50 protein-coding genes and 7 pseudogenes (1 of these 57 cut by a window edge) are annotated in these 55,888 nt (G+C 73.5%); 24 read left to right on the plus strand and 33 right to left on the minus strand.

Going from position 1 to position 55,888, the window contains the following annotated elements; genetic code table 11:
- The coding region (locus ACZ4MF_RS34030; protein WP_467496185.1) for a maltotransferase domain-containing protein at positions 1–575 on the minus strand (575 nt) is incomplete at its 3' end.
- A gap of 107 nt (positions 576–682) precedes the next feature.
- Positions 683–982: a DUF5133 domain-containing protein gene (locus ACZ4MF_RS34035; RefSeq protein WP_071376163.1), complete on the minus strand. Its 300-nt coding sequence runs from the start codon at positions 980–982 to the stop codon at positions 683–685.
- A gap of 303 nt (positions 983–1,285) precedes the next feature.
- Here ACZ4MF_RS34035 and ACZ4MF_RS34040 point away from each other — a divergent pair, with 303 nt between their 5' ends.
- Positions 1,286–1,798 (plus strand): pep a2, encoded by a 513-nt coding sequence (locus ACZ4MF_RS34040; protein WP_467496187.1) that lies wholly within the window; start codon positions 1,286–1,288, stop codon positions 1,796–1,798.
- Positions 1,799–1,827: 29 nt separating this feature from the next.
- Entirely contained in the window at positions 1,828–3,948 is a 2,121-nt protein-coding gene (gene glgX, locus ACZ4MF_RS34045; RefSeq protein WP_467496374.1) for a glycogen debranching protein GlgX, read from the plus strand.
- Between the two features lie 232 nt (positions 3,949–4,180).
- Here glgX and ACZ4MF_RS34050 read toward each other — a convergent pair whose 3' ends face one another.
- The gene (locus tag ACZ4MF_RS34050) at positions 4,181–4,990 is read right to left on the minus strand and encodes a VOC family protein (protein ID WP_467496189.1); all 810 of its coding nucleotides are present in this window, start codon (positions 4,988–4,990) and stop codon (positions 4,181–4,183) included.
- Between the two features lie 130 nt (positions 4,991–5,120).
- Between ACZ4MF_RS34050 and ACZ4MF_RS34055 the strand changes: the two genes are divergently transcribed.
- From ACZ4MF_RS34055 to ACZ4MF_RS34070, 4 genes are all read left to right on the plus strand, one after another.
- Positions 5,121–5,603 (plus strand): MarR family winged helix-turn-helix transcriptional regulator, encoded by a 483-nt coding sequence (locus tag ACZ4MF_RS34055; protein ID WP_467496191.1) that lies wholly within the window; start codon positions 5,121–5,123, stop codon positions 5,601–5,603.
- The gene (locus ACZ4MF_RS34060; protein ID WP_467496193.1) at positions 5,600–6,505 is read left to right on the plus strand and encodes an ABC transporter ATP-binding protein; all 906 of its coding nucleotides are present in this window, start codon (positions 5,600–5,602) and stop codon (positions 6,503–6,505) included. The genes ACZ4MF_RS34055 and ACZ4MF_RS34060 overlap by 4 nt, the downstream gene beginning before the upstream one ends.
- The gene (locus ACZ4MF_RS34065) at positions 6,465–7,310 is read left to right on the plus strand and encodes an ABC transporter permease (protein ID WP_467496195.1); all 846 of its coding nucleotides are present in this window, start codon (positions 6,465–6,467) and stop codon (positions 7,308–7,310) included. The genes ACZ4MF_RS34060 and ACZ4MF_RS34065 overlap by 41 nt, the downstream gene beginning before the upstream one ends.
- A gap of 212 nt (positions 7,311–7,522) precedes the next feature.
- On the plus strand, positions 7,523–8,047 hold the full coding sequence (locus ACZ4MF_RS34070; RefSeq protein ID WP_467496197.1) for a hypothetical protein: 525 nt from the start codon (positions 7,523–7,525) through the stop codon (positions 8,045–8,047).
- A 27-nt stretch (positions 8,048–8,074) separates the two neighbouring features.
- Here the strand turns inward: ACZ4MF_RS34070 and hemC are convergent, their stop codons facing one another.
- The 3 genes and pseudogenes from hemC to ACZ4MF_RS34085 all read right to left on the minus strand — a co-directional run bounded on the left by hemC (position 8,075) and on the right by ACZ4MF_RS34085 (position 10,730).
- On the minus strand, positions 8,075–9,016 hold the full coding sequence (gene hemC, locus ACZ4MF_RS34075; RefSeq protein WP_467496199.1) for a hydroxymethylbilane synthase: 942 nt from the start codon (positions 9,014–9,016) through the stop codon (positions 8,075–8,077).
- 18 nt (positions 9,017–9,034) lie between these two features.
- Complete coding sequence (locus tag ACZ4MF_RS34080; RefSeq protein ID WP_467496376.1) at positions 9,035–9,988, minus strand: ATP-dependent DNA ligase; 954 nt, start codon at positions 9,986–9,988, stop codon at positions 9,035–9,037.
- Positions 9,989–10,123: 135 nt separating this feature from the next.
- Positions 10,124–10,730 (minus strand): annotated as a pseudogene (locus tag ACZ4MF_RS34085) (response regulator transcription factor).
- Positions 10,731–10,738: 8 nt separating this feature from the next.
- Here ACZ4MF_RS34085 and ACZ4MF_RS34090 point away from each other — a divergent pair.
- Positions 10,739–11,090: pseudogene (locus ACZ4MF_RS34090) on the plus strand (TetR/AcrR family transcriptional regulator); the annotation flags it as partial.
- An 89-nt stretch (positions 11,091–11,179) separates the two neighbouring features.
- Here the strand turns inward: ACZ4MF_RS34090 and ACZ4MF_RS34095 are convergent.
- Positions 11,180–11,428 carry a hypothetical protein gene (locus ACZ4MF_RS34095; RefSeq protein WP_467496201.1) on the minus strand — a complete coding sequence of 83 codons (249 nt, stop codon included), beginning with the start codon at positions 11,426–11,428 and terminating at the stop codon, positions 11,180–11,182.
- A gap of 53 nt (positions 11,429–11,481) precedes the next feature.
- Here ACZ4MF_RS34095 and ACZ4MF_RS34100 point away from each other — a divergent pair.
- Positions 11,482–12,006: pseudogene (locus ACZ4MF_RS34100) on the plus strand (FAD-dependent oxidoreductase); the annotation flags it as partial.
- Positions 12,007–12,099: 93 nt separating this feature from the next.
- On the opposite strand, the gene ACZ4MF_RS34105 reads toward ACZ4MF_RS34100, so the two are convergent.
- Positions 12,100–12,909 (minus strand): EamA family transporter, encoded by an 810-nt coding sequence (locus tag ACZ4MF_RS34105; RefSeq protein WP_467496378.1) that lies wholly within the window; start codon positions 12,907–12,909, stop codon positions 12,100–12,102.
- A 152-nt stretch (positions 12,910–13,061) separates the two neighbouring features.
- Here ACZ4MF_RS34105 and ACZ4MF_RS34110 point away from each other — a divergent pair, with 152 nt between their 5' ends.
- Entirely contained in the window at positions 13,062–13,919 is an 858-nt protein-coding gene (locus ACZ4MF_RS34110; protein WP_467496203.1) for a LysR family transcriptional regulator, read from the plus strand.
- A gap of 452 nt (positions 13,920–14,371) precedes the next feature.
- Here ACZ4MF_RS34110 and ACZ4MF_RS34115 read toward each other — a convergent pair whose 3' ends face one another.
- The 3 genes from ACZ4MF_RS34115 to ACZ4MF_RS34125 all read right to left on the minus strand — a co-directional run bounded on the left by ACZ4MF_RS34115 (position 14,372) and on the right by ACZ4MF_RS34125 (position 16,355).
- Positions 14,372–15,154, minus strand: coding sequence for an XRE family transcriptional regulator (locus ACZ4MF_RS34115; RefSeq protein WP_467496205.1), 783 nt, complete (start codon positions 15,152–15,154; stop codon positions 14,372–14,374).
- Between the two features lie 257 nt (positions 15,155–15,411).
- Positions 15,412–15,828, minus strand: coding sequence for an SH3 domain-containing protein (locus ACZ4MF_RS34120; protein ID WP_467496206.1), 417 nt, complete (start codon positions 15,826–15,828; stop codon positions 15,412–15,414).
- Positions 15,829–16,067: 239 nt separating this feature from the next.
- Positions 16,068–16,355, minus strand: coding sequence for a putative quinol monooxygenase (locus tag ACZ4MF_RS34125; RefSeq protein WP_467496208.1), 288 nt, complete (start codon positions 16,353–16,355; stop codon positions 16,068–16,070).
- Positions 16,356–16,520: 165 nt separating this feature from the next.
- On the opposite strand from ACZ4MF_RS34125, the gene ACZ4MF_RS34130 reads away from it, so the two are divergent.
- The 3 genes from ACZ4MF_RS34130 to ACZ4MF_RS34140 all read left to right on the plus strand — a co-directional run bounded on the left by ACZ4MF_RS34130 (position 16,521) and on the right by ACZ4MF_RS34140 (position 20,054).
- The gene (locus ACZ4MF_RS34130) at positions 16,521–17,048 is read left to right on the plus strand and encodes a MarR family winged helix-turn-helix transcriptional regulator (RefSeq protein WP_467496210.1); all 528 of its coding nucleotides are present in this window, start codon (positions 16,521–16,523) and stop codon (positions 17,046–17,048) included.
- Between the two features lie 139 nt (positions 17,049–17,187).
- The gene (locus tag ACZ4MF_RS34135) at positions 17,188–17,655 is read left to right on the plus strand and encodes a peroxiredoxin (RefSeq protein ID WP_467496212.1); all 468 of its coding nucleotides are present in this window, start codon (positions 17,188–17,190) and stop codon (positions 17,653–17,655) included.
- Positions 17,656–17,711: 56 nt separating this feature from the next.
- On the plus strand, positions 17,712–20,054 hold the full coding sequence (locus ACZ4MF_RS34140; RefSeq protein WP_467496214.1) for a SpoIIE family protein phosphatase: 2,343 nt from the start codon (positions 17,712–17,714) through the stop codon (positions 20,052–20,054).
- 24 nt (positions 20,055–20,078) lie between these two features.
- Here ACZ4MF_RS34140 and ACZ4MF_RS34145 read toward each other — a convergent pair.
- A pseudogene (locus tag ACZ4MF_RS34145) lies at positions 20,079–21,219 on the minus strand (diaminopropionate ammonia-lyase).
- A gap of 99 nt (positions 21,220–21,318) precedes the next feature.
- Between ACZ4MF_RS34145 and ACZ4MF_RS34150 the strand changes: the two are divergent.
- Positions 21,319–22,212: pseudogene (locus ACZ4MF_RS34150) on the plus strand (LysR substrate-binding domain-containing protein); the annotation flags it as partial.
- A 93-nt stretch (positions 22,213–22,305) separates the two neighbouring features.
- On the opposite strand, the gene ACZ4MF_RS34155 reads toward ACZ4MF_RS34150, so the two are convergent.
- Positions 22,306–23,169, minus strand: coding sequence for an oxidoreductase (locus ACZ4MF_RS34155; protein ID WP_467496216.1), 864 nt, complete (start codon positions 23,167–23,169; stop codon positions 22,306–22,308).
- Between the two features lie 169 nt (positions 23,170–23,338).
- On the opposite strand from ACZ4MF_RS34155, the gene ACZ4MF_RS34160 reads away from it, so the two are divergent.
- Both ACZ4MF_RS34160 and ACZ4MF_RS34165 read left to right on the plus strand, forming a co-directional pair.
- Positions 23,339–24,202: a helix-turn-helix domain-containing protein gene (locus ACZ4MF_RS34160; protein ID WP_467496218.1), complete on the plus strand. Its 864-nt coding sequence runs from the start codon at positions 23,339–23,341 to the stop codon at positions 24,200–24,202.
- A 110-nt stretch (positions 24,203–24,312) separates the two neighbouring features.
- A pseudogene (locus ACZ4MF_RS34165) lies at positions 24,313–25,284 on the plus strand (TauD/TfdA dioxygenase family protein).
- Between the two features lie 12 nt (positions 25,285–25,296).
- On the opposite strand, the gene ACZ4MF_RS34170 reads toward ACZ4MF_RS34165, so the two are convergent.
- The 3 genes from ACZ4MF_RS34170 to ACZ4MF_RS34180 all read right to left on the minus strand — a co-directional run bounded on the left by ACZ4MF_RS34170 (position 25,297) and on the right by ACZ4MF_RS34180 (position 28,733).
- Positions 25,297–26,325 carry an LLM class flavin-dependent oxidoreductase gene (locus ACZ4MF_RS34170; protein WP_467496220.1) on the minus strand — a complete coding sequence of 343 codons (1,029 nt, stop codon included), beginning with the start codon at positions 26,323–26,325 and terminating at the stop codon, positions 25,297–25,299.
- A gap of 67 nt (positions 26,326–26,392) precedes the next feature.
- Positions 26,393–27,895: a metallophosphoesterase family protein gene (locus ACZ4MF_RS34175; protein ID WP_467496222.1), complete on the minus strand. Its 1,503-nt coding sequence runs from the start codon at positions 27,893–27,895 to the stop codon at positions 26,393–26,395.
- A 97-nt stretch (positions 27,896–27,992) separates the two neighbouring features.
- A complete protein-coding gene (locus ACZ4MF_RS34180) occupies positions 27,993–28,733 on the minus strand; it encodes an SDR family NAD(P)-dependent oxidoreductase (RefSeq protein WP_467496224.1) in 741 nt (246 codons plus the stop codon).
- A 340-nt stretch (positions 28,734–29,073) separates the two neighbouring features.
- Between ACZ4MF_RS34180 and ACZ4MF_RS34185 the strand changes: the two are divergent.
- Positions 29,074–29,424: pseudogene (locus ACZ4MF_RS34185) on the plus strand (hypothetical protein); the annotation flags it as partial.
- 47 nt (positions 29,425–29,471) lie between these two features.
- Here ACZ4MF_RS34185 and ACZ4MF_RS34190 read toward each other — a convergent pair.
- From ACZ4MF_RS34190 to ACZ4MF_RS34200, 3 genes are all read right to left on the minus strand, one after another.
- A complete protein-coding gene (locus ACZ4MF_RS34190) occupies positions 29,472–30,671 on the minus strand; it encodes a glycoside hydrolase family 64 protein (protein ID WP_467496226.1) in 1,200 nt (399 codons plus the stop codon).
- Between the two features lie 179 nt (positions 30,672–30,850).
- Positions 30,851–31,606: a dienelactone hydrolase family protein gene (locus ACZ4MF_RS34195; RefSeq protein WP_467496227.1), complete on the minus strand. Its 756-nt coding sequence runs from the start codon at positions 31,604–31,606 to the stop codon at positions 30,851–30,853.
- A 123-nt stretch (positions 31,607–31,729) separates the two neighbouring features.
- Positions 31,730–32,350, minus strand: coding sequence for an L-threonylcarbamoyladenylate synthase (locus tag ACZ4MF_RS34200; protein ID WP_356023832.1), 621 nt, complete (start codon positions 32,348–32,350; stop codon positions 31,730–31,732).
- Between the two features lie 392 nt (positions 32,351–32,742).
- On the opposite strand from ACZ4MF_RS34200, the gene ACZ4MF_RS34205 reads away from it, so the two are divergent.
- Positions 32,743–34,284: a helix-turn-helix domain-containing protein gene (locus ACZ4MF_RS34205; RefSeq protein WP_467496230.1), complete on the plus strand. Its 1,542-nt coding sequence runs from the start codon at positions 32,743–32,745 to the stop codon at positions 34,282–34,284.
- A 123-nt stretch (positions 34,285–34,407) separates the two neighbouring features.
- Here the strand turns inward: ACZ4MF_RS34205 and ACZ4MF_RS34210 are convergent, their stop codons facing one another.
- On the minus strand, positions 34,408–35,607 hold the full coding sequence (locus tag ACZ4MF_RS34210) for a serine hydrolase domain-containing protein (protein WP_467496232.1): 1,200 nt from the start codon (positions 35,605–35,607) through the stop codon (positions 34,408–34,410).
- A gap of 288 nt (positions 35,608–35,895) precedes the next feature.
- On the opposite strand from ACZ4MF_RS34210, the gene ACZ4MF_RS34215 reads away from it, so the two are divergent.
- Positions 35,896–36,159, plus strand: a complete 264-nt coding sequence (locus tag ACZ4MF_RS34215) for a hypothetical protein (RefSeq protein WP_356023838.1) — start codon at positions 35,896–35,898, stop codon at positions 36,157–36,159.
- Positions 36,160–36,163: 4 nt separating this feature from the next.
- Here ACZ4MF_RS34215 and ACZ4MF_RS34220 read toward each other — a convergent pair whose 3' ends face one another.
- The 5 genes from ACZ4MF_RS34220 to tgmA form a co-directional block, all read right to left on the minus strand.
- On the minus strand, positions 36,164–36,631 hold the full coding sequence (locus tag ACZ4MF_RS34220) for a hypothetical protein (RefSeq protein ID WP_467496234.1): 468 nt from the start codon (positions 36,629–36,631) through the stop codon (positions 36,164–36,166).
- A gap of 207 nt (positions 36,632–36,838) precedes the next feature.
- Positions 36,839–37,996 (minus strand): PP2C family protein-serine/threonine phosphatase, encoded by a 1,158-nt coding sequence (locus ACZ4MF_RS34225; protein ID WP_467496236.1) that lies wholly within the window; start codon positions 37,994–37,996, stop codon positions 36,839–36,841.
- A gap of 124 nt (positions 37,997–38,120) precedes the next feature.
- A complete protein-coding gene (locus tag ACZ4MF_RS34230) occupies positions 38,121–39,008 on the minus strand; it encodes a Gfo/Idh/MocA family protein (RefSeq protein ID WP_467496238.1) in 888 nt (295 codons plus the stop codon).
- Between the two features lie 38 nt (positions 39,009–39,046).
- On the minus strand, positions 39,047–40,030 hold the full coding sequence (gene tgmB / locus ACZ4MF_RS34235; RefSeq protein ID WP_467496240.1) for an ATP-grasp ribosomal peptide maturase: 984 nt from the start codon (positions 40,028–40,030) through the stop codon (positions 39,047–39,049).
- A gap of 17 nt (positions 40,031–40,047) precedes the next feature.
- A complete protein-coding gene (gene tgmA, locus ACZ4MF_RS34240) occupies positions 40,048–40,239 on the minus strand; it encodes a putative ATP-grasp-modified RiPP (protein ID WP_071376133.1) in 192 nt (63 codons plus the stop codon).
- A 455-nt stretch (positions 40,240–40,694) separates the two neighbouring features.
- Between tgmA and tap the strand changes: the two genes are divergently transcribed.
- Positions 40,695–43,169, plus strand: a complete 2,475-nt coding sequence (gene tap, locus ACZ4MF_RS34245) for a telomere-associated protein Tap (RefSeq protein ID WP_467496243.1) — start codon at positions 40,695–40,697, stop codon at positions 43,167–43,169.
- Positions 43,170–43,202: 33 nt separating this feature from the next.
- Here the strand turns inward: tap and ACZ4MF_RS34250 are convergent, their stop codons facing one another.
- Positions 43,203–44,078, minus strand: coding sequence for a fructosamine kinase family protein (locus tag ACZ4MF_RS34250; RefSeq protein WP_467496245.1), 876 nt, complete (start codon positions 44,076–44,078; stop codon positions 43,203–43,205).
- Positions 44,079–44,266: 188 nt separating this feature from the next.
- On the opposite strand from ACZ4MF_RS34250, the gene ACZ4MF_RS34255 reads away from it, so the two are divergent.
- Positions 44,267–44,977, plus strand: coding sequence for a cyclodityrosine synthase (locus ACZ4MF_RS34255; RefSeq protein ID WP_467496247.1), 711 nt, complete (start codon positions 44,267–44,269; stop codon positions 44,975–44,977).
- Positions 44,974–46,194: a cytochrome P450 gene (locus ACZ4MF_RS34260; RefSeq protein ID WP_467496249.1), complete on the plus strand. Its 1,221-nt coding sequence runs from the start codon at positions 44,974–44,976 to the stop codon at positions 46,192–46,194. Before ACZ4MF_RS34255 ends, ACZ4MF_RS34260 begins: the two co-directional genes overlap by 4 nt.
- Before the next feature lie 130 nt (positions 46,195–46,324).
- Here ACZ4MF_RS34260 and ACZ4MF_RS34265 read toward each other — a convergent pair whose 3' ends face one another.
- Positions 46,325–47,176 carry an SCO6745 family protein gene (locus tag ACZ4MF_RS34265; protein ID WP_467496251.1) on the minus strand — a complete coding sequence of 284 codons (852 nt, stop codon included), beginning with the start codon at positions 47,174–47,176 and terminating at the stop codon, positions 46,325–46,327.
- A 313-nt stretch (positions 47,177–47,489) separates the two neighbouring features.
- Positions 47,490–48,470, minus strand: a complete 981-nt coding sequence (locus ACZ4MF_RS34270; protein WP_467496253.1) for a hypothetical protein — start codon at positions 48,468–48,470, stop codon at positions 47,490–47,492.
- On the opposite strand from ACZ4MF_RS34270, the gene ACZ4MF_RS34275 reads away from it, so the two are divergent.
- The gene (locus ACZ4MF_RS34275) at positions 48,465–48,587 is read left to right on the plus strand and encodes a hypothetical protein (protein ID WP_356023860.1); all 123 of its coding nucleotides are present in this window, start codon (positions 48,465–48,467) and stop codon (positions 48,585–48,587) included. The genes ACZ4MF_RS34270 and ACZ4MF_RS34275 overlap by 6 nt on opposite strands.
- 166 nt (positions 48,588–48,753) lie before the next feature.
- Positions 48,754–49,524, plus strand: a complete 771-nt coding sequence (locus ACZ4MF_RS34280) for a class F sortase (protein ID WP_467496255.1) — start codon at positions 48,754–48,756, stop codon at positions 49,522–49,524.
- 55 nt (positions 49,525–49,579) lie between these two features.
- Here ACZ4MF_RS34280 and ACZ4MF_RS34285 read toward each other — a convergent pair whose 3' ends face one another.
- The 5 genes from ACZ4MF_RS34285 to ACZ4MF_RS34305 form a co-directional block, all read right to left on the minus strand.
- Positions 49,580–50,746 carry a GDSL-type esterase/lipase family protein gene (locus ACZ4MF_RS34285; RefSeq protein WP_467496257.1) on the minus strand — a complete coding sequence of 389 codons (1,167 nt, stop codon included), beginning with the start codon at positions 50,744–50,746 and terminating at the stop codon, positions 49,580–49,582.
- Between the two features lie 61 nt (positions 50,747–50,807).
- The gene (locus ACZ4MF_RS34290; protein WP_467496259.1) at positions 50,808–51,377 is read right to left on the minus strand and encodes a TetR/AcrR family transcriptional regulator; all 570 of its coding nucleotides are present in this window, start codon (positions 51,375–51,377) and stop codon (positions 50,808–50,810) included.
- Positions 51,378–51,503: 126 nt separating this feature from the next.
- A complete protein-coding gene (locus ACZ4MF_RS34295) occupies positions 51,504–52,511 on the minus strand; it encodes a LacI family DNA-binding transcriptional regulator (RefSeq protein ID WP_467496261.1) in 1,008 nt (335 codons plus the stop codon).
- 2 nt (positions 52,512–52,513) lie between these two features.
- Complete coding sequence (locus ACZ4MF_RS34300; RefSeq protein WP_467496263.1) at positions 52,514–53,797, minus strand: glycoside hydrolase family 27 protein; 1,284 nt, start codon at positions 53,795–53,797, stop codon at positions 52,514–52,516.
- A 51-nt stretch (positions 53,798–53,848) separates the two neighbouring features.
- The gene (locus ACZ4MF_RS34305; RefSeq protein WP_467496265.1) at positions 53,849–55,381 is read right to left on the minus strand and encodes an alpha-N-arabinofuranosidase; all 1,533 of its coding nucleotides are present in this window, start codon (positions 55,379–55,381) and stop codon (positions 53,849–53,851) included.
- A gap of 175 nt (positions 55,382–55,556) precedes the next feature.
- Between ACZ4MF_RS34305 and proS the strand changes: the two genes are divergently transcribed.
- A protein-coding gene (gene proS / locus ACZ4MF_RS34310; protein WP_467496267.1) for a proline--tRNA ligase crosses the window boundary here: on the plus strand, positions 55,557–55,888 show its 5' portion. Its footprint extends 1,081 nt past the window's final position; the window shows 332 of its 1,413 coding nt (coding positions 1–332); the start codon lies at positions 55,557–55,559; the stop codon falls past the right edge of the window.

Here is a 55,888-nt window from a genome sequence, read left to right on the forward strand (position 1 = left end):
AGCAGCGGCATCGCCTCGGACGCCGTGACCAGCTCCCGCAGCGGATGCCGCTCCAGCACCGCCGCCACCTGCGGGGACAGCGCCGGCGCCAACCGCTCCCCCACCGACAGGGAGTCGTCACCGAGCGCGCGTGCGGCGGCCCGGACGAGGTCGCGCTCCGCACCCTTCGGTGCTCCGGCGGCCGCCCGCTCGAACAGCTCGGCGCCCTCCTCCAGCACCAGCCCGACGTCGACACCTGCCGGGATCTTGACGCTCGCGTGGTGCCGCCAGGTGGCCAGCGGGTCGGACCAGGCCTCCACCCGGTAGGTCCAGCGGCCGGTCGCGTCCGGGGTGATCTCCGCGCCCCAGCGGTCACTGCCGGGCGACAGCTCCCGCATCGGTGTCCACGGGCCGCGCCGGCCCTTCGGATCGCGCAGGACCACATTGGCACCGACGGCATCGTGCCCTTCGCGGAACACGGTGGCCGTGACCTGGAAGGTCTCCCCGGCCACCGCCTTCGCCGGGCGCCTGCCGCACTCCACGGCCGGCCGGACGTCACGTACCGGTACACGGCCGATGGCCGGGGTCCCGCGCATGTATCTCACCTCCGCCGTGCGCGAAGCCGGGCACTTGGCCCGGCTTCGCGATCCGATACGGGCCGACTCACGTCGGTCCCGGGGGGAACGCCTTGTACGGTGCCAGCTCAGGGGCTGGACGCCGTGGAACGCCGCTCCGGTGGCGGCGCGCTTCGCGCCGAACGGCGGCGCTTCGGCCGCCCGTTCTGCTCACGCAGGTAGGTGACCAGGTTCGTGCGCAGATAGCGCTCGGCCGCGTCCGCCGCCTCGCGGGCGCAGCGTTTGCCCATCAGCACGCACAGCGTGTAACCCGAGTCCTCGAAGGTGGCCCGGACCGCGCGGTCGTGGGGCGAGGCGAGCATCACGCGCTCCCACGCCCGGTAACGCCGCAACTGCCGGGCCACTTCGGCCTTGGCGGGGAGCAGCATCGCCGTCTTCACCTTTCACGCTCTCGACTGGGCGCGTTCCCGACGGTCGGGTGGCGTCCGCGCACGGAAGGGCACGGCACCGTTACGGCGATCGAGGCTTTCACTTATGGTGCACGCACGACGACGCAGCGTCTTGTTGGAGCTTCAACCATGCGTGGTGTGTCGGGTGCTCGTGTTGCACGAATGGCGTAGTGCCCGCACCGTGGAGGTGACTCAGAAGCCATCGGCGCTCACGCTGTGTGTCCTGGAGCCTCCCGGACAGGCGAGGGGCGCACGAGCTTCGCCGGTGAGGAGCAAGCGACGATGGAGACCGCAGTGCCCTGCTACTACCACCTCGACGTGGAAGTCAGCCCGGAACGGGTGGGACAGGTCAGCCGCATCCTGGCCGCCCATTTGCGCTACTGGGACCTCGACAATCTCGCGGACCCCGTCCGCCGCGGCGCCGAGCTGCTGCTGCGGGCGATCCACCAGCACGCCTCCGACAGGCACACATCGATCGAGATGTGGTGGAACGGACAGCACCTGATCACCGCCTTCGGCGACGACGACCCCGATCTGCGCCCCGACCAGGACCTGCGCTCCTGCCTCGCGGACATCGCCGCCATGAGCGACGGCTGGGGCTGCTGCACCTCGGACCGCGGCAGCACCATCATCTGGTTCACCCAGCGCGCCCGCTCCGGCGAGCGCGTCCCGCGGGTGCCCCTCACGCCCGCGCCCACCCTGCGCCAGGGCCTCCCGCTGCCGCGCACACTGCCGGTCGCGCGGCTGGCCGCCCCGGCGGGCGCCCCGGACGACACCCTGGAGGGCAGCCGGTGACGTCCCGTACCTCCGGATCCCGGCAGGGGCTGCCCGCGTGGAGCGGGCAGCCCTATCCGTTGGGGGCCACCTTCGACGGACAGGGCACCAACTTCGCACTGTTCAGCGAGGTCGCCGAGCGCGTGGACCTGATCCTGCTGGACGACGCGGGCGCGCAGACCCCCGTCCGGCTGCACGAGGTCGACGGATTCGTCTGGCACGGCTACCTGCCCGGGATCGCCCCCGGCCGCCGCTACGGGTACCGGGTGCACGGGCCCTGGCAGCCGTCCCTGGGCCACCGGTGCAACCCGGCGAAGCTGCTGCTCGACCCGTACGCCATGGCCGTGGACGGCCAGATCGACAACCACCCCTCGCTGTACGAGCGCGCCCCCGACGGCCCGGCGCCCGCCGACAGCGCCGGGCACTCCATGCTGGGCGTGGTGGCCGACCCGTACTTCGACTGGGGCGACGACCGCCCGCCCCGCACGCCCTATGCCGACTCGGTCATCTACGAGGCCCACGTACGCGGCCTGACCCGCGCCCACCCGGACGTCCCGGAACGATTGCGCGGCACCTACGCCGGCCTCGCGCACCCCGCGGTCATCGAGCACCTGACCTCGCTCGGGGTGACGGCGGTGGAGCTGATGCCGGTGCACCAGTTCGTGCAGGACGGCGTCCTCCAGGACCGGGGCCTGGCCAACCACTGGGGCTACAACACCATCGGCTTCTTCGCCCCGCACAACGCCTACGCCGCCTTCGGCACCCGGGGTCAGCAGGTCAACGAGTTCAAGGCGATGGTGAAGGCGCTGCACGCGGCCGGCCTCGAAGTGATCCTCGACGTCGTCTACAACCACACCGCCGAGGGCGACGAGCGGGGCCCGACCCTGTCCTTCCGGGGCATCGACAACGCCTCCTACTACCGGCTGGTCGACGGCGACTGGGCGCACTACTACGACACCACCGGCACCGGCAACAGCCTGCTGATGCGCCACCCGTACGTGCTGCAGCTCATCATGGACTCGCTGCGGTACTGGGTCACCGAGATGCGCGTCGACGGCTTCCGCTTCGACCTCGCGGCCACGCTGGCCCGGCAGTTCCACGAGGTGGACCGGCTCTCGGCGTTCTTCGACCTGATCCAGCAGGACCCGGTGATCAGCCGCGTCAAGCTGATCGCCGAGCCGTGGGACGTGGGCGAGGGCGGCTACCAGGTGGGCAACTTCCCGCCGCTGTGGTCCGAGTGGAACGGCAAGTACCGGGACGCCGTACGGGACTTCTGGCGCGCCGAGCGCGGCTCGCTCGGCGAGTTCGCCTCCCGGCTGACCGGCTCCTCCGACCTCTACCAGCACAGCCGGCGCCGGCCCCGCGCGAGCGTCAACTTCGTCACCGCGCACGACGGTTTCACGCTGCGCGACCTCGTGTCGTACAACGACAAGCACAACGAGGCCAACGGCGAGGACAACCGGGACGGCGAGAGCCACAACCGCTCGTGGAACTGCGGGGCGGAGGGCGACACCGACGACCCGGGCATCCTCGAACTGCGCGCCCGCCAGCAGCGCAACCTGCTGGCGACGCTGCTGCTCTCGCAGGGCATCCCGATGCTCTCCCACGGCGACGAACTCGGCCGCACCCAGCGGGGCAACAACAACGCCTACTGCCAGGACAACGAGATCTCCTGGGTCGACTGGGAACTCGACCGCGAACAGCGGTCGTTGGCGGCGTTCACCCGGCACCTGATCGCCCTGCGCGCCGCCCACCCCGTGCTGCGCCGGAGCCGGTTCTTCCGCGGCGAGACCGCGACCAACGCCGACCAGCCGCTGCCCGACCTGATGTGGCTGCGGCCCGACGCCCGCGAGATGACCGACCGGGACTGGCAGCGCGGCGACGCCCACTCGGTGACGGTCTTCCTCAACGGCGACGCCATCGCCGAGCGCGACTCCTACGGGCGCCGGATGACCGACGACTCCTTCCTGCTGCTCGTCAACGGCTACTGGGAACCGGTCGTCTTCCGGCTGCCCGGCCCCGCGTTCGCCGAACGCTGGACGACCCTGATCGACACGGCCGACGCGGACGGCATCCCGGACGAGCGGGAACACAAGGCGGGCACGAGGCTGCGGACGGAGGCACGCAGTCTGGTCGTACTGTCCAGGCCGTCACGCGTCACCGCCGGGTGACGACCCTAGGGCCTGTCGTCACATTTCCGCCTGTCGTGCGGCGTCTGGCACGCGCTCCCCAGAGGAGGCACCCCCAGCCGCGTTGTCGTCGGTTGCCGACTCCCCCGCGCTCGGCTTCGCTCGGGCGGGAGGGCCCGCATCGCGTCGACTCCCTCCTCCGCCGTGCAGCCGCACGCACCGGACGCCGCGCGGCCCGCCCTTCGGGCGGACGACGGGAATGTGACGACAGGCCCTAGCGCTGCCGGTGCGAGGTCACCGTGAACTGGGCCCCGTCCGGGTCCCGCAGGATCGCCTCGTCCTCCGCCTCGCTCAGCACACTGCCGCCGTGCTTCTCCGCCGTGCGGGCGCAGCCCAGGACGTCCGCGACGGCGAAGTGGATCTGCCAGTGCGGCCGTACGGACGGATCCGGCGCCGACTCCACCGCGCCCGAGTCGATCCGGGCCACGATGTCGCCCTGGCTGCGCAGCACCACCTCGCCGCCCTCGTACTCCACCTCGCAGCAGCCCGGCTTCCCGGACGCCCAGTCGAGGATCTCGCCGTAGAACAGCGCGGCGTCGAAGGCGTCGCGCGTGTGCAGCCGGATGAAGGTCGGTGACGCCCGGCGCCAGGCCTCCCAGTTGCCGACCAGTTCCCCCTGCCAGATCCCGAACGTCGCCCCGTCCCGGTCGGCGAGCAGCGCGGCGCGGCCCGGCGGGAAGGACAGCGGTCCGACGGCCGCCGTACCGCCGCGCTCGCGGGCCCGGGCCACGGCCGTGTCGGCGTCCGGCACCGCGAAGTACGGCGTCCAGGCCACCGCCATCTGCCACATCGCGGCGACGGCCGCGATCCCCGCCACCGGCACCCCGTCGGCCAGCGCGATGCGGAAGTGCTCGCCCAGTTTCACGCCGCGCCAGCGCCAGCCCAGGACGGCCGTGTAGAACTCCTGGGTGGCCGCGAGGTCGCGGCTGGTCAGGCTCACCCAGCAGGGGGCGCCGAAGACGGAGTGCGTGGAGACGACGTCCCGTCTGCGCGGTCCACCGTCGGCGGGGGGCTTGTGGTTCATGGCGATCGCGTCCTGGGGTCGGGGACGGTCTGGCACCAGTGTCCACTGTGCGGCCCGGTTCGCGCTCCTCGGCCTCTCCTTCGACCGCCGTCCGGGGGAAATATCTCTGTAGCAGAGGTAATCTTCGAGTGTGGAACACGAGAGCTACCCGGAGGAGCTGGCGGACACGCTGGTGCGCATCCAGCGGCTGATCCGGCGCCGCCTGCGCGGCGGGCTCGCCCAGCCCCGGCTGCGCGGCGCCGAGGTGGAGCTGCTGCGGCTGGTCGAGTCCCGGCCCGGCATCGGCATCTCGGACGCCGCCAGGGCGCTGCACCTGGCGGGCAACTCCGTGTCGACCCTGGTCAACCAGCTGGTCAAGGGCGGCTATCTGGTCCGCGAGACCGACCCGGCCGACCGCCGGGCCGCCCGTCTGCTGCTCACCGGGGTCGCCGAGAAGAGGCTCGCCGACTGGCAGCGCCGCCGGGCCGAGCTGGTGTCCCGGCACGTCGCACGGCTCGACGAGGCCGACCGGGAGGCCCTCCGCGCGGCCCTTCCGGCGCTGCGCAGGCTGGCCGTCACCCTGCACGCGGAACACGAGGAACACGAGGAACACGAGGAGACAGCGAAGCCATGACGCAGCCCGAGGAACGGGACGTGAGTCCGGGCACGACGACGAGCGAGAGCACCGGTGTCGCCGACGGAGGAGCCGAGGGCGTCGCCGACGCCGTCTCCTGTACCTCCCTGGCCTACGCGTTCGGCGACACCAAGGCCGTCGACGGACTGGACCTCGCCGTCCGCGAGGGCGAGGTGTTCGGACTGCTCGGCCCCAACGGCGCAGGCAAGACCACCGCCATCCGCTGCGTCACCACGCTGCTGCCCGTCCCCGCCGGCAAGGTCCGGGTCTTCGGCCACGACGCGGCGAAGGAACGCATGGCGGTACGCCGGCTCCTCGGCTACGTCCCGCAGCAGCTCTCCGCCGACCAGGGGCTCACCGGCCGGGAGAACGTCGCCCTGTTCGCCCGGGTCTTCGACGTGCCCCGGCGCGAGCGCGCCGCCCGCGTCGCCCAGGCCCTCGCCGCCGTCGGCCTCGCCGACGCCGCCGACCGGCTCGCCGGCACCTACTCCGGCGGCATGATCCGCCGCCTCGAACTCGCCCAGGCCCTGGTCAGCGCGCCCCGGCTGCTGATCCTCGACGAGCCGACCATCGGGCTGGACCCGATCGCCCGCACCGGCGTGTGGGAGCACATCAACGCCGTCCGCGCCGCGACCGGCATGACCGTGCTCGTCACCACCCACTACATGGACGAGGCCGACCAGTACTGCGACCGGGTCGGCCTCATGCACCGCGGCCGGATCCGCGCCCTCGGCACCCCGGCCGAACTGCGCCAGGGACTCGCCGAACGCCAGGGCACCGACACCCTGCCCACCCTGGAGGACGTCTTCCGCGCCATCGCCGGCAGCGGCCTCGACGACGCGTCCGAAGGAGGTTTCCGCGATGTCCGCAGCACCCGCCGCACCGCGCACCGAGTCGGCTGACCACACGGATCTTCTGCTCACCCCGCCCGTGCCCCGCGCCGGCTGGCGGCTGCTGCCCGCCCGGGTCGTCGCCATGTGCGCCGTCGAACTGCAGAAGCTGCGCCACGACCGCACCGAGCTGTACACCCGCGCCGTCCAGCCCGCCCTGTGGCTGCTGATATTCGGCCAGACCTTCACCCGCATCCGGGCGATACCCACCGGCGGCATCCCCTACATCGACTTCATGGCGCCCGGCATCATCGCCCAGTCGGCGATGTTCATCGCGATCTTCTACGGCATCCAGATCATCTGGGAGCGCGACGCCGGCATCCTGAACAAGCTCCTCGTCACCCCGACCCCGCGCTCGGCACTCATCACCGGCAAGGCGTTCGCGGCCGGTGTGAAGTCGCTGATCCAGGCCGTCGTCGTCATCGTCATCGCGGCGATCCTCGGCGTGGCGCTGACCTGGAACCCGCTCAAGCTGCTCGGCGTCGCCGCGGCCGTCGTGCTCGCGTCCGCCTTCTTCTCCTGTCTGTCGATGACCATCGCGGGCATCGTGATGAGCCGCGACCGCCTGATGGGCATCGGCCAGGCGATCACCATGCCGCTGTTCTTCGGCTCCAACGCCCTCTACCCCGTTTCGGTGATGCCGGGCTGGCTCCAGGCCGTCAGCAAGGTCAACCCGCTGAGCTATCAAGTCGACGCGCTGCGCGGGCTGCTGCTCGGCACACCGTCGCATCTCGGCGCCGACTTCGCGGTGCTGGCGGTGGCCGCCGCGCTCGGCATCGCGGCCGCCTCCTCGTTGCTCGGCCGCCTGGCCCGGTGATCGCGCTCGCACGGCCCGCCGATCTTGTGCGAACGTGATGTGCGGCACGCGCGCGTACCCCCGGAGAAGGGACCGTGAACGGATTCTTCCTGGGCAGCGCTTGATCAGCGATCAAAGCGGGCGAACCCGCTGGCCACGGCGCATTCTGCCCATTTGACAGTGCGCTGAGCGCACAGATAGACAGCAGCTCTCGATAGGTCGAGAGGGGCACTGTGTACGAGCCGAACGTGGTCGGTGACTGGCACGAGTACGACGAGCATGCCGGTCTGCGGGTCCGCGTCCACCGCCTGGAGGCCGCGGAGCCGCCGCGCGGACGCGACGACGCCGCCGTGGGGCTGACGTACTTCAGTGTCCGGGTGACCGTCGAGAACCGCGGCGCGCGGCACTACGGCATCCATCTGGAGGACGGTCAGATCGACGTCCGCGTCGGCCAGGACGGCGAGGCCGCGTTCATGGACTGGCGCAACTCCCAGTTCATCGAGGGCTTCGACGTCTATCCGCTGCGCCGGGCCACCGCCGTGCTCTACGCCGCCGCCCCCGAGGCCGCCCTGACCCACGTGGACGTACAGGTGCAGCTGCGGGTGGAGGAGGAGTGGACCGACCGCAGGCTGTGGGCCGGCGGCATCGGTGTCCAGGAGGAGCCCGCCGCGGCCGCCCCGGCGGGCAGCCACCAGGGCGGCCTCGCCCACCAGGTCAGCGCCTTCCTGCGGGACCAGACGGAGCCGGGCTCCGCCTGATCCCGTCGGCCCGCGCGTCGTACGACGTCAGTGCGGGATGCCGTCGATGATCTCCCGGGCGCCCTGCCGGAGCAGCGCCACCGCGACCGAGGTGCCCAGCGTGGCCGGATCGAGCCGCCCGGCCCACTCGTGGGCGTTCAGCCGGGTCTTGCCGTCGGGCGTGAACACGCAGGCGCGCAGGGAGAGTTCCCCGCTGCGGTCCACGCGCGCGTACCCGGCGATGGGGCTGTTGCAGTGGCCCTGGAGCACATGCAGGAACATCCGCTCGGCCATCGCCTCCCGGTGCGTGTCCGGGTCGCCGAGCCCGCTGACCGCGTCGATGACGCCGGTGTCGTCCTCCCGGCACTGCAGCGCGAGGATGCCCGCGCCGATCGGCGGCATCATCGTCTCCGTGGACAGCACCTCGCTGATCACGTCGGTCCGGCCGATCCGCTCCAGCCCGGCCACCGCGAGCAGCAGCGCGTCCGCCTCGCCTTCGGCGAGCTTCGCCAGTCGGCGGTTGTCGTTGCCGCGGAACGGCACGCACTCCAGATGCGGGTGCGTGGCGGCCAGTTGGGCGATCCGGCGCACCGACGAGGTACCGATCCGGGTGCCGGCGGGCAACTCGTCCAGGGTGAGTCCGTCCGGGTGGACCAGCGCGTCCCGGATGTCGTCCCGCTTCAGGAACGCGGCGAACACCGTCCCGGCGGGCAGCGGCCGGTCGGCGGGCACGTCCTTCACGCAGTGCACCGCGAGGTCGGCCTTCCCGGCCAGCAGGGCCGCGTCGACCTCCTTGGTGAACGCCCCCTTGCCCTCGACCTGGGACAGGTCGCCGAGCCACTTGTCACCGGTGGTCTTCACCGGGACGACCTCGGTGCGCAGCTCCGGGTGCAGTGCGGCCAACTCGGTCCGGACCCGGTCGACCTGGGCCAGGGCCATGGGCGAGTCGCGGGAGACGATACGGATCAATTCGGGAACCGGCATGGGCACACGATAGACCTTCGGCGTTCATCGAAGGTCTTCGGGCAGGTCGGCCGCCGACTCCTCGGGCGCAAGGTCCGGGCGCAGCCGCAGCCAGACCGGCTGGCGCAGCAGCCCGTCCCGGGTGCGGGTGCTGTAGGAGACCTCGCCGACCAGCCGCGGCAGCACCCAGTGGGCGCCCGCGATCCGCGGCACCGGGTCGAAGGGACACCGCCCGCTCGCGGCGGCATCGAGCAGCCGGGCCAGCTCCAGGCGCTCCGCCTCGCTCCAGCCGGTGCCGACCCCGCCGACGTACCGCAGCCGCCCGCCCGAGCGCTGGCCGACCAGCAGCGCCCCGGGCAGTCCCGTCAGCCGCCCCTTCCCGGGCAGCCAGCCACCGACGATCACGTCCTCGGCCCGCATGTTCCGGATCTTGATCCAGGCGCGGGAGCGCACCCCGGGCTCGTACACCGAGTCCAGCCGCTTGCACACCAGCCCCTCCAGACCGTGCTCCCTGGTCGCCGCGAGCGCCTCCGTGCCGTGCCCGACGACGGCGCCCGGCACCGACCAGTACGGCCCCGCCAGCTCCAGCTCCGCCAACCGCGCCCGTCGTCGGACGTACGACTGCCGGACCAGGGACTCGCCCAGATAGGGAACGTCGAAGAGCACCAGGTGGACCGGCGTCTCGGCGGCCCTGCGCGCCGCCCGCGCGGGGGAGTGGGCGAGCCCCATCCGGCCCTGCAGCAGCTGGAAGTCGGCCCGGCCGTGCTCGTCCAGGGCCAGCACCTCACCGTCCAGCACGGCGGGCGTGGCGCCCAGGGCGGCGCCGAGCGGCCGGAGTTCGGGATAGGCCGCCGTGATGTCCTCGCCCGAGCGGGCACGCAGGAGGACACCGCCGTCGCCGGGCAGGTACACCATCGCCCGCTGGCCGTCCTGCTTGGTCTCGTACGCCCAGCGCGCGTCCTGGGCGGCGGGCGGCAGTCCGCCGGGCGTCGCGAGCATCGGCGCGATGAGAGGCAGGGGCGGGGGCGGGCGCGGGGGGACGGCGGTCACGGCTGAAGTCCTCGACCGCTTCCGCCGGCCGCACGCGCCTTCGCCCGCCGGTTCCCCCGAACGGGTCCCGCAGCGCACGCGGGATCAGGCGTGCCGGGTGTGCCGCAGATGGGCGAGTACCGCCAGTACCCTGCGGTGCCCGCCGTCGCTCGGCGGCAGGCCCAGCTTCAGGAAGACGTTGCCGATGTGCTTGCTGACGGAGCGCTCGGTGATGACGAGCGTCCGGGCGATCGTGGTGTTGCCGTGCCCCTCGGCCATCAGCCGCAGCACCTCCCGCTCGCGCGGGGTGAGCGCGTCCAGGGGCGAGTCCGCGTGGCGGGTCATCGACTCCGTCACCACCTCGGGGTCGAGGGCGGTGCCGCCGCGCGCGATCCGGTCCAGCGCGTCGAGGAACTCGTCCACACAGCCCACCCGGTCCTTGAGCAGGTAACTCACCCGACGCGGCCCCACCGCTCAGCAACGCGGCCGCGTACGACTCCTCGACGTACTGCGAGAGTACCGGGACCGGCAGTCCGGGCAGCCGCTCACGCGCGGCCAGTGCCGCGCGCAGTCCCTCGTCACGGAAGTGCGGCGGCATCCGTACGTCCAGGGCGGCGATGCCGGGGCGCTGGGCGAGCAGCGCCGGCAGGATCTCCGGCCCGCTGCCCACGACGGCGGCCACCTCGCGCCCGGCCGACGCCAGCAACAGCATCGGGCCCTCCCGGAGCAGGGCACCTGGCCGGGCTCGGCAGCCCCACCTGGTACGCCCGGTTCTGCGCGCAGGTGATGACCGACCCGGCGCTGCACGAGATCATGGTCGAGGAGTCCATGACCTCACCCGCGCTGCGCGATCGAGGCGCTGAACCGCGTCCTGCCCGAGCTGCCGCCCGAGGTCCGAGCCGAACGCGGCCAGATGGTCCGGCAGTTGATCCTGCACACCTGCGCCGAGCGGGAACGTGCCCTCGCCGAGGGCACCGCGACCCCGCGCGCCACCTGGGCGGGCGCGGCCGACGGGCTCGCCGACGCGATCGTCGGCCTGTGGCTGGCCCCGGTGGCGCGCGGCGCGCGCTGAACCCCGCGGACCCGGGCCCCCGGCTCCGGCGTCGTCCACGCCGGACCTCGCTCACCCGGAGCCACCGCACCCGGAGTTCACGCACCGGCTCACGCATCGAAGGTCACCACGACCTTCTCCGCCGCCCCCGGGGTGAGCGCCGGCTCGAAGGCGCGGCCGGCCTCGGCGAAGGGCACGCGGTGGCTGATCAGCCGGGCGAAGCGCCCATGGTGCTCGACCGGTTGGGGCGTGACCTCGAAGATCTCGGTCGGGTACCCCTGGGAGGCGATGAGCGTCAGCTCGCCGCGCAGCATGCCGCCGAGATCGATCTCGGAGCCCTTCTTCTGCACGGCGACCATGACCAGCCGGGCACCCCACTTGGCGGCACCGACGACGGTGTCGAAGACGGCGGCGGCTCCGCCGGCTGCCGGGCGACGGCGCGCACGTGCTGCGCACCGTGGAGGACGCCCTCGCCCTGCGCGCGGCTCGGGCCCGGACGGCACCTGGTCGTGGTCGGCGCCGGATTCCTGGGCGCGGAGGCCGCCGCCGTCGCGCGCGGCCTCGGCACCCGGGTGACCCTGTGGGGCGTGGATCTGCGCACCGGTGTCACCGTCGCGGGGGCGGGCGAGGGCGGCGTGCGACTCGCGGACGGCACGCGGATCCGGGCCGACGCGGTACTGGTCGCCGTCGGTTGGCCGCCCGACACCGAGTGGCTGGCCGGCAGCGGGCTCACCGTCGCCGACGGGCTGGTGTGCGACGCGTACTGCCAGGCCGCGCCCGGCGTCCACGGCGCCCGCTGTTCGGGGCGGGGATCCGGATCGAGCACCGCACCCACGCCGCCGCACAGGGCATGGCCGCGGCCCGCAACCTGCTCGCCCCCGAGCCCCGCAAGCCGTTCGCGCCGGCGCCGTACTTCTGGTCCGACCAGTACGACCTGGATGCCGCCGAAGGCCATCCGGACGTGGCGCCAGGCCGTCGCGGCGGGATGCGCCCGGCGGGACGCGGTGGGGTAGCGGCCCCGTCGGGGCGCTCACCCCTTGGCCGCGAGGCTCGCCGCGTTCGCCGCCACCACCGCCCCGATCCCCGCCCACTCCGCCGCGCCCAGGCCCTGGCCGAGCACGACCTGGCCGACCAGGGCCGCCAGCACCGGGTTGACACTCATGAACAGGCCGAAGGTCTGCGCGGGGACACGGCGCAGGGTCAGCAGGTCGGCCAGGTAGGGCACCGCGGAGGACAGGACGCCTGCCGTCACCGCGCACAGGACGGCCCCGGCCGTCGGCGGATGGCGCAGGACGACCACGATGCCGGCCGGGACGAAGGCCAGCGCCGAGACCGACGCGGCCGCCGCGGCGCCCTGCACGCCGGGTATGCGCCGGCCGACGACGCGGTTGAGCAGGATGTACGACGCCCAGCAGCATGCGGCGACCAGGCCGAGGGCCATCCCGGCGTAGTCGGCGGAGGGCCGCGGGCGCATCAGGACGATCACCCCGGCCGCGGCCAGCACCGCGCACCCGGCGTCCAGTCGGCGCCGCGTGGCGGCCAGGGCGATGGTCAGCGGACCGAGGAACTCCAGGGTCACGGCGAGCCCCAGACCGATCCGGTCGACGGCGCTGTACAGGCTGAGGTTCATCGTGCCGAACACCACGGCCAGCAGCAGCACCGGCCACCACTGCCGCCAGGTGAAGGCGCGCAGCCTGGGCCGGCCGACGGCGAGCAGGACGAGCGCGGCGACGTACTGCCGTACCGCGACCACACCGAGCGGACCGAGCACGGGGAAGGCCAGCGCCCCGACGGCGGCGCCGGTCTGGTTGGAGAGCCCGCTGCCGAACATGGTGGCCACACCGGCCAGGGGCCCGGACTGCGCCGGGGACGGGGTCACGGCCGTGGCAGCGGCCATGGCCGGGCGGTGGAGAGCGCGTCGCATACCGGGATCGTGTGTCACCCGCACTCTTGCGCAAAATGCATGCATCGGCCGATCTATACGCTGAGCGTATGCACGACATCGAGCTGCGCCAGCTGCGCTGCCTCGTGGCGATCGTCGACGAGGGCACCTTTACGGACGCGGCGATCGCCCTCGGCGTCTCCCAGGCCGCCGTCTCCCGCACCCTCGCCTCCCTCGAACGCGCCCTGGGTGTACGGCTGTTGCGCCGCACCTCGCGCGAGGTGACCCCCACCGCGACCGGGCTGCGGGTGGTGGCCCAGGCCCGCCGGGTGCTCGCGGACGTCTCCGACCTGGTGCGGGAGGCGACCTCGGGACACACCCGGCTGCGGGTCGGTTACGCCTGGTCGGCGGTGGGCCGGCACACGGTCGCCTTCCAGCGGCGCTGGAACGCGGCGCACGGCGACATCGACCTGCATCTCGTGCGCGTCAACTCGCCCGCAGCCGGGCTCGCCGAGGGTGCCTGCGATCTCGCCGTCGTCCGCAGACCGCTGGAGGACCGGCGGTTCGACACCGCGATCGTCGGCCTGGAGCGCCGGCTGTGCGCGCTCGCCGCCGACGACCGGCTCGCCCGGCGCCGTTCGGTCCGGCTGGCCGAGCTGACCGACCGCACCCTGCTCGTGGACCGCCGTACCGGCACGGCCACCGTCGACCTGTGGCCGCCGGACGCCCGTCCGGCCGTCTGGGAGATCCATGACGTCGACGACTGGCTGACCGAGATCGCCGCCGGACGCGGCATGGGCGTCACCGCGGAGTCGACCGCCCACCAGTACCCGCGGCCCGGCATCGTCTACCGGCCGGTGCGCGACGCCGAACCCGTCGCCGTACGCCTCGCCTGGTGGCGCGACGACCCGCACCCGGCCCGGCAGGCGGTGGTCGAGCTGCTCACCGAGCTGTACCGGTCGGCCTGAGGCGGGGCGACCGGACGACGCGGCCGAACAGCATGCGCTCGCGCGGCCGCGGCAGGAGATCCTGCGCGGCGACGGCACCGGCCCGGCGGCAGGTGGAGACCGAACTCGCCGAGCAGTTCGGTGCGACGCGGGCCAGCATCCGGTTGGCGCTCCGGCCGGGATGTCCCCAGCAGTCCCGGCCGTGCCCGAGCCGCTGAGCTTCCTGGTCGCCTAGGGCCGTATCATCGAGGCCCGCGCACTCGCGGCCCGGTATAAGGCCGAACTCCGCGCGGCGAGGGCGACAACCTCGGCTCCGCCCCGACCTTCGTGGTGCTGTTCGACCTCGGCGGCATCGTGGGCATGCTCCTCGCCGGCCGCGCCTCCGACGTGTTCGGCGCCCCGCGCGTCCGCGCGTCCGCGCGATCCGGTTCGCGCTCACCGCGGCGGGCGCAGCGGCGGCGGGCGGCGACTCGTCACCCCAGGTCGGCCGGCGTCACCTCCCGCCCTGTGCACGCCAGTTCCCCGTCCACCTCGGCACACGCCTCCACGCCGCGGGGCGAGGACACCGACAGCATCGGACTGCTGTCACCGGCGGAGTCGTCCGCCGGATAACTGGCCGACAGCACGTCCTCCCCCTTGCGCACCGACACCTCGTGGGCCCGCGCCGAGCGCAGCCGGACCTGGGACCAGGCGGTGCCGCAGGCCGCCGACCAACGCAGCCGGACCGTATAGGCGGTGTCGGTGACCGAGCTCGTGGTCCGCGCGTCCCGGGCGCACACCGAGGCGTCGGGCAACTCGCCTTGGCACGAGCGGGCGTGGCAGCGCGGCACCGCCGGCAGGGTGTGTGCGGCGGGCTCGGTGCCCGGGCGGACGGCCAGGATCACGGTGGCGGCCACCGCCGTGACCGCACCGAACAGGGCGAACGCCGACAGCGGCAGCCAGGAGGGGCGACGGGACGAGCGGTGTGACCGAAGCCGGCCCCGCGGTCGAACCCGGCCGGACTCCTCGGCCGGGTCCGCGCCCGGCGTGTCCGGTGCCGGCGGGGGCGCGTCGCCCACGTCGGCCGGATCCCACCGGGCGAGCACGGCGTCGGGATCGGCGCCGGCGAGCCGGCACAGCGCCTCCACGGCGGGCCGCGGCGGCGGCGTGCCGCCGGACAGATAGCGGTGCCACGCGGACTTGCTGTACGGAGTGCGTGCGGCGAGCGCCGCCAGGCTCAGTCCCGTGCGGTCCTTCAGGGCGCGCAGTATCGCCACCAATGGCTCGTCCGGCGTGGTCGATGTCGATGCTGTCGATGCCTGAGGGTGCCGCATCGTGCGTCCTCGACTCCCTTTTCCGCTATGGGCTCCCCTATGGGGGGTTTCGCCCCTGTTGTCGGAATGGCTTCCCGGGACTGCGGCGAGCGCAACACGCGGTGAGGTATGAGGAAGGTGAGGCGTGGGCGTACCGAAGGCCCGTTCGCAGGTCGTCGAACGGGCCTTCGATGTGTGGGCGGTGCGGCGGTGAGGGACCGTCAGCACCAGGGCAGGGCGCGGCGGGTGCGGACGTAGTGCGCCGTGACGTAGCCCCGGTGGTGCGCGAGCCGGTACCAGGTGCGGTTGCCGTGGACCCACGAGCCGCGCGTCCGGCAGGTGAGGTGCAGGTACTGGCCCGCGTGCCGGTGGCCGATCACCCGGTAGCCGGTTCCCGGGCCGGAGCGGACGTTGAGCCGTGCGTAGCCGGTGGTGACACGGCCGTAGGTGCGGTACGAGTGGTGCCGGTGCAGGCGGTACGGGGCGTGGTGGATGTGGTGGGCGTGGTACTGACCGATCGCGGCGGATACCGGGTATGGGGTGGCGGTGTCGGCGGGTGCGGCCCCGGCCGCCGTGGGCAGGAACGCGAGGACCGCGACCGTGGCCAGCAGACCGCTCTTGAGGGTCTGTCGGATCATGGCAACCTCCGGCTGTCGTTCTCGTGACCACGAGCCGTGATCACGACAGCCAGCGTTTCCGTGGCGGGCCGCCGCGATGCCGTTCCGGCGTCCCCGGGGACACCCGGGACGTCCCCCGGGACGGATCCCCGCGCCGCGGCCCCGCCCGCCTGCGCCGGAGCGGACCGGCGTTCCGCCGTGCCGCCCGTCTCCGCGCCGGTCCGGGTGAACGTCCCGGTGGGTGTTCGGGGGTGTCCGCGTCAGACGGTCTCGGCGAAGGTGATGGTCCGCTCCTTCAGCAGCGGGAACACCGTGCCCCGGATCAGCTCCGCGAAGTGGGCCGTCCGCTTGTGCGCCTCGAAGCCGTCGCGGTCGGTGTACCGCTCGTACAGCAGGAACGCCCCCGGCTGGTCCACCACCTCGTGCGCCTCGTAGGCGAGGTTCGCGGGCTCGGACGCGACCAGCTCGCGCATGGTGCGGAGCGCGTCACGCACGGTGTCCGCGTCGGCGGGCGCGCACTGGTACTGGGCGACGGCGGCGAAGGCCATGGGTTCCTCCGGGGTTCTTCGGGGCGGGTCGTGGTTCTGCCGATTGCAGCACGCGGGTGGCGGGCGGCGGTCCGTACGACACGCGTCCGGTGGTGTCGGCCGGAGTCGCTTGAGGGTGAAGCGGAAGTTACTTGACTTACGCAATGAGCTGGTAAACTGGCGGGTATGCCCGCGGAATCGCTGTCCGAGCTGCCCGTCGCCTCCCCGGAGGTGGTCGAGATCGAGCGCGCTCTGACGCGCGTCACCTACCTCAGCACGCGATCCCGGCAGCACGAGCGGCTGATGGGGCTGGCCGGCGTGCCGCTGGACCGGGCCGCGGTGGCGCTGCTGCGGCAGATCGCCGACTCCGAGCCGCTGCGGCCGGGCGAGCTGGCGCAGCGCCTGGGCGTCGAGGCCTCGCACGTGACACGGACCGTCCAGCAGCTCCAGCGGGCCGGCTACGTCAGCCGCGTCCCGGACCCCGACGACCGGCGGGCCCAGCGGATCCAGCTGACCGACGCCGGGCGGGAGGCCGTCGGACGGATCCGGGAGGCCGGCGCCCGGGGCATGCAACTCGCCCTCGCCGGCTGGCGTCCCGAGGAGCTGCGGCAGATGGCCACGCTCTTCCACCGCATGGTCGACGACTTCCTCGCGTACACGGTCGAGGAGGACTCCGGCCGGGAGGTCGACGCCGCCTCGCCGGTGACCGGCTGACGGGCGTCGCCGTACGGGGACGGCGGTGCGGGCGCCGCCTCTACCGTCCAGTAATATCCGGCCGCAGGCCGGCGGAGCCGGAACACGGTGTGGCCGGCGCAGCGGGGCGCACAGTCGCCCGAGACGAGGAGGGACGGTCGTGACCGAACGCATCGAGGTCGGGAGCAAGGTCGAGGACTTCGCTCTGCCCGACGAGACGGGCACCACCCGCAGGCTCACCGAGCTGCTGGCCGACGGGCCCGTGGTCCTCTTCTTCTATCCCGCCGCCATGACCCCCGGCTGCACCGCCGAGGCCTGCCACTTCCGTGACCTCGCCGCCGAGTTCGCCGCCGCCGGCGCCCGGCCCGTCGGCATCAGCGGCGACACGGTCGACAAGCAGCAGGAATTCTCGGGCGCCCACGGCCTCGGCATGCCGCTGCTCTCCGACGTCGACGGCGCCGTGCGCGAGCGGTTCGGCGTCAAGCGCGGTTTCTCCCTCGCCCCCACCAAACGTGTCACCTATGTCATCGCCCAGGACCGCACCGTGCTGGAGGTCGTCCGCAGCGAGCTGCGCATGAACACCCACGCCGACCGGGCCCTCGCGGCCCTGCGCGCCCACCAGGGCTGAACCCGGCGCCAACGGCGCGCTTGATGCTCCGGAACAATCGGAACATCCTTGGGCGTATGAAGCATGTCGCCGCAGTGGCGATCATCGATGCCGTCGGCACCGTGACCGGGTGGAGCGACGGCGCGCGGCAGCTCACGGGCCGCCCGGCCGCGGACGTCGTGGGCCGGCCGGCGGCCGGCCTGCTCGCCGAGGACATCCCCGGCGAGATCCTCGCCGCCCGCACCGGCACCGTCGTCCTGCGGCACCGTGACGGCCACCGTGTCCCGCTGGCCCTGACCGCGCTCCCCGTGGCCGGCGCCGGCGGCGAGCCCGCCGGTTTCGTCGTGACGGCCCACCCGCCCGCCACGGCCCTGGCCGCCCAGGCCTTCGAGCAGGCCTCCATGTCCATGTCGGTCTTCGACCTCAAGCAGCACTACCTGCGCGTCAACGATGCCGCCGGGCAGGTCCTGGGCGTCCCCGAGGAAGCGCTGATCGGCCGGCACTTCCTGGAGACCGTCGAGGACGTGGAGCACAGCCGCGGCTTTCTCGCCCATCTGCGCCAGGTCGCCGAGACCGGCCGGGCGCTGCGCTACGAGAGCTTCACCGGCGCCCCCGCCCTCAACCGGGAGCACGCCTGGACCACCGAGATGTGGCCCCTGCACGACGAGTCCGGCACCCTGACCGCGGTCGCCCTCGCCGCCCTCGACAGCAGCGAACAGTACTGGGCCCAGGCACGCCTCGTCCTGCTCAACGAGGCCGCGGCCGCCATCGGCACCACCCTCGACGTGGTCCGCACCGCCGAGGAAGTGGTCGAACTGCTCGTGCCGCGCTACGCCGACTTCGCCAGCGTGAACCTCCTCGACTGGGTACTCGGCACGGAGGAGCCGCCGATGATTCCGGACGGCCCCGTCACACTCCGGCGCGTCGCCCACGGCTCCACCCGCGAGGGCAACCCCGGCGCGGCCGTGCACCTCGGCGAGGCCGACGCCTACGAACCCTCCTCACCGCTCGCCAGTGCCCTGCGCGAAGGCCACTCCGTCCTCAGCCAGGCCGCTGAGCCGGAGTTCGTGAAGTGGCTGGAGGAGCGCAACCTCCGCTCGCCCGAGGGCCGCCCCTTCCGCGAGGGCGCCCACTCCGTGCTCGCGATGCCGCTGCGCGCCCGCGGCACCACGCTCGGCGTCGCGGTCTGCGTCCGCATGGCCCACCCCGACGCGTACGGCCCCGACGACGCGGTCTTCGCCGAGGAACTCGGCAGCCGCGCCGCCGTCTGCATCGACAACGCCCGCCGCTTCGCCCGGGAGCGCAGCACCGCCCTCGCCCTCCAGCACAGCCTGCTCCCGCGCGGCCTGTCCGGACAGGTCGCGCTCGACGTCGCCCACCGCTACCTGCCGTGCGGCTCCCTGGCCGGCATCGGCGGCGACTGGTTCGACGTCATCCCGCTCTCCGGCGGCCGGGTCGCCCTGGTCGTGGGCGACGTGGTGGGCCACGGCATCCAGTCCTCGGCCACCATGGGCCGGCTGCGCACGGCCGTACGCACCCTCGCCGACGTCGACCTGCCGCCGGACGAACTCCTCACCCACCTCGACGACCTGGTTCTTCTGCTCGCCGCCGAGGACAGCGGCGACGACATCCGCGAGGAGGTCGCCGAACTCGGCGCCACCTGCCTGTACGCCGTCTACGACCCCGTCTCGCGCCGGCTCAGCCTGGCCGCCGCCGGCCACCCGGCCCCGGCCGTCGTCCTGCCCGGCGGCACCGCGGAGACCGTCCCCATGACCGCCGGGCCGCCGCTCGGCGTGGGCGGGCTGCCGTTCGAGGCGACGGAACTGGACCTGCCCGAGGGGTCCGTCGTCGCGCTCTACACCGACGGCCTGCTCGAAGACCGCGACCGGGACTTCGACGGCGCCACCGACGCCCTGTGCCGGGCCCTGACCACACCCGCCGACTCCCTCGACGCCCTGTGCGACAGCGTCCTGAAGGCGGTCCTGCCCCACCAGCCCGGCGACGACGTCGCCCTGCTCCTCGTGCGCACCCGCGCCCTCGGCGCCGACCGGGTGGCCACCTGGGACGTGCCGCCCGACCCCGCCGAGGTCGCCACCTTCCGCCAGGCGGTCGGCGAACAACTCGGCGCCTGGGGGCTGGACGAGGCCACCTTCGTCACCGAACTCGTCGTCAGCGAACTCGTCACCAACGCCATCCGCTACGGCGAACCGCCCATCCAGCTCCGCCTGATCCGCGACCGCGCCCTCATCTGCGAGGTCTCCGACGCCAGTTCCACCTCCCCGCATCTGCGCCGGGCCAACGACTACGACGAGGGCGGCCGCGGACTGCTCCTGGTCGCCCAGCTCACCCAGCGCTGGGGCAGCCGGCAGACCGGCCGCGGCAAGACCATCTGGGCCGAACAGGCGCTGCCCGAGGCCTGATCACCGCCCCCTGCCGGCCGGCGGTCAGGAACCGTTGACGGTGGTGCCCGGGTTGGCCGCCGCGCCCTCGGTACTGAGCAGGACGACCACCGAGGCCGGCCCGAGCCCGAGTGCCGTACGGCGTTGCGCGGCGCCCGTGCCGGTCAGTGCCGCCCGCGGTCCGGCGAGCGCCGCCGCCCCGCAGGGGCCCGAGGAGACGCCGAGGGCGGCGAGATCGGCCACCGCGCGGGCGCTGTAGGCGTCGGTGACGGCGACCGCGGCGTCCAGCCCGTCGCGCAGATACGGCCAGGCGAGGCTGGACGGGGTGCCGCAGTTCAGCCCGGCCATGATGGTGTCGCCGGCCGGGACGCCGACGAGGGCGCCGCGGGTGAGGCTCTGAAGGACACAGGCCGCGGTCCCCGGCTCCACGGACAGCAGCGCCGCCCGCCCGCCCGGACGGCCGGCTGCGGTAGTGCGTCACCACGGCCTGGGCCAGCGAGCCGACGCCCACCGGTACGCAGACGAGACCGGGCCCGTCGGGAACTCCCGCGGCCGCCAGCTGGTCGTCGACCTCCGCGCACAGGGTGGAGTAGCCCTCCACGATCAAGGCGGGGACCTGCTCGTAACCCCGCCAGGCGGTGTCCTGCACCAGGACGGAGTCCGGCGCGGTGGCCGCCTCCGTCGCCCGGCGCACGGCCTCGTCGTACGGCCCCGGGACCTCGGTGACCCGCGCCCGTTGGGCGGCGATGGCCGCCACCGCCCGCGGATGCACACCCTGCGGGACGAAGACGTGGGCGCGCTGCCCGAGGCGCCGCGCCGTACGGGCCACCGCGCGGCCGTGGTTGCCGTCCGTGGCCGTGACCAGGGTGACCGGGTCCCGGCCCCGACCCTGCGGGCCGGGGGCGTCGGCGGCCCGCTCGGCGAGCACGCGGCGCACGGCCCAGGACGCACCCAGTGCCTTGAACGCGGGCAACCCCAGCCGGTCCGACTCGTCCTTGACGAAGACCCGGCCGATCCCCAACTCATCGGCGAGGGAAAGGAGTTCGGTCAGGGGAGTGGGTGTGTGGCCGGGCAGTGCGGCGTGGCACTCCCGTACCTCGGCCGGTGCGGGCGCGCAGCGCCAGGCACGGGCGCCGGGCCGCGCGTGCCACGGCGGGGTGCGCGGGGGAGAGGTGTTGTCGGACACGGAAGCAGCGTGCTGCGCGGATCTTCGATCGGTCCAGCGAATCTCTTCGACCTGCAGTCGTCGGAAAGGACGACCAGTCAGCCGGGAGCCCCGCCGCCCGTGTTCGATCCGCACCGCCTGCGTCTGCTGCGCGAACTCAAGCACCGGGGCACGCTCGCGGCCGTCGCCGCCGCCCTGTCCTACGCGCCCTCCTCCGTCTCCCAGCAGCTCTCGCAACTGGAGACCGAGGTCGGTGTCCCGCTGCTGGAGCCCGTCGGGCGGCGGGTGCGGCTGACCGAACGGGCCGAGATCCTCGTCGCCCACACCGAGGCGGTCCTCGAACGCCTGGGGCGCGCGGAGGCCGACATCGCCTCCTCGCTCACCGAGCTGACGGGTACCGTGCGCCTCGCCTCCTTCCAGACCGCCGCGCCCACCCTGGTCCCCGCCGCGCTCGGCCTCCTCCGTGAGCGCCACCCGCACCTGCGCGTCCACCTCACCCGGCTGGAACCGGAAACGGCCCTGCCCGCGCTCCAGGCCCGCGACTTCGACCTGGTCCTCGCCGAGGAGTACCCCGGCAACCCCGACCCGCGGCCCGCCGGACTCGAACAGGAAGACCTCCTGGAGGACGCCGTCCACCTCGCGCTGCCGACACCGGCCGCCGCCCTCGACGGCGGCGGCCCGACCGCGGCGCCGCGCTCGCTGGCCGACCACCCCTGGGTGATGGAGCCCGAAGGCACCGCCGCGCGCCACTGGGCGACGACCCTGTGCCGGACCGCCGGCTTCGAACCCGACGTACGCTTCGAGACCACCGACCTGCTGCTGCACCGCCGCCTCGTCGAGCGGCACGCGGCCGCCCTCCTCCCCGACCTGGAGTGGAGCGGACAGCCCCCGACGGTGCCGCTGCGGCGACTCCCGCGCGGCCGGTGCACCCGCCGGATCTTCACCGTCGTCCGCGGGGGCCGCGGCAGGCATCCCGCCGTCCTCGCATGCCGGGACGCCCTGCGCCACGCGGTGACCCTCCACCCGGGCCAGGCACAGGCGGGCCACCAGCAGACGGACCTCCTCCGGGAGGCCGCATCCCGCGCTCCGTGGATCCGGCGGTCCGCGTCAGCCGCCGATGCCGTCGAGCTCGGCCAGCGCGTCCGCCGGCAGTTCCAGGCTCGCGGCGGCGATGTTCTCCCGCAGATGCTCCGGGGACGATGTGCCGGGGATCAGCGCGATGTTCGGGGAACGCCGCAGCAGCCAGGCCAGCGCCACCTGCTGCGGCGAGGCCTCCAGCCGGGCGGCGACCTTGGCGAGCGTCTCGGACTGGAGCGGGGTGAAACCGCCGAGCGGGAAGTACGGCACGAACGCGATGTCCAGCGCCGCCGTACGCGCCAGCAGTGCGTCGTCCCGCCGGTTGGCCAGGTTGTACAGGTTCTGCACGGTGACCACGGGCGCGATGGCCCGGGCCTCGTCCAGCTGCGCCGTGGAGACGGCGCTCAGCCCCAGATGCCGGATCAGCCCCCGCTCGCGCAGCTCGGCCAGCGCGCCGAACTGGTCGGCGACGGAGTCCTCGTTCGGGGTGTCCATGTCGCCCAGCCGCAGATTGACCACGTCGAGGGTCTCCACCCCGAGATTGCGCAGGTTGTCGTGGACCTGTGCCTTCAGGTCCTCCGGGTGCCGCGACACCGTCCAGCTGCCGTCGGCACCCCGGCGGGCGCCGACCTTGGTGACGAGGTGCAGGCTCTCGGGGTAGGGGTGCAGTGCCTCGCGGATGATCTCGTTGACGACGACCGGGCCGTAGAAGTCGGCGGTGTCGATGTGCGTGACACCGGCCTCCACCGCGGCGCGCAGGACCGCCACCGCCCGGGCGCGGTCCTTCGGCGGGCCGAAGACGTGCGGCCCGGCCAGCTGCATGGCGCCGTAGCCGACGCGGGTCAGCGTCAGGCCCTGCGCCGGGGTGATGGTGCCGCCGAGCTGTGCAGTCATGTCGTACCTCTCAGAATGTGCGGTGTCCGTGGTGACTCCGGGCCGCCGGTCCCTCCGGTGGCCTCGTGGTCCACCCTGCGCCGGGGGTGGGCGGCGGTGGCAGTGCCCCCGCGTTCCTGGGAGTGGCAGGGACAGTCGCCGCCGCCCGGCCGGCCGTACGGTGGGTGTCATGGACGGTTCGAACGCGCTCGGTGAGTTCCTGCGCGCCCGCCGGGCGCTGGTGCGGCCCGAGGACGTGGGGCTGCCCGGCGGCGGCCTGCGCCGGGTGCCGGGGCTGCGCCGCGAGGAGGTCGCGATGCTCGCCGGCATCAGCTCCGACTACTACCTGCGGCTGGAGCAGGGCCGGGACCGCAACCCGTCCGTGCAGGTCCTGGAGGCCATCGCGCGTGTGCTGCGGCTGGACGCCGACGCCACCGCCCACCTCGTCTCGCTCGCCCAGGACCGGCCCGCCACCGCGGTACGGCCCGGGCGCCGCTCGCAGCAGGTCCCGCCGAGCCTCCTCCAGCTGATCGACGGCTGGCCCCGCAACCCCGCCTATGTGCAGAACCGCTATGCCGACTGCCTGGCCGCCAACGCCCTCGCCACCGCGCTCACCCCGAACTACCGGCCCGGCGTCAACGTCCTGCGGGCCGTCTTCCTCGACCCCGCCGAGCGCGAGCTGCGCCGGGACTGGGAGGCCCTCACCGCGGAGGGCGTGGCCGTGCTGCGGTCCGAGGCCGGCGCGGACGCCGCAGACCCCCGGCTGCGCGACCTGGTCGGCGAGCTGTCCCTGCGCAGCGAACGCTTCCGCACGCTGTGGGCCCGGCACGAGGTGCGGCCCCGGCGCGGCCGCACCAGCCACCTCACCCATCCGCAGGTCGGCGACCTCGAACTGCACTCCGACAAGCTGTCCGTGGACGGTACCGACGGACTCACCCTGGTCGTCTTCCACGCGGAGCCCGGCAGCCGCAGCGCCGAACTCCTCGACATCCTCGGCAGCCTCAGCGCGCCGGCGGGCGATGCCGCCGCGTCGGAGCGTGTCGAGGACCAGTAGGGGAGGGCCAGCAGGGGAGGACCGGCGGCCGTACGGGAGCCCGCCGTGTCCGGGCGGTAAAGGTGTCACGATCGGTTCCGGAGCCGGTACCGACGAGCGTCGGAGCGCGCATGACGACGCACAGGGCCACCGACCGGGCGACGGAGCACGTCGAGGGCGTGGAGGTGAGGCCGGTCGCCGGACACACCGGCGCCGAGATCAGGGCGTCGACCTCGCAGGACCGCTCGACGACGCCGTGACGGCCCTGATCCGGGAGGCGGTGCTGCGCTGGAAGGCGATGTTCTTCCGCGGTCAGGAGCTGGACCACGCCGGGCATGTCGCCTTCGCCCGCCGCTTCGGCGAACCGGTCGTCCTCGGCCGCCGCGGCAGCGCCTCCCCGGCCGCGTTCCCCGAGGTGGAGACCACCGCGGACCGCCTGGAACTGGGGGCCGGTTCGGCATGGAGCACGAGGAGTGGCCGCATCGGCGCCGGCACACCCTGCTGCGCGGCCGGCACTGCGACCACGGTGCCCGGATCGACCCGCCGGCCGCGACCAGCCTGCGCGCCGAGACCGCACCGCCCTACGGCGGCGACACCACCTGGGCGAGTCTGACCGCCGCCTGCGCCGGTCTGTCGGCGCCGGTGCGCGTCTTCGTGGACGGGCCGCGCGCCGAGCACCGGCTCGGCCTCGGCCATCGGCCCCGGCCCGGCGACGACGCGTACGTCCGGCACCTCCTGGCCCATCAGGTGGCCTCCGTCCATCCGCTGGTGCGGGTGCATCCGGAGACCGGGGAGCGGGTGCTGTTCGGCAACGGCTACTGCCTGGAGCAGATCGCCGGCGTCTCCCGTCCCGAGAGCGCGGCGCTGCTGGAGACGCTGCTGGAGCAGGCTGTGCGCCCCGAGTGCACGGTCCGCTTCCGCCGGGAGCCCGGCAGCGTGGCCTTCTGGGACAACCGGGCCACCATCCACCTCGCCTCCAGCGACAATGCCCACCTGGGCTTTCCCCGGATCATGCACCGGGTGATGCTCGCCGGGGAGGTGCCGGTCGGCGTGGACGGCAGGCCTTCGGAGCCGGTCACCGGTACCCGGCGGGACGCTGGTGAAGCGGGCGCCGGTCAGCTCGCGGGGTGCCAGCCCAGGGCGGGGCCCAGCTCGGTCGCCATGTCGGTGAGGATCTGGACGTAGTCCTCGTGCGCGAAGGTGAACGGCAGCGCGAACGCGACCTCGTCGACCTCCCGGAACGCGGCGTGCGCGTGCAGCCGTTCGGCGATCTGCGCCGAGGTGCCCACCAGGTCCGGTGCGAACAGCAGCCGTCCGGGGCCCTTCGGGGACGCCGTGCGGGGCAGGCGCTCGGCCGCGTACGCCTCGTACCGGGCACGCTGCTCCGGGCTCGCGGAGTCGGTGGGGATCACCACCAGACCCTGTGAGACCCGGGCGGCCTCGCCGTCGGGGTGGTGGGCGCGGAACTCCCGGATCAGGGCCAGCTGGAGCGCGGCGAAGTCCGGTTGCCCGTGCGGGTCTTCGGCCTTGACGACACTGCTGGTCAGGAAGTTCATCCCGTGCTCACCGGCCCAGCGTGCCGAGCCGAGGCTGCCGCCGCCGTACCAGAGCCGCCGGCCGAGGCCGGGGGAGTGCGGCTGGACCGTGTCCGCGAACACCTCGAAGCCCTCGACCCCGCTGAAGTCGCTGGCGGGTTTGCCGCGCACGAAGTCCAGCAGCCGCCGGACGCGCTCGTAGGAGAAGTCCTCCGCGCCGGCGGTGTCCGGGTGGAGCGCCCCCTTGATCTGCTCGTAGTGCATCGGCGGGCCGACGCTCACGCCCGGGTTCAGCCGGCCGCCGGACAGCAGGTCCACGGTCGCCAGGTCCTCGGCGAGGCGCAGCGGGTTCTCCCAGCCCAGCGGGATCACCGCCGTGCCCAGCTCGATGCGCCGGGTGCGCTGGGAGGCCGCCGCCAGGACGGCCACCGGGGAGGAGATGCCGTACTGGAGGTGGCGGTGGCGGACCCAGGCGCTGTCGAAGCCCAGCCGCTCGCCCAACTCGATGATCTCCAGCGTGGACTCGTGGCCCCGCGCCGGATCCGCCGCGTCGAACAGGCCGATCGTGAGAAAGCCCAGCTTGCGCAGCGGGCGTGGGGTGGACGGCACGGGCTCCTCCAACGGTCGTACGCCGACGCCGTCCCGATTCTGGCAGGTCTATGTGACAACCGTGTGATCACTTCAGCGGGATGACGACCTCGTCCTCGACCGGCGGATCGAGCTCCTGCGCACGGTTGCCGGTCGCGGCGAAGCAGCGCAGCCGGACCTCCTCCGGGGCGACGTCGAGTCGCAGGAAGCACTTGAAGAACGGCGGGCTGTAGGTGGCCGAGCCGGGTGAGAACAGCGAGGTGTACGCCTTGCGCACGGGCAGCCGGAACCGGGACGCGCGGTCCGGGCGGCCGCCCGTGCCGAGCAGGCTCGCCACCAGCCGGGTGCGCCGGGTCACCCGGGCGTCCGGACCGGGCGCGCGGCCCGGCTCGATGCCGAGCCGCTCGGCGACGACGGCCGTGGCCTCGGACTCGGTGAGGGTGAGGAAGCGGGGCAGACGCAGCCGGCGGCCGTACAGGCGGCTGTAGAAGGCCAGCGAGTCGCCGCGCAGCGGGTAGCAGCGGAAATCCCGCTCAGTGACACCGCCGACGGACACACGCGCAATGGTGTGCGTGGCGTGCATGAACGCACCGCCACCGCCGCAGACCACGTACTGGACGGTGCGGCCGTCCACGTCGACCGGATAGCGCTGGTAGTTGTGGATGTCACCGCCGATCGCCGCCACGTAGTGGTGCTCCGGGTCCCGGACGACGTCGTCCACGGTGCCGCCGCCCTCGATGGCACACGGGTGGTGCTCGCCGTCGACGTACAGCGGTGAGCCGGTGACGAGGATCTTCGGCTTCGGTCCCCGGGACACCTCGCGCAGCCAGGCGCCCTGTTCGGCGTCGATCGTGCCCAGCAGCCCGGTGTCGATGCCGACGATCCGCACGGGTCCCGCGTCGATCGCCCAGTACGGCCCCGGCTGCTCGGCCCGCTGAGCGGGCTTCGCGCGCAACTCCCGGGCGGTGGCGAGGCGTTGCTCGTCGGTCGGGGCGGGCCGGTGCCACAGCAGGGCGCGCCACCAGGCGGCGGTGAGCGGGCGGGGCCGGGGCTCGGGGGCGAGCGGCGGGGTGTCGGCGCAGAAGACGCGCATGAACGCGCCGAGGTCCTCGTACCAGTCGTGGTTGCCGGGTATGGCGTAGATCGGCGCGGGATAGTCCTGGTACGGGCGGAAGAACTTGTCGTGGTAGTCGTCGGCGGTGCCGACCGGGTAGATCACGTCGCTCGTGACCACCGTGAAGTCGGTGTTCTGACTCGCCTTCAGAAAGCCCGGCACGACCGCGTACTGAGGATCGTCGCCCTCGCCGGTGTCCCCGATGACCATGAAGGAGAAGACGTCGGGGACCTCACGCCGGATCACCTTGTCCGCGGGCGCCCCCGCCGCCTCCCGGCGGGCGACCCAGCGGCTGCGGGTGCGGCCCGTCGGATCGCCGAACCAGGACGCCAGCACGCCGTTGCGGGCGGCCCACAGGGTCCGTGGATCGAGCCACGAGACCTTCTGGACGTGGTCCGGCATCAGCTGCTTGTAGGCACCGGGCTCGGCCGAGCCCCAGCCGGCGCCCTGTGGGGTATCGCGTGAGGAGTCGGACACGCCTGCACCGTAACAACACGCCGGTCGGTGGCGGTTGGCGGGGCGTCCCGAGGTGACGGTCGCCATGACGGTGCGACTGTAGGAGGTCGATGGTTCGTCAGGTCAGGTTCAGGCCGCCGTCGAGCAGGATGACCTCGCCGGTCAGGTACGTGTTGGCGAGCACCGACGCGACCAGGCCGGCCACGTCGGCGGGCTGGGCCGGGCGGCGCATGGGGGCGCGCTCGCGCCACAGTTCGTGCGCCTGCGTCCAGTCCCTCGTCATCGGAGTGTCCACCAGACCCGGGGCGACCGCGTTCACCCGTACGTCCGGTGCGAGTGCGGCGGCGAGCAGCCGGGTCACGTGGTTCAGCGCCGCCTTGCTCGCCGCGTACGGCACCGACGAACCCTTGGGCCGTACCCCGGCGTGGCTGGTGATGTTCACGATGCTTCCGCCGCCGGGGGCCGTGCGCAGCGCCGGAAGCGCCGCGGTGCACAGGACCCAGGGCGCGATGAGGTTGACCTCCAGCAGCCGCCGCCAGTCCGCCGGCGTCGCGGCGGCCAGGTCGGCGTGCGGGATCGGCCGGCTGATGCCGGCGTTGTTCACCAGCACGTCCAGCCGCCCGTACCGGCCGAGCGCCGCCTCGACCAGCCCGCGCGTCTCCTCCTCCGCCTCCAGGTCGGCCCGTACGTAGGCGCCGTCCAGCTCGGCCGCCAGGGCCTTTCCGGCCCGCACGCTGCCGCGCGAGTGCACGACCACCCGCATGCCGTCGGCCGCCAGCCGCCGCGCCACGGCCTCCCCGATCCCCGACGTGGACCCGGTGACCAGGGCAACGGGCCGCTCGCTCTGTTCGCTGCTCATGATCGACAATCCTGTCACGTCAGCCATCGGCAGAGGGAAACCCTTGAATGGCATGACTGGCATGTGCGGGTCAAAACTGGCATCCTTCCCCAGCACATCGCACCTCCTCGCTGTGCGCGGATCCCGCACAGCTCGGCTCGCCCGGGCAGCAGACCCGTCTGCCCGTCTGTCACCGGCCGCGACCCGGCGGCCGCAGCGGGAGGAGTACGAGTGAGACCCCACAGATCCGTTCCCACAGAGGTCGCAGACGCGCCACGGCCGGCGCCGCCCTGATCTCCACCGCGGCCTTCCTCGCCGTCGGTGTCCAGCCCACCCCGGCGGCGGCCAAGCCCGCCGCCCCCACGGCGGCTCGTACAAGGCGTGGCTGGACGGGTAAGGCTCCTCGCACACCGACACCCTGTCCCAGTCGGTGACGATCCCCGCGGGCTGCAAGGCGACGCTGACCTTCTACCCGCACATCGACACCGCCGAGACCACCGGCAGCACGGCGTACGACAAGCTGACGGTGAGCGCCGGTCCCAGCACCCTGGCGTCGTACTCGAACCTCAACGCCGCTTCCGGGTACACGCAGAAGACCTTCGACCTGTCCGCGCTGGCGGGCCGGACGGTCACCCTGAAGTTCAACGGAGTCGAGGACACCTCCCTCCGGACGCGCTGCGTCGTGGACGACACCGCCCTGACGATCGGCTGAGCCGTCCGTCGCGGCCCCGCACCCGGGCGGTGCGGGGCCGTGGCATGTCAGCTCAGCGGATCCAGCGTGAGGTAGGCCTGCTGCGGATCGCCGTCGTTCACCAGTGACTCCTGGTTGCCGACGTCGTCGAAGGCGAACGCGTAGGCCTTGCCGTCGGCCATCTGGCCGTGGACCGCACGGGCGTACTGGTTGGTCACCGCGTCCTGGTAGAAGTCGGCGGGGTTGGTGTCCGGCTGGTCCGAACTCACCAGCAGCGTCGAGCGGTTGAAACCGGCGCACAGCGTGCGGGAGATGGGGCCGCGGACGGTGTCGTTCGGCGCGTCGAGCAGCTTGTGGCAGCCGAAGACGCTGTCCGCGTCCGGCTTCCGGAAGCTGGTGACGACCGTGCCCGAGGCGTCCGTGAAGTTCATGACGTCCCCGGAGACCCGCCCGAAGTACTTGGTGTTCGGCTGGTCCGCGAACGGCGTCACGGTCAGCGTGCCGGTCGCGTACTTCTGCCAGACCCGGTTGACGTAGTCGTCCATCACGTTCGCCGGCAGGGCGCCCGTCTCCACACCGTAGAGCGGGGACAGCGCACGCAGCACGGTGCCGTCGGAGCGGGTCTGGACCAGGCCGGACCAGCCGCCGGACTGTGCGCGCAGGGCGTTGAAGAAGCCGGTGTAGCCACCGGACTTGAGATGGCCGGTGGTGCTCACGCTGCCGTCGGCCCGCTTCACCCCGACCGCGTACGGCGCCGAGAACATGTCCACCTGGGTGCTGTTGAGCCACAGCCCCGAGTCGTTCAGCGTGTACTCGGACCAGTTGAAGAGGATGTTCCGGTTCGGGTCGGACGGGTTCTGCACGGCCGGCTGGACGAGGCCGCCGGTGGTGAGCCGGAAGTCCAGCTTCTGGCCGTAGGAGAAGTAGATCCGGCCCGAGAACTTCGGTATCCGGATGGTGGTCGACCGGCCGGGTGCCGGACCCGCGATCGACGCGTCCGGCGCGGGCGTCGGCGGGTTGCCGCCCGCGGGCCAGGCGTGGAAGGCGCCGTTCGCGTCGGCCCAGCCCTGCTGTCCGGAGGAGAGCTGGGTGCCGAGGTCGTAGACGTAGACCGGTTCGGAACGGCCCGAGTTGTTGGTGATCGTCAGCGCGAGGGTGTCCGGGACGGCGGCGCCGGCGCGGTCCGGGGCACCGAGGGCGAGCACTCCGCCGACCAGGGCCGCCGCGGCCGCCAAGGGCAGTGCGGGGCGGGTGAGTTGATGCGGCACTCTCCATACCTCCGTGTGGGGTCGGGGTGGTGCGGATATTGGTCCGTACCAGTTCTGAGAGCGCTCTCAGACTCGTGGTGCAACCGCGTGCATGTCAATGCGTGGAACGAGATCGGCTCCCGGCGCCCGCTGTGCGGCGGGCCCCGGGAGCCGATCGGTGACCGACGGGTGACCCGGTGTCAGAAAGTGCGCTCCAGCAGACCGAGCAGGGCCGCCCAGTGCCGCTCGGAGGCCTCCTCGTCGTACGCGGTGGTGTCCTCCTGCGTGTAGCCGTGCTGGGCGCCTGTGTAGACCTCGCAGGTGTGCCGTACCCCGGCGTCGGTCAGGGCCTTCTCGAAGCGCTCGATCTGCTCCGGCGGCAGCGAGGGGTCGTTGTCGGCGTGCCCGAGGTACAGCTCCGCCTTGATGCGCGGGGCGCCCAGGTGAGGGCTGGCCGGGTCGTCGGTGGCGAGGGCCGCGCCGTGGAACCCGGCCGCGGCCGCCACCCGGTCCGGATGCGCCGCGGCCGTCCACAGGGCGAGCCGGGCGCCCATGCAGTACCCGGTGATCCCGACCGGCCCGGCGGCGACCAGCGGGCTGTCGGCCATCCAGCGCAGATAGGCCGCGGAGTCCCGCTCGATCATCTCCGGGTTCAGGGCGAACACGATCGGGCCGAGCTTCTCCCAGATGGTCGGATCGGCGGCCGGGTCCTTGAAGTCGGGCAGCTCGACGACCGGGGCCCGGCCGACGCGGTAGGTCACGTTGGGCACCAGCACCGTGTATCCGGCGGCGGCCAGCCGGTCGGCCATCTTCTTCAGGTGCGGACGCAGGCCGTAGGCGTCCTGGTAGAGCAGTACACCCGGGCGGGGTCGCCCGTCCGCCGGGTGGACGAGGTAGGCGTCAGCGACGCCGTCCTCGGTCGGGATGTCGAGGTCGGTTCGCTGGAGATCGGTCATGGTGAGCAAGCCTCCCTGGGGAATGGGGCGCCGGGCGGCGTCCGCCCCCCGGCGCCGGCTACGGCCCATGCTGCCATGCAAGATCGGCGGCGCCGCGCCGGGTGTGCCGTGCGGCCGCCACGGTCACTCGAAGCGGACGGTGTCCCCGGCGCCCCGCCGCACGATCTCCGCCTCGCCGCCGGAGAAGTCCACGACCGTCGTCGGCTCGGTGCCGCACTCGCCGGAGTCCACCACCGCGTCCACCACGTGGTCGAGCCGGTCCTTGATCTCCCAGCCCTGGGTCAGCGGCGCCTCCTCGTCCGGCAGCAGCAGCGTGCTGGACAGCAGCGGCTCGCCCAGCTCGGCCAGCAGCGCCTGGGTGACCACGTGGTCGGGGATGCGCACCCCCACCGTCTTCTTCTTGGGGTGCAGCAGCTTGCGCGGCACCTCACGGGTGGCCGGGAGGATGAAGGTGTAGCTGCCGGGGGTGGACGCCTTCACGGCCCGGAAGACGTCGTTGTCCACGCGTACGAACTGGCCGAGCTGCGCGAAGTCCCGGCACATCAGGGTGAAGTGGTGCCGGTCGTCCAGATGGCGGATGGAACGGATCCGGTCCATGCCGTCCTTGCTGCCCAGCCGGCAGCCCAGCGCGTAACAGGAGTCGGTCGGGTATGCGATGAGCGCGTCGGAACGCACCGCCTCCGCGATCTGGGCGATGCTGCGCGGCTGCGGGTTGTCAGGGTGCACGTCGAAGTACTTCGCCACCCGTCGAGCTTATGCCGCCTCACGCGTCCCGCGCGCACCGGCCGCTCTCCGGTGCCCTGTGCCTGGCGGGGGCGGACCCGGCCACGGCCGGAATGCGTGCGGGAACGGCGCGGGCCGCGGCGGGGACGGATCCGTGCACCCCGCCCGCCCCGAAAGTCTCGCGAGGACACGCGCGTACGCCCGGGATTCCGGGGCATCCGCCCTCTGAGTCGCCCAGAGCCACCCCCCCCGGCCCCGGGCTCCTCGACTCCGCCGACGGCCCAACCCCCCCAGGCCGTCGGCGGAGTCATGTCCGGGCTGCCTGGCGGCAGGGGACGCGGGCGGGCCCCTTCGGGTAACGTGCCGGATGCGTATGCGCAGGTCAACGCCGGGACGAGAAGGGGTGGAAGGACGTGGCCGGCCCACCGGAGGAGAGTGCGCCGCCTGTGCGGCCGAACGGCGGCGACGGCGCCTGGGCGCAGCAACTGCTGGACCATCTGCGGCCCGCGGGCCGCGATCTCGGCCGCCTCGTCGCCTGGCTCGCCCGCAGCACCGGGGCGATCGTCTGCCTCCTGGACGCCCACGGCCGCCTGCTCGCCGGTGAGCCGCTGCCGCTCGACACCACCGTGGTCGCCGACGTCTGCACCGGCCGGGTCGCCGCCGCCGCGCTGGAGGACGGCGTACGACACGTTCGGCTGGTCGGGATACGGCATCCGGGACCCGGCCCGGCGGCGGGCGCGGTGCTGGCGCTCGCCCGCCCGGCGCCCTTCGACCGGCACACCACGGAGATCCTCAACCACACCGCCGGAGTACTGGAACTGCTGCTCAGGGAGCGGGAGTTGGCGGACTCGGGGCGACGGCTGCGGCGGGCGACGGCCGACCTGCGGCTGGCGATCCTGCAACTGCTGATGGTGGAGGACACCGTCTCCGCCCGCCGCGTCGCCGCCGGACTCTGGCCCGGACTGCTGGAGGAGGACACCGCCCGCGTCTACGTCGTCGAGACCACCGCCGCCGAACGGGACCGGCTCGCCGACGCCTGCGCCGACGCCACCGGCGGGCGGGCGCTCGTCGTGCGCTGCCCCGCGATGGACGGACACGTCATCGTCGTCGGCCCGTCGAGCGAGGTCGGGGAGCGGCTGCGGTCCCTCGTCTCCGGCCGCCCCGGCACCTTCCTCGGCGGCAGCCCCCGCCAGCGCCTCGCGCTGACCGCCACCGCCTACGGCCAGGCCGTCACCGCCCTCGCCGTGGCCCACTTCCGGCCGGAACGGTCCGCGGTCTACGCCGCCCGCACCCGCCCCGCCCAGCTGATGGACCCGGCCGGGCTGCGTGCCTGGGCCGGCGCGGTGCTGCGCCCGCTGGACGCGCTGCCGCACCACGTGCGCGCCGAACTCCTCGCCACCACCGGGCTGGGCCTGGAGTTCACCGCCGTCAGCGCGGCCAAGGTGCTCGGCGTCAGCCGGAACACGGTCCGCGCCCGGATGGACCGGGTCGCCGGGCTGCTCGGCGCCGACTTCTCCCGGCTGGCCGTCCGCGCCGTCGCCCACGTCGCGCTCAACACCGAGGCGGCGCACGGCCCGTACGACCCAGGCGGCCCCGCGGCCGGGCCCGCGGACCGGGGCGGGCTCGCGGAGCTGTTCGGCACGCGCGCGCTGCGCGCCTGGGCCGAGGGCCTCCTCGGCCGGCTCGACGAGGACGGCCGGGACCTGCGCGGCACCCTGCGCGCCTGGCTCGCCGCGGACGCGCACGCCGAGCGCGCGGCGCAGTCGCTCGGCGTCCACGCCCAGACGGTACGCGAGCGCGTCCGCTCGGCCGAGCCGGTCCTGGAGCGCCAGTTGACGGCCGGTGGCACCGATCTGTACGAGACCGTCCTCGCCCATCTGGTCGTCGGTGAACTGCCCGTACCCGAACTCGGTGCGACGAAGCGGGACCAACCGGACTCACCTGTGCACGGGTGAGTGCCGGGCGGGCCCCGCCGGGCACCGGTGCACTACCCCCGACCGCCGCTCGCACGTAAGTTCAGTGTTCCGCGGGGCACGACCGGAACGGGGGACCGGTCGGGGCCCCGCGGCCTCGTCCTCTCAACCGGTGGGAGCGCGCGGCAGGTTGTAGACGTGCGCGGGGGTGAGGATCGACGTGATCGCCCTGCCCGCCAGCGTGCTGGGCTCCTGCCCCTGGTACGCGGCGTCGGTGTTGAGGAGCACGACGAGCGTCGTCCCCGTCGACGGGAGGTAGACGGTCAGGGACTCGTAGCCCGGCAGGGAGCCGTTGTGGCCGATCCAGCCCTGCACGTCGAAGATGCCGAGCCCGTAACCGGCGCCCTTGATCGTGTCGGTCTGCGGGGTGATCAGCCGCTGCTTCTGAGTGGCGGCACTGATCATCCGCTTGCCGTCGGGGAACTCGCCGGTGGCGACCGTGGGCGCCCGGACGCGCAGATCCTCCAGCTTCGAGAACATCGCGCCGGCCGCCCAGCCCCAGGACGGGTTCCAGTGGGTCGCGTCGGCGACCTTGCCGTTCGCCGTCTGCTCCCTGTAGCCCCGCGGGTGCGGACGCGGGAGCTCGTTGCCGGTCGGAAGGACCGTGTCCTTCATGCCGGCCGGGTCGGTGACGTGCTGCTTCCCGTAGTCCCCGAGGTGCTGCCCGCTCGCCTTCTCCACCACCGGACCGAGCAGGATCAGGTTGGTGTTGGAGTAGGAGAACTCCTGCCCCGGCCCGAACAGCGCCCGGTGCTTGAAGGAATGGCCGAGCAACCGCCGCGGCGTGAAGGACCGTTGCGGGTTCGAGGTCAGGGCCCTGACGGAGTCCCGGTCCTCGGAGTAGTCGTACAGTCCGCTGCGCATCCCCGCGAGCTGACGCAGCGTGATCTTGTCGCCGCCCGGGACGCCGTCGACGTACGTGCCGATCGGGTCGTCCAGACCGACCTTCTTCCGGTCCACGAGCTGGAGCAGCGCGGACACGGTGAACGTCTTGGTCTCGCTGACGATGCGCGTGAACAGGTTCGGGGTCATCCTCCGGTCCGTGCTCCTGTCGGCGACCCCGAACGAGCGGATGCAACTCGACTGCCCCGGCGTCCAGATGCCGACGGTCGCGCCGGGGACGTCCGCCGTGTGCATCGCCTGCCGCACGGCGGCGTCGAGTCGGCGGGCCACGGCGGGTGTGAGGTCGCGGACCTCCGGTCCCGAGGGCGTGGGGCCGGGCGAGCCGGCGGCAGGGGCGGCGGGTACGGCGGCCGGTGCCGCCCGTACGGGTCCCGCGGAGAGCGGTGCGATCAGTGTCCCCACGGTGACGGCGACCGCCGCTCCCCTCAGCAGGCGTGCGGACGACGCGGCACGGGCTTACTCCAAGCACGTGGGGGCGGAACGTGCGATGAGCGGGAGGCCCGGCCCGGACCTCCCCGGCATAGGAGAGCCCGCCTCGCACCGCCCGCCGGGCCGGACGGGTGCCGAGGGGGGTGCCGACGGGATGCTTGTACGACGGGTACGGTGCCTCGTTCGAGCGACGAGCTCACCCGACCCGGTGAGCCGGCGCGGCCGGGCGTACCGACGGCGGCTCCGGCGCGTTGCCCCGGCATGGACCGCTTGGACGGCTCGGGCCGCGTGAACCCGGCGTACCGCTCGAACCCGGCGTACCGCCTGGACCGGATGGACCGGCTGGAGCAGCTGCGCCGGGCGGACCGGTCCGAGCAGCCGGACCGGGCCCGGGAGCCGATCTACGCCCGGCTCGTCGCCGAGTGGCGGGCGCACGGGCGGGCCGTGCCCGCGGAACCGGACGTGCTCTTCGCCGTCGTGCGCGGATTCGCCCCGCGGGCGCGGCCCGTGGCCGAGCGCACCTGACCGGTCACCGCCCGCCCAGCGGTGCGAGCACGGCGAGCGTGCCGTTGGCCTGCCGCAGCGCCTCTTCGAGGGCGGCGGGCGCGTGCAGCGTGCCGGTGCCGTCGGGCGGGACGAGCCACTCCACGAAGCGCGCGGGCCGGTACGGCGGCGGTACGGCGACCCAGGCCCCCCTGGTCGCGTACCGCAGTCCCGCGCCCACCCAGCCCCCGGACGGGTCCGGCGGCAGGAAGAACCCCACCCGGCCCGCCGCCGTGTCGACCAGCGTCGGGCCCGGCGCGGCCGCCCCGGGCCGCCACAGCAGGTCCAGGGCGAGCAGGCCGAGCTGGTCGGGAACGCTCAGCACGTCCCAGAAGCGGCCGACCTCCAGCAGTGCGACGCCCTCCCCGTGATCCCACTCCCATTTGCAGGAGCGGGGGTCCGCCGCCGCGGCGGCCAGCCACTCCACTCCTCGCGTCCACATCGTGTTCGTCATGCACTGCTCCGGATGTCCTCGCCCGCCTGCCTCGGTGCAGGGGACGGCCATGGCCGGGCACGTCGTGCGCCCGCACAGCGACCCGGCATATGCATGCTCGTAGATATTTCTACATGGCGGAAGGGGTGGCGCAGCGTGGCGTTTGAGCGGGTTCGTTCGAACTCCGGCCGCCGGTTCGCCAGTTGGGGGAAAGGTGAAGGCGGCGTGTCACCCTTTCGGGAACGGATCCTCGTGCGGAGCGGGCCGGCCGGGTGGCGGGTCGGGGGCGAGCACCAGCATGGTGACGTCGTCCCGGACCTCGTAGCTCAGCCGATCGAGGTCCTGCCAGACCAGTCCGGGCAGCTCGGCCCACGCGGAGCCGGGCCCGCAGGACAGGGCGGCCAGCCGGGCAGGCAGCGGATAGAAGGCGTCACCGCCGTCCCGCGCCCGCGCCTCCCACACCCCGTCGGAGGCCAGGAACAGCAGGTCGCCCGGGCCGAGCGCCACGGTGACCTCCTTCGGCGGTTCGACGCCGACCAGTGCCAGCCCCAGCGGCGGTCCCGGCGCGACGGTCACCTCCAGGGCGCGTTCCCCGTCCAGCAGCACGGGCGCCGGATGACCGCAGGCCACCACGCGCACCGCACGGCCGTCGGTGGAGAACTCCAGCAGCACCCCGGTGGCGAACAGCTCCCCGTTCGGCACGCCGGCCGCGTCCACCGCCAGCCTGCGGTCCATCCGCGCCGCCACGTACTTCAGGTCCGGCTGGTCCAGCACCGCCTCCCGGAAGGCGCCGAGCAGCGACACCACGGTCGCGACGGCCGACAGCCCGTGCCCCCGCACGTCCCCCATCACCGCGCGCACCCCGTACGGCCCGGCGCGTACGTCGAAGAAGTCGCCGCCCACCAGGGTCCCGTCCTGCGCGGCCCGGTAGAAACCCGTGCACCCGACGTTCCCGACCCGCGCCGGAAGCGGCGGCATCACGGCGCGCTGCACCGCCTCGCCGATCTCCCGCTCCGCGTCCAGCTGGGCGTCGCGGTGACTGCGCACGTACGACACGAACACGCTCAGCGCGGCCACGAACACGATGGTGAGCAGATCGGTGTTGCCCGGGCGGTTCAGATGCGTGGCCGGGACGTTCAGCGCCACGACCACGCCGACGCCGAGGACGCCGGTGGCCAGCGGGCCGTACGACAGGACCGACAGCGGCGGAATGGCGCCCAGCAGAAAGCCGAGGTCGCGGGCGTGGGGAGTGACCAGCGTCGCAACGCTGACGGCGACGAGCAGCGCGACGGGCAGCACCCTCACCCACGACGGCGGCGGCGCCCCGCGCAGCCAGCCGCGACCCTCCGGCTCCCCACGCGCCGACCAGCCGCGCACCGATCTCACATCCCCAACCTACGCCGCACCCCGGGCCCGGGCCTCCCGCCGGGGAAGGGGAGGGGCGGCGAGCCGGGGTCACCGAGGCGGCGGCGTGTGGAGCGAGCGGCCGGAGCCCCCCCCCGGGGGCGGGCTACTCCTCGCTGTCGGACAGGCGGGCCTGCGCGGCCGAGAGGATTTCGGTGACGCGCAGGCCGAAGGCCGCGTCGCAGGCGTGGGGGCGGCCGGTGCGGACGGCGGTCAGGAGGGCGTCCGCGGCCCGCGCGAGGGCGGGGACCGCGCCCTCCGAGCTGCCGGGCAGCTGGGTCGCGCCCGCCTCGCCCCGCAGCTCCACGTCGGCCCCGGCCGCCGCCGGTGGCGCCGTCAGGCTCAGGGTCAGGGTGCTGGAGGCGCCGGTGGCATGGTCGAGGACCAGGTGCACGGTGTCCGCCGGACCGTGCGCCGCCGCCCGCACCTGCCGTACGTCGCCGAGGACGGGGAGCAGGACGGACAGCGCGTGGGGGCCCACGTCCCAGAGGGCTCCCTTCTCGCGTCGCCACGGTGACGCCGCGAACGGGCTGTCGGACGTGAACACGGCCCCCAGCCACTGCGCCCGCGCCGTGAACCAGCCCGCCACGGCCGCCTGTTCCTCGATCCAGGCCTCCGGTTCCTTCTGGAAGCGCGCGGTGAAGAACACCACGGACGCCACTACGGCCCGCTCCGCCGCCGCCACGACGGCCCGGCCCTCGGCGACCGACACCGCGAGCGGCTTGTCCAGCAGCAGATGACGGCCCGCCCGCGCGGCCCGTACCGCCAACTCGGCCTGCACGGACGGCGGCACGGCCACCGCCACCGCGTCCACGTCGGCCAGCAGCGCGTCCACGTCGTCGTACGCCGGGACGTCGTACCGCTGCGCCAGTTCCCCGGCCGCCTCCGGCCGGCGCCCCCACACCCCCGCGAACCGGAGGGCGGTGTGCCCGGCGAGCGCGGGGGCGTAGGCCGCCCTGGCCCACGGGCCCGTTCCCAGCAGTCCGATGCGCATGCAGCGTTCCCTTCTCCGAGCCGATGCTCCCCGCACTCTCAAGATGCTGCGCTCCGGCCGCCCTCCGCACACCCGCGTTCCGAATCGCCTTCCCCCGCGAGCCAGTTGGCGATCGTCGCGGCGATGGGCTGACCTGTGTCCATCTCGACGAACCCGAACTGACCCGACTGGTTGCACTCCAGGAACCACCAGATCCCGTCCGTGTCCTCGGCGAAGTCGAATGCGCCGTACGCCAGTTGCGCGCTCTTCATGTACCGCCGTACGCCCTCCGCGACGCTCGCCGGCACGTCCGCGGGCAGCCAGGGGGAGACCGACGGGGCGAAGCGGACGTCCACGTCGTCCGGATGGGCGTCGGGGGCGGTGGGTTTGCGCGCGGCCAGCAGGGTGTCGCCGACGACGGTGAGCCGGATGTCGGCCCGCTTGGCGATCCGCCGCTGGAGCAGCGTCGGGCCGAACGCGACCGCCGAGAAGTCCGTGTCCGGCGCGACCCTGCTGGTCGGCACCGCGCGCGGCGGCTCCTGCGGATGCGCCCCGGAGACCGGCTTGACCACCAGGTCCGGGAAGCGTGCCGCGAACTCCCGCGCGGCCTGCGGGAACGTCGTGATGAGCGTGGCCGGGACGGGCAGGCCTGTGTGCTGGGCCAGATGCAGCTGCCACGGCTTGTACCGGGCGCGCCGGGCCGCGTCCGGATGGTTCATCCAGCGCGTCTCGCCGCACCGCAGCATGCCGTACAGCGCCTGCGTGGACTCCTCCGTCAGCCAGGCCGACGGGTGGGCGGCGCGGGCGGCCGCGGCACCGGGCCTGCGTACCCAGACGGAGCGCAGGCCGTTCATGCTCACGAGGCGCCCGCCGACGGACAGATGGCCGTCGTAGGCGCCCTGCACGTACTCGCCCGACAGTGCCACCCCGTTGGTCAGATCGGCGGGGTCGAGCCGGACGACGGGCACGCCGGCCTCGCCCAGCCGGAGGACCACCATGTCCGCCGTCACGTCCTCTTCACTGGTCAGGATGAGTACGGTCATGTTCTCGGGTCCGTGGTTCAGTCGTCGAAGTGCGTCTTGGAGCCCGCGGTGGACGTCGTGGTCCCCAGGGCCCTGAGCGTGGCGTGGTCGGTGGCGGCGGCGCGCCCGTCCGGGAGGACGTTCAATTGCAGTCCGGAGTCGTACGCATACGGAGTGGTGACGTCCAACTGCACAGCGGGCCGCGCGTAGTTGAGCGTGAACGGTTGCATGGTCTCTCCCTGGTTCGGCTTTTCACGTCCTTATACGAATCGAACGAGTGGATGGTTTCCTTACGCTGCGTAATCGCAGGTCGGAGTGGGTCCCGCGAGGGCCACCCGCACGGAAACCACACTTCGTCGGCCCGTTCCGAGGGCCGGATAGCATGCCCTCATGGCACATGACGCCGACGATGCCCACGACGTTCACACCGCGGGCCGGTCGAGACCCACCGCCCTCGGGACCGGCGCCGGGGCCGACGGCGCCCCCTGTGCACCGGGTCGCCCAGGACGCTGCGTTGCCGGGCCGGTTGCTCACAGCGACGACGTCACGGCCGGCCGCATCGGCGCCGCCGTCGGCCCGCGTCATCAACTGGACGGCTGGGAAAGCCACGTGGTGACGGCGTCAGGCAGCAGGCGCCAGGTGGTCAGATGGGAACAGGGCGTCAGGTAGAAAGACGGATGTGGAAATGACGGACCAGCCCGACGAGCTGTTCTCGGCGGTGGACTCGCTGCTCGCCGCCGTGGACGACGGCACCGTGCTGCCCGCCCCGGCGGAGCGGACACGGCTGCGCGAGGCGGCCGGCCTGACCGAGGCCGCGGTCGCGCAGGCCCTCGGCGTCCGCGTGCCCAGCATCCAGGCCTGGGAGGCGGGCCGCGCCGAACCGAAGGGCGACCGCCTGGAGGCCTACCGCCGCCTCCTCGACGGCCTGTCCCGGCGCTACCCGGCCCCGGCCACCGCACCGGGGACCGCGGCGGACGCGCTGTCCGGCTCGTCCGGTCCGGACGCCCCGTCGTCCCAACCCGCGGTTGCGGCCACCGAGTCGGCCCAACCGCCCACGCCCACCGTCCCGTCGGCCGCAGTGGCGTCCTCCGATCCGGGCACCGGGGCCGCCGCACCGAGCCGGCCGCCGCATCCGACGGCGCCTGCGCGCCCGACCGCTCCAGCCACCGCCGCCGGTCAGCCCGCCCCTGTGACCCCTGCCACCGCTGCGGGAGACACGCCCGCGCCGACCCCGGAATTCCATGGTCCGGCGCACGCCCTCCCCGGACCGGCGGCCGATTCCGGCGCGCCCGCAGCCGCCGTCCACCCCGGGGCGGCACCCGGCACGCCCGGCTCCGCCGCCACCGCGCGGGCGCCCGGACCGGCCCCGCGCCCGGCGGCCCGCCGCCCCGCCGCCCGCAAGACCGCCCCCGGCGCGTCCCGTTCCCCCTCCCGCTCCGCCTCGGCCGCCGCGGCTCCCTCCGCCGCGCCCGGCCCCGTCGACCCCCGCTTCGCGCACGGTCCCCTCGCCGTGCTGGACGCCGATGACGACGGCCGGGTGAGCGCGTACTGCGTCGGCGGGCTCGTGCTCGACGTGCCCGCGGCCTCGCTGCCCGACCTGGTGGAGTGGACCCTCACCGAGGCGCGGCTCGGTCAGCCCCGGCTGCACCGGTCCGGGAAGGACGCCGATCCGCTCGTCGTCCTCACCGAGTCGGCGTGCGTGCGCTACGGACTGCCGCCGAAGCTGACCGACGAGGAGCGGCTCGCCGGCCGGATCCCCGACACACACAAGGCGGTCCGGCAGCTGCTCAAGGCCGACTGGCTGCTCACCCGGCGCGGATTCGGCCCCTGGGCCTGGGTCTACCGCCCCGCCGAGGGCAGCCGGCGCCACAGCGTCCACTTCTGCCTGCCGTCCTGGAACGCGCTGGACAGCCGGTACTGGGGCGGCGCGGCCGACCTGCCCCCCGCGGAACTCGCCCACGTCCTCGGCACGTACGCCACGCGCGTCCTCACCCCGTGCGGTTCCACGGCCGTGACGGGCCTGGAGCTGATGACCGCGCTGCACCCGCCGACCCGCGCGGTGCGGGGCGAGCACGGCCAGTGGGTGTCCGCCCCGAACCCGGGCGCCCTGACCGAGGCCGTCGACTGCGCGCCCTGCGAGGCCCCGGACGGGCACCCGCTCCTCGCCCACCTGCCCCGCTTCCACGAGCGCACCCCGGCCGAGATGCTCCGCGAGGAGGCCTACGACTGGGCCCGGCCGCTGACCGACGAGGAGTGCATGCGGCCGTACCTCGTCGGCATCGACGTCAACATGGCGTTCGCCGCGGCGGCCAACCGTACCGTCGTCGGCCTCGGCGCCCCGGCGCACGTGCACAACCCGGAGTTCGACCCGGCGCTGCCCGGCTCCTGGCTGGTCGACCTCTCCCACGTACGGCTCGACGAGCGCCTGCCGAACCCCTTCACCCCGGACGGCGAGCCGCCCGAGGGGCCCGCCTGGTACGCGACGCCGACCGTGGCGTACGCCCTCGAACTCGGTTACGAGGTCGCACCGCTGGAGGCGTACGTCCGCCCCGGGCACGGCCCGTACCTGGACGCCTGGTACACCAGGCTGCGCGACGCGTACGTCGCCACGATGGCCGACCTCGGCGTCACCACCGGCATGGCGCCCGAGGAGTACCTCGCCGCGATGGAGCGGCACAAGAGCCGCGACCCGCAGCTCGCCCTCGTGCTCTCGGCGATCAAGGCCACGGTCAAGGGAGGCATCGGCAAGCTGCGCGAGCGCGGCCGCTCCGGCTGGCGGCCGGGGGAGCGGTGGCCGGCGCTGGACCGGCCGACCTGGCGCCCGGACATCCGCGCCGCGGTCATCTCCAAGGCCCGGGTCAACATGCACCGCAAGATGCTGGCCACCGCGCGCGCCACCGGCCAGTATCCGATCGCGGTCCTGTCCGACTGCGCGGTCTACGCCTCCGCCGGCCCGGGCCCGCTCGACTTCCTGCCCTACCGGGACGGCAAGCCGCTGCCCGGCGGCTTCCGGGTCGGGGTGAGCCCGGGCATGGTCAAGCACGAGGGCACCCAGAGCGTGCTGTGGGCGGAGGGCCTGCGCGAGGAGTACGGCGACGGGCTGAACCTCGCCCGCTACATCAAGTCCGGCGAGATCACGGCCCCGGACGCGGGGGAGTAGCACCGGCCCCCGCCCGCCCCCCGCGGTCCTGCCTCACCGCGCGAGCGCGCTCCGCGCCACCGCCAGCGCCTGTTCCGCGTAACCGCGCCCGAACAGTACGGCGTGCACCAGCAGCGGGAACAGCTGGTGCACGCCCACCCGCTCACGCCAGCCGTCGGCGAGCGGTGCCGTCGCGTCGTACCCGGCGAGCACCCGGTCCAGGTGCGGGCAGCCGAACAGCGCGAGCATCGCGAGATCGGTCTCGCGGTGCCCGCCGTGCGCGGCCGGGTCGATGAGCCGGACCTCACCGTCGGCGCCCCACAGCACGTTGCCGTTCCACAGGTCGCCGTGCAGCCGGGCGGGCGGCTCGGCGGGCCCGGCCAGCTCCGGCAGCCGCGCGCAGACCCGCTCGAACACGTTCGCCTCGCCCGGCCGGAGCGTGCCGCGGTCGACCGCGCCGCGCACATACGGCAGCAGGCGGTGCTCGGCGTACCAGCGGGGCCAGTCGGTGCCGGGCGTGTTGCGCATGGGGGCGAGGCCGATGAACGCCTCCTCGGGGCCGTCGGGCGGCGGCGCCCCGAAATCCGAAGCACCCGCGGCATGCAGGGCCGCCAGGGCCTGGCCGAAACGCAGCGCCGCCCCGGGGTCCGGATGTCCGGTGTGCACCCGCTCCGTCACCATCCAGCGCTCGTCGTGCCCGAGCACCGCCGGCACCCGGACCGTGCCCGTCGCGGCCAGCCAGCGCAGCCCGGCCACCTCGGCCCGTACGGCCCCGGGCACGTCGCCGCGCTTGACGATCACCCGGGTGCCGCCGTCCAGCGTGACCTCGGCGGGCGACCCGGACCCCGCCCGCGCGCCGGTGACCGGGCGACCGGTGAGCCGGGACGCCGCCCGGCCCGGATCCTCGTGAGCCTCGTCTCGGTTGACCACGGCCCCAGAGTACGGCGCTCAACAGTTGTACGGGACACGGAACTTCGAGCATTGCTACGACTGTTTCAGGCCAAAACCAGGCAGTAACTGCACGTGCTGATTCCGTACGACTAGCGTGAGGGCGCCGCGCAGCCACACCAGGGGCACCGGGCCCCGCAGGGACTAGCGCGCGGCGGAGGATTCCCTCTGTGACCACAGCATCCGTGCTGCTGGCCGACCTCTTCGAAGTCCAGCCGTACACCTCGCACTGTGAGGTCATCCTGGACGAGGGCGCGCACGCGGTGATCGGTGTCTCCCCGGGCAACAGCTATTTCTCGGCGCGCCGCCTGCACGCCCTCGCCCGCTGGGGGCTGGACCACTTCGACCGGGTCGACTTCGTCTACACCGACCTGTACGTCGCCGAGATGTACGAGGCGTCGGGCTATCCGCCGGACGAGGCCCGGCGCAAGGCGGTGAAGAACCTGCGCGGTGTGCGCGCCAAGGTGCGGGACGCGGTGGACGAGGCGGACCCGGATGGCGCGCGGCTGGACTGGCACCCGGTGTCGGAGTTCCGCGCCAACCCCGCCTATCAGGAGATCCACCGGCAGCTGGCGGCGCGGCTGGGCACCGACGGCGCTTTCCGGGCCGTCTGCGACGCTCTGGTGAATCGTTTCCTCACCGCGCGCGGCGAGGAGCCGACCGAGCGGCTGCGGGCCGTGTGCCTGGAGTACGTGTGCGCCGAGGCCCCGCTGTTCCTGGACACTCCCGCGATCCTCGACGTGCCCTCCTCGCTCAACTGCTACCACCAACTGCTGCCGATGGCCGAGCTGTTGTACTCCCGCGGCGCCGGTCTGCGGGCCTCCCGCAACCAGGGCCACGCCATCGTCACCCCCGCCGCCTTCGAAGGAACCGCCGCATGACCACCGCCACCGGCACCCGCGCCGGCCACCCGCCCCTGCCCGACTTCCCGTTCTCCTGGAACGGCACCCAGGTCCCCGCCGAGGTCGAGGAGATACGCGCCGCCACCCCCGTACGCCGGGTGCGGACCATCGCCGGTGACGAGGCCTGGCTGGTGACGTCGTACGAACTGTGCGCGCAGGTGCTGAAGGACGACCGGTTCTCCCTGAAGGACACCTCAGCTCCCGGAGTGCCCCGGCAGTACGCGCTCACGATCCCGCCCGAGGTCGTGAACAACATGGGCAACATCACCGGCGCCGGACTGCGCCGCGCCGTGCTGAAGGCGCTCAACCCGAAGTCACCGGGCCTGCTGGAGTGGCTGCGCGAGGAGGCGCACCGGCTGGTGGACCGGCTGCTGGCCGACGGCCCCACGGCCGATCTGCGCGGCTCGTTCTGTGAGCCGTACTCGGCGGGCATGCACTGCCGCGTCCTCGGCATCCCGCAGACCGAGGCCTCTGCCTTCTCCCGCAGCCTCGACATCGCCTTCATGAACGCGCCCTGCCCGATCACCGGCGCGCGGATCAACTGGGACCGGGACATCGCCCGGATGACGGCCCTGCTCGACGACGCGGCGACGCACGCACCGACCGGCCTGATGGGCGAGCTCGCCGCCCTGCGCGACGACCCCGACTACGCGCACCTCACCGACGAGATGCTGGCCACGGTCGGCGTCACCCTGTTCGGCGCCGGGGTGATCTCCACCTCCGGCTTCCTCACGATGGCCCTGGTCCACCTGCTCACCCACCCCATCGCCCGCGACCTCCTGCGGGACCGCCCGGACCTGATCGGCCCCGGCGTCGAGGAACTGCTGCGCGTCAACCTCTCCATCGGCGACGCCCTGCCGCGCCTGGCCCTGGCGGACGTCCGGCTCGGCGACGTCGGCATCCGCGCGGGCGAACTCGTCCTGGTGCTGGTCGAGGGGGCCAACCTGGACCCCGACAGGTTCCCCGACCCGCACCGCTTCGACGTCCACCGCGACAACGCCGTCGACCACCTCTCCTTCGGCGGCGGCGCCCACTACTGCCCCGCGACCGCGCTCGGCCGCGCCCACGCCCGCATCGCCCTGGAGGTCCTCCTCGCCCGTCTTCCCGAGCTCGCCCTCGCCGTCCCGCCCGGCCAACTGGTCTGGCGCACGGGCTTCATGAAACGGATCCCCGAACGCCTGCCGGTCACCTGGTAGCAGGCGCCGCGCGTCCGCCCGCACGACGCCTCCGGCCCGGAGTCCCGGGCCGGGGTGCCGGCGGGTGCCCCGGACCCGACCGGTGGCCGGCGACCGGGCGTACCCGGCATCTCCATCCTCGGGCGGCGGGCTACGCCCCCCGGGGCAGGCCCACCGGGTTGCCCGGCGGCAGGAGGCCCGAGGCCATGACGGCGCCGGCCAGTGGGTCCAGCAGTGCGGCGAGGCGGGCGCTGCGGTCGGGGCCGAGCGCCGTCCAGGGACCCTCGGCGGCCGCGTCGGTCAGTGCCTCGACCTCCGTGCGCAGCGCCGCCCCGGCCGGGGTGAGCGACCCGTCCGCCGCGAGCAGACCCCGCTCGCGCAGCCGGGCCCCGGCCGTCTCCCAGTCGGCCCGCTCCCATCTGCGCGTCTCGCGCAGGAACTCCCCGTCCGACTCACCCTCCGTGGCCTTGAGCACCATCGCCTCGACCGGCCCGAGCCCCTGGCTCACCAGCACCGCGACATGCGAGTCGCCCCGGTGCTCGCGCAGCGTCGTCAGGCCCTGCCACAGCCGCGCGGCCGGGCGCCCGGGGCGCTCCAGCGTCTGGTTGGCGGCGGCCAGCACCCGGCCCGTGGTGTCCGCCGCCGCGGCGGCCTCCCACGCCAGGTCGGCCGCCTCGGCGAACTCGGCCGAGCCGACGGTGTCCGCGCCGAACAGGCCGGTCATCGCCGCGTCCAGGGCGTCCAGACGGGCGGCCAGCACCTCGGCCGGGGCCGCGTACCCCCAGGCGTCCGGCAGGGCACGGGCCACTCGTGCGGGGTGGAAGACGTAGAAACAACTCGTCACCACGGACGGGGACACGGCGCCGAGCGGCGCGGCGCGCAGCGCGAAGTACCCCATCCAGTACCCCCGCAGCCCGAGTGCGTCCGCCGCTCCGCGCACCTCCGGCGCGAAGTACACGAGATCGTGCACCGGCTCGTACCGCTCCCACAGGGCCCGTGCCATCCCGTCCGCCACTGTCGTCTCCCGCCGTCTCGACCTGCCGTACCTGTCACATCCGTGGGCACCAGCCTGCGTTATGACGACAGTCATAACAAGGGGTTCGGGGAAGTCCAGGGAGATGCGGCGGGGGCCGCGCAGGACCAGGAGGGGAGGAATGCCGCGCGGGGGTGACGCCACGCCGTGTCATTCCCCCGGACGGCCGCTCGAAGAAGGTGATCGCTGGGGCAGACGGGTGGCTCGATGACTCCATTGGGCGGCTCAGATGGTGCGAGTCCGGGCCCTCGCTGACGGTGGTTCATGTCGAGGCCGGGTCTGTTCAGCTGATGAGGTATCCGCTGCCTGGCCGCGACGGAAGGACATAGCTATGCGTTCTGCCCGCAGGCTTCTGGCCACGGCGGCCGTCACGGCCGCCCTCGCCTTCGCCACGCCCGGCGCCGCGCTCGCGGTCGCCCACCTGGGCGACGACGGTGGCCGCGACGACTCTTCCTACAGCCGCGACAACGGTCGCGGCGACGACCGAGGCCGTGACAACGGCCGTGACAACGGCCGCGACAACGGCCGCGGCAACGACAACGGCCGCGATCACGACAATGATCGCGGAGGCGACCGCGACAACGGTCGCGGACACGACGACCCGCACGGTGGAATTCACACGGGCGGCGGAGCACTCGCCCTGGTGCGCGGCGACGGCCACGGCGGTGACCGTGACCGTGGCGGCGACGAGGGTGGCGACCGGGGCCGCGGTGGCAACGACCGTGGCGGGGAGAACGACCGGGGCCGTGGTGACGACCGGGGTCGCGGCGAGCCGCATGGCGGCGTGCACGCCGGTGGCGGTGCGCTGGCCATGGTGAGTGGTAACGGTCAGGGCGGTGACCGTGGTGGCGACGAGGGTGGCGACCGGGGCCGGGGCGGCAACGACCGTGGCGGGGACGACGACCGGGGCCGTGGTGACGACCGGGGTCGCGGCGAGCCGCATGGCGGCGTGCACACCGGTGGCGGCGCGCTGGCCATGCTGACCAGTGACGACCAGGGCGGGGACCGCGGTGGCGACGACGGGGGTGGCAGTGACCGGAGCGGCAGTGACCGGAGCGGCAGTGACCGGAGCGGCAGCGACCGGAGCGGCAGCGACCGAGGCAGTAGCGACCGAGGCAGTAGCGACCGTGGTGGCAGTGATCGGGGTGGTAGCGATCGGGGTGGTAGCGACCGTGGTGGCAGTGACCGGGGTGGTAGCGACCGTGGTGGCAGTGACCGTGGTGGCAGTGACCGGGGTCGTGAGGAGCCGCGTGGTGGCATGCACACCGGTGGCGGGGCGCTCGCCGATTCGAGCGTGACCGCGGGTGGTCTGGCCGTACTGGCCCTGGGCGCGGGCGCCATGTACGTGGTGCGCCGCAGGAAGGCCGGTCAGGAGTCCTGATCCGGCGGCTCGTTTCCTGAGGCAGCGGCCGCCGCCGACGTTCCCCTCGCGTCGGCGGCCCGCCGCCCGGGGACGTTCCCCGCGTCCCCTCGCTGTGTGCCGGGCTTCGGCACCGGCGCCCTTGTTCTGATTCCTGTGCTGCCGTATCCGAGCGAGGTGGTGTCCGATGGCAGCAAATCCCTCCTCCCCGTCACCTACGGACGGGCGGGGTTCCGGTCGTGGTGGGCGGCTGACGCTGTGGTTGGTGGCGATCGTCGTCCTCTTCACCAGCGTGTTCGGCGGCCACCACAAGACCGGTGACTCCTCGCAGACCTCCCGGGCGTCCGGCGCGGGCGCCTCCTCGACCGCCGACCGCGGCGACTCCTCGAACACCGACCGTGGTGCCTCCTCGACGGGCGATCGTGGCGCCTCCTCGGCCATCGGCCAGGACGCCCCCGCGACCGCCGATCCGCAGCGGCCCCGTCCGCAGCCGACCGGCCCGTCACTGCCCCGGTCCGCGCCGACCCGCCTGATCATCCCGAAGATCGACGTGGACGCCCCCTTCACCACCCTGACCATCGGCGCCGACGGCAAGCTCCAGCCGCCGCCGGCCGACGACACCAATCTGGTCGGCTGGTACTCCAAGGGCGTCGCGCCCGGCGAGCGGGGCACCGCGATCATCGCCGGGCACCTCGACACCACGACCTCCCCGGCCGTCTTCGCCGGTCTCGACGAGCTGGAGCCCGGTGACGAGTTCACCGTGGAGCGTGCCGACGGACAGGACGCGGACTTCGTCGTGGACGACGCCAAGACCTTCGCCAAGAACGAATTCCCCAGCAAGCGCGTGTACGGCGACGTGCCGCGCGCCGAGGCCCGGCTCATCACCTGCACCGGGCCGTACGACCACGCGGCGAAGGACTACACCGACAACCTGGTGGTCTTCGCCCACCTGGTGTGACGCGTCCGCTACGGACGGCCCCTACAAGGGCGGCCCGTACGCTCGGGCGGTGTGGTCAGCGGGCGCCGTCCCCGAAGGGGCCGCCCGTGGTGAACGCCCGCGCCGCGAAGCGCTCGCCGATCCGGCGGTGCGCGGCGGCGTCCGGGTGCAGGTCGTCGGGCAGCGGCAGTTCGCCGAAGTCGGCCTCGCCGTACAGGTCGCGGCCGTCCAGGTAGTACAGGTTCCGGTCCTCGGCCGCGCGCTCGCGCACGATCCGGTCCAGCTCCGTACGGATCACGTTCAGCGTGAGCTTTCCGCTCGCCGTCTCCGCCGGGTCCCCGACGGCCCGGAACCGCAGCCGGCCCTCGCTCAGGGCGGAGAAGTCCGGGGCGCTGGGCCCCGGCGTGTCCTCGTGCATCGGGCACAGGAGGGGCGAGACGACGAGCAGCGGCGTGTCGGGGTGGCCCTCGCGGACGGTGTCGAGGAAGCCGTGCACGGCCGGGCCGAACGCGCGCAGCCGCATCAGGTCGGCGTTCACCACGTTGATGCCGAGCTTGACGCTGATCAGGTCGGCGGGGGTGTCGCGCAGCGTGCGCGCGGTGAACGGGTCGAGCAGGGCGCTGCCGCCGAGCCCCAGGTTGATCAGCTCGACCCCGCCGAGGGCCGCGGCGAGCGCCGGCCAGGTGGTCGTGGGGCTCGCGGCGTCGGAGCCGTGGCTGATCGAACTGCCGTGGTGCAGCCACACCGCGCGGCCCCGGTCCGGCACCGGCTCGACGGGCGCGTCGGCCCGCAGCGCGACGAGCTCCGTCGTCTCGTTGTACGGCAGCCAGATCTCCACGTCCTTGACCGTGTCGGGCAGGCCCGCGAAGCGGACGGTGCCGACCGGGCCCGGCCGGCGCTCGACGTCGCCGGTCGTCATGTCGATCGTGAGCGTGTCGCCGCCCTCGACCCGGCCGCTGCCGGTGAGCCGTCCGTCGACGAGCAGGTCGTACACGCCGTCCGGGCGCGGCGGCGCGCCGACGTAGACCCGCTTGGTCGCCAGGGTGTCCAGCTCGACGACGGTCGCACGGGTGCGCAGGGCCAGCCGTACGCCGGAGGGCTGGGACTCCACCATGGCGAGCTGCGGGTCGGCGCACTGGGCGCGGGCGCGGGCGGGCAGCCGGTGCGGCAGGAGTCCGAGCGCGGTGCGTTCCACGTCCAGCGCGCCGCGCAGGAGTTCGGGGGTCAGCGGGATGGAGTGCATGGTGTCGGCCTGCGTTTCGAAGATGTCGACGTGCTGAAGTGGGATTCGGGGATTCGGGGATTCAGGGGGAGGGCCAGTCGCGCAGCAGGGTGTCGAGGGCGTCCAGGATGCGGGTCCAGGACTCCTGCGAGTCGGGGGCGCTGTGACTGAATCCGCCGGCCAGCTCCAGGCTGACGTAGCCGTGGAAGACGCTGCCGAGGAGGCGGACCGCATGTGTCTCGTCGGGTTCGGCCAGGTCGTAGCCGCGCAGGATCGCCCGGGTCATCCGGGCGTGCCGGCCGCCCGCGCTCGCCGCCGCGGCTTCGGCGTCGAGCGGGTGACGGGTCGCGGCGTAGCGGCCCGGGTGTTCGCGGGCGTAGTCGCGGTACACGTCGGCGAAGGCGGTCAGGGCGTCCTTGCCGGCCCGGCCGGCGAGCGCCTCGGCGGCGCGGTCGGCCAGCTCCTCCAGGGCGAGCAGCGCGATCCGCGTCTTGAGGTCCTGGGAGCTCTTCAGGTGCGAGTACAGGCTTGCGACCTTGACGTCGAACCGCCGGGCCAGCGCGGACACGGTCACCTGCTCGAAACCGACCTCGTCGGCCAGCTCGGCGCCCGCACGGACCAGGCGCTCGGTGCTCAGACCTGCGCGAACCATGAACCTTCCCCTCTCTACCGAAATTGATTATGGGCATGCCTAAATGCTTTAGGCAAATGGGAGTGTGCTGCTGCAGCCCGGTCGAGGTGGAGAGAAAGCAGAGAAAGCGTGGGGCGAGAACCGGGGTCAGGGGGCGGTCGACTCGCGTGGCACCAGCGAGAAGGGGCTCACGAACTCCTCCTGGTCCGCAGGCGGCCCCGCGCTGCCCAGCCGGGTGACGAGCAGGGCGACGGCCCGCTCGGCCATCAGGTCGTGATCCGGATCCACCGTGGACAGCGACGGGACGAGGAAGGCGCTCTCGTCGACGTTGTCGAAACCGATCACCTTGACGGCTTCCGGCACCCGCACCCCGGCGTCCGCGAGCCCCCGCAGGACCCCCATCGCCACGGTGTCCGTCACACAGAACACGCCGTCGAAGTCCAGTCCGGCCGCCACCATCGCCCGCGCCCGCCGGGCCCCCTCCGCCATGGTCAGCGCCGGCACGCTCTGGACCAGGGCCGGGTCGGCGGGCAGCCCGGCGGCAGTCAGCGCCTGCCGGTAGCCGGTGTGGCGCAGGCTCGACACGTCGACCTCGGCGCGCAGCGGACCGCACACGACGGCCACGCGCCGACAGCCCCGCTCGACCAGATGCCGGGTGGCGGCGGCCGACGCCTCGACGTTGGGCATGGCGACATGGTCCACGGGACCGCCGAAGATCCGCTCACCGAGGATCACCACCGGATGCTCCACCTTCAGGGCCTCGACGTCTGCCGGTCCCATGCCGACCGTGCTGAGGATGAGCCCGTCGTAGAGCCGGTTGCGGGACAGCGACAGCGCGGCCAGCTCGCTCTCGCGGCGGGCCCCGGTCTGCTCGACGCTCACCCGCAGCCCGTGCCGGCCGGCCGCGGCGATGATGGCCGCGGCCAGCCGGCCGTAGTACGGGCGGTTCACCTCGGGGACCGCGAGGCCGATCGTGCCGGTGCGGCCCTTGCGGAGGTTGCGGGCGGCCACGTTGACCCGGTAGTCGAGCCGGGCCATCGCGGCGAGGACGCGCTCCCGGGTGGCGGGGCGGACGTTGGGGTGGTCGTTGATGACGTTGGAGACGGTCATCGCCGACACCCCGGCCGCCTTCGCCACGTCCTGGATCGTCGCCACGCTCACTCCCGCCCGGTGTCCACCGTCCCGGTGTCCGTCACCCCGCTGTCCTCGGCAAGACGATAGAGGGCGGCGCCGTGGGCGGGCACGTCGACGGTCAGGTGCCGGCCGACGTGCGCGACGGCCGTACGGCTCCACAGCTCCCGGACCCGGTCGCCGGGCCGGGCGCCGAGCGAGCCGAGCGGTACCTCGTGCCGGCGGGGCTCGTCGGCCAGGGAGAACACGGCGGCGTAGCGGGTGCGGCCGTCGGTGTCGCGGGCCGTCCACAGCACCAGGTGGTCCTCCCGCAGCACCTCGCGGTTGGCGGTGCTGTGCCACAGCACGGCCAACGCCTCGTCGTTGGTGAGGAGTTCGACGGTCTCGGGCGGACTGCTCGGCAGGTCGCCGCCCATCATCAGCGGCGAGCGGGAGATCAGCCACAGGGTGAGCAGGCTGATCTGCTCGGGCCGGGTGAGCCGGGACAGCCGGTCCTCGCCGCGCTCGGCGCGGATGCCGATACGGCCGAGCGGCAGCATGTCGGCGTCCGCCCAGCCGCCCTCGCCCTGCCAGGGCGCCCACCGCGCCATCCGCGCGAACTGGGCCTCCACGTCGGCCCAGCGGTCCCACAGGTCGTCGCAGACCCGCCACATCGTGGCGTGCTCCCGCAGGTGGTCCAGCCGGGCGAGGGAGACGTCGGTGCCCGGGGACAGGCTCAGCTCGATCGGCCGGCCGCAGCGCTCGATCGCCCGTGCGTAGGCCGCGATCTCCCGTTCGTGGTAGGGGAAGAGCATGTCGTCGGCCTTGACGAAGTCCACGCCCCAGTCGGCGAACTGGGCCACCTGGGAGTCGTAGTAGGCCTGGGCGCCCGGACGATCGTGGTCCAGGCCGTAGTTGTCGGTGTTCCAGGGGCAGACCGAGCCGGTGTCGGCGATCTCGTCGGCGGTGAAGTCCGTGCCGAACACCGGCAGCCGGGCGGTGACGGCGCGGCGCGGGATGCCGCGCATGACGTGCAGCCCGAAGCGCAGCCCGAGGTCGTGCACCCGTCGGGCCAACGGGGCGAATCCGGCCCCGTCGGCGGCGGACGGGAACCGGTTCGGCGCCGGGAGCTGACGCCCGTACGCGTCCAGGACCAGGGGCGCGTCCGGGTTGTAGCCGTGGGCGCGGGCCGTCGGCTCGTACCACTGGATGTCCACCACCACCGTGTCCCAGCCGTACGGCAGCAGACGGTCCCGCAGGAACAGCGCGTTGGCGAGCACCTCGTCCTCGGTGACGGTCGGGCCGTAGCAGTCCCAGCTGTTCCAGCCCATCGGGGGACGCAACTCGCGGGCCGGCAGGGGTCGTTGCGCACGCGCCAACGCTCAGCCCGCCACGGCCACAGGTGCCTGGACGGTCACGAAGGAGTGCGGGGGCAGGGCCAGGGCCAGGCCCCGGTCCGTGACCCGTACCCCGTCGCCGTCGAAGGCGCGCGGGGCCACCGCCTCCGGCGTCCCCGGGGTGTTGTGCGCCTGGAGCCGGTCCGCCGTGAGGATGCGCGCCCGTGCCCCGCCGAGCCGGCCGCCGCGCAGGTCCAGGGCCACCTCGGCGCTCTCCTCGGCGTCCAGGTTGCTCAGCGAGACCAGGACCGTGCCGTCCTTGACGCTGGCGGAGACCGACACCGTCTCCAGCTCGGCGTCCCCGACGGTGCGCCGTGCGCCCTCCGCCCGCAGATGGACGGGGAGCGAAGTGGCGTCCTGGTGCCCCTTGTTCATCTCGAAGACGTGGTACGTCGGGGTCCGCACTAGGGTGTCCCCGTCGGTGAGCAGCATCGACTGGAGGACGTTGACGGTCTGCGCGATGTTGGCCATCACCAGGCGGCCGGCGTGCCGGTGGAAGATGTCGAAGTGGGTGCTCGCCACGAGCGCGTCGCGCAGCGTGTTCTGCTGGAACAGGAAACCCGGGTCGGTGCCCGGCTCCACGTCCCACCAGGTGCCCCACTCGTCCAGCACGAGGCCGACGGTGCGCCCCGGGTCGTAGCAGTCCATGACCGTGGAGTGACCGGTGAGGACACGGTCGACGCGTCGGGCGGAGACCATCGTCCGGTAGTAGTCGTCGGTGCCGAACTCCGTGGCGCTGCCCTTGGCCTCCCAGGGCCCGGCCAGCGTGTAGTAGTGGACGGACAGGGCCTGGTAGTAGGTGCGCGGAGTGGCCTCGCAGCCGAAGCAGTTGATCTGCCGCATCAGCGTCTCGGTCCACTTGTAGTCCTCGTCGGAGGCGCCCGAGGCGATCCGGTACAGCGTGTTGTCCCCGTGGTCGCGGCAGTACGTGCCGTACTGGCGGGCGAGGTCCGCGAAGTACTCGGCGCGCATGTTCCCGCCGCAGCCCCACGTCTCGTTGCCGAGGCCCCAGAACTTCACCCGCCACGGCTCCGCGCGCCCGTTCTCCCGGCGCAGCCGCACCATCGGGCTGTCGCCGTCCCGGGTCAGGTACTCGACCCACTCGCTCATCTCCCGCACGGTGCCGCTGCCCACGTTGCCGCTGATGTACGGCTCGGCGCCGAGCAGTTCGCACAGAGCCATGAACTCATGGGTGCCGAAGTGGTTGTTCTCCTCGACGTTCCCCCAGTGGGTGTTGACCATACGGGGCCGCCGCTCGCGCGGTCCGACGCCGTCCCTCCAGTGGTACTCGTCGGCGAAACAGCCGCCCGGCCAGCGGAGGCTGGGGATGCCGAGCGCGCGCAGCGCCTCGACGACGTCGAGGCGGATGCCGCCCTCGTGGGGGATCGGGGAGTCCTCGCCGACCCAGAAGCCGCCGTAGACGCACCGGCCCAGATGCTCGGCGAAGTGTCCGTACAGGTGACGGCTGATCGTGGGCCCCTCGATGTCGAGGTTGATGATCGCGGTGGCGGTGGGCACGGGCGTACTCCGATGCGGGAAGGGGCCGGGTTGGTCCGAGACGGGCCGAAACCGGCCGGGATCCTTGGTGCCGAGATCCTTTGTATCGATAAAAAAATGACAGCGCGCCCCGGCCCGGTCAAGGGGGCGGGAAATGGTTCGCGCGGCGCCGACCGGTCGCCCTAGCCTGCCCGGCATGGCAAAAGCACCCGTTCTCACGCCCCGGGCGGACGACTTCCCGCGCTGGTACCAGGACCTGATCACCAAGGCGGAGCTGGCCGACAACGGCCCGGTGCGCGGCACCATGGTCATCCGACCGTACGGGTACGGCCTGTGGGAGCGGATGCAGCAGGACATGGACGCCCGGATCAAGGCGACCGGCACCCAGAACGCCTACTTCCCGCTGCTCATCCCGGAGTCGTATCTGACCCGGGAGGCCGAGCACGTCGAGGGGTTCGCGCCCGAGCTGGCGGTCGTCACCCACGCGGGCGGCAAGGAGCTGGAGGAGCCCGTCGTGGTCCGCCCCAC

The organism is Streptomyces sp. NPDC025793 (genome assembly GCF_055558375.1).

Excerpts from the sequence above, each read along its gene's own strand:
- ACZ4MF_RS34035 (WP_071376163.1), bottom strand. The coding sequence starts at position 982 with ATGCTGCTCCCCGCCAAGGCCGAAGTGGCCCGGCAGTTGCGGCGTTAC.
- ACZ4MF_RS34040 (WP_467496187.1), top strand. The coding sequence starts at position 1,286 with ATGGAGACCGCAGTGCCCTGCTACTACCACCTCGACGTGGAAGTCAGC.
- ACZ4MF_RS34050 (WP_467496189.1), bottom strand. The coding sequence starts at position 4,990 with ATGAACCACAAGCCCCCCGCCGACGGTGGACCGCGCAGACGGGACGTC.
- ACZ4MF_RS34060 (WP_467496193.1), top strand. The coding sequence starts at position 5,600 with ATGACGCAGCCCGAGGAACGGGACGTGAGTCCGGGCACGACGACGAGC.
- ACZ4MF_RS34065 (WP_467496195.1), top strand. The coding sequence starts at position 6,465 with ATGTCCGCAGCACCCGCCGCACCGCGCACCGAGTCGGCTGACCACACG.
- ACZ4MF_RS34080 (WP_467496376.1), bottom strand. The coding sequence starts at position 9,988 with ATGCTCGCGACGCCCGGCGGACTGCCGCCCGCCGCCCAGGACGCGCGC.
- ACZ4MF_RS34095 (WP_467496201.1), bottom strand. The coding sequence starts at position 11,428 with ATGGTCGCCGTGCAGAAGAAGGGCTCCGAGATCGATCTCGGCGGCATG.
- ACZ4MF_RS34110 (WP_467496203.1), top strand. The coding sequence starts at position 13,062 with ATGCACGACATCGAGCTGCGCCAGCTGCGCTGCCTCGTGGCGATCGTC.
- ACZ4MF_RS34120 (WP_467496206.1), bottom strand. The coding sequence starts at position 15,828 with ATGATCCGACAGACCCTCAAGAGCGGTCTGCTGGCCACGGTCGCGGTC.
- ACZ4MF_RS34125 (WP_467496208.1), bottom strand. The coding sequence starts at position 16,355 with ATGGCCTTCGCCGCCGTCGCCCAGTACCAGTGCGCGCCCGCCGACGCG.
- ACZ4MF_RS34130 (WP_467496210.1), top strand. The coding sequence starts at position 16,521 with ATGCCCGCGGAATCGCTGTCCGAGCTGCCCGTCGCCTCCCCGGAGGTG.
- ACZ4MF_RS34140 (WP_467496214.1), top strand. The coding sequence starts at position 17,712 with ATGAAGCATGTCGCCGCAGTGGCGATCATCGATGCCGTCGGCACCGTG.
- ACZ4MF_RS34155 (WP_467496216.1), bottom strand. The coding sequence starts at position 23,169 with ATGACTGCACAGCTCGGCGGCACCATCACCCCGGCGCAGGGCCTGACG.
- ACZ4MF_RS34160 (WP_467496218.1), top strand. The coding sequence starts at position 23,339 with ATGGACGGTTCGAACGCGCTCGGTGAGTTCCTGCGCGCCCGCCGGGCG.
- ACZ4MF_RS34180 (WP_467496224.1), bottom strand. The coding sequence starts at position 28,733 with ATGAGCAGCGAACAGAGCGAGCGGCCCGTTGCCCTGGTCACCGGGTCC.
- ACZ4MF_RS34195 (WP_467496227.1), bottom strand. The coding sequence starts at position 31,606 with ATGACCGATCTCCAGCGAACCGACCTCGACATCCCGACCGAGGACGGC.
- ACZ4MF_RS34215 (WP_356023838.1), top strand. The coding sequence starts at position 35,896 with ATGGACCGCTTGGACGGCTCGGGCCGCGTGAACCCGGCGTACCGCTCG.
- ACZ4MF_RS34220 (WP_467496234.1), bottom strand. The coding sequence starts at position 36,631 with ATGACGAACACGATGTGGACGCGAGGAGTGGAGTGGCTGGCCGCCGCG.
- ACZ4MF_RS34230 (WP_467496238.1), bottom strand. The coding sequence starts at position 39,008 with ATGCGCATCGGACTGCTGGGAACGGGCCCGTGGGCCAGGGCGGCCTAC.
- tgmB (WP_467496240.1), bottom strand. The coding sequence starts at position 40,030 with ATGACCGTACTCATCCTGACCAGTGAAGAGGACGTGACGGCGGACATG.
- tgmA (WP_071376133.1), bottom strand. The coding sequence starts at position 40,239 with ATGCAACCGTTCACGCTCAACTACGCGCGGCCCGCTGTGCAGTTGGAC.
- tap (WP_467496243.1), top strand. The coding sequence starts at position 40,695 with ATGACGGACCAGCCCGACGAGCTGTTCTCGGCGGTGGACTCGCTGCTC.
- ACZ4MF_RS34260 (WP_467496249.1), top strand. The coding sequence starts at position 44,974 with ATGACCACCGCCACCGGCACCCGCGCCGGCCACCCGCCCCTGCCCGAC.
- ACZ4MF_RS34265 (WP_467496251.1), bottom strand. The coding sequence starts at position 47,176 with ATGGCACGGGCCCTGTGGGAGCGGTACGAGCCGGTGCACGATCTCGTG.
- ACZ4MF_RS34275 (WP_356023860.1), top strand. The coding sequence starts at position 48,465 with ATGCACACCGGTGGCGGGGCGCTCGCCGATTCGAGCGTGACCGCGGGT.
- ACZ4MF_RS34280 (WP_467496255.1), top strand. The coding sequence starts at position 48,754 with ATGGCAGCAAATCCCTCCTCCCCGTCACCTACGGACGGGCGGGGTTCC.
- ACZ4MF_RS34285 (WP_467496257.1), bottom strand. The coding sequence starts at position 50,746 with ATGCACTCCATCCCGCTGACCCCCGAACTCCTGCGCGGCGCGCTGGAC.
- ACZ4MF_RS34290 (WP_467496259.1), bottom strand. The coding sequence starts at position 51,377 with ATGGTTCGCGCAGGTCTGAGCACCGAGCGCCTGGTCCGTGCGGGCGCC.
- ACZ4MF_RS34300 (WP_467496263.1), bottom strand. The coding sequence starts at position 53,797 with ATGGGCTGGAACAGCTGGGACTGCTACGGCCCGACCGTCACCGAGGAC.